This window comes from Aquamicrobium segne (genome assembly GCF_042656785.1).
Lineage (GTDB): Bacteria > Pseudomonadota > Alphaproteobacteria > Rhizobiales > Rhizobiaceae > Mesorhizobium > Mesorhizobium segne.
This window is the reverse complement of the sequence record NZ_JBHSLL010000018.1, coordinates 113,184-154,986: the sequence shown is the minus strand read 5'-3', so window position 1 is coordinate 154,986 and position 41,803 is coordinate 113,184. Positions and strand designations below refer to the sequence as shown.

Annotated in this window: 50 protein-coding genes and 3 pseudogenes (1 of these 53 running past the window's edge); 31 read left to right on the top strand and 22 right to left on the bottom strand. The window is 58.3% G+C overall.

Annotated features, from left to right (window positions below):
* Positions 1-283, top strand: a 283-nt coding sequence (locus ACFPLB_RS07625; protein ID WP_378228761.1) for a transposase, incomplete at its 5' end; no start/stop codon positions are given.
* A gap of 17 nt (positions 284-300) precedes the next feature.
* Here ACFPLB_RS07625 and ACFPLB_RS07620 read toward each other — a convergent pair.
* From ACFPLB_RS07620 to ACFPLB_RS07585, 8 genes and pseudogenes are all read right to left on the bottom strand, one after another.
* Positions 301-1,947: pseudogene (locus ACFPLB_RS07620) on the bottom strand (SulP family inorganic anion transporter); the annotation flags it as partial.
* Between the two features lie 84 nt (positions 1,948-2,031).
* Positions 2,032-2,358, bottom strand: a complete 327-nt coding sequence (locus ACFPLB_RS07615; protein WP_378228760.1) for a protein tyrosine phosphatase family protein — start codon at positions 2,356-2,358, stop codon at positions 2,032-2,034.
* A 38-nt stretch (positions 2,359-2,396) separates the two neighbouring features.
* On the bottom strand, positions 2,397-2,840 hold the full coding sequence (locus tag ACFPLB_RS07610; RefSeq protein ID WP_133675097.1) for a YeeE/YedE family protein: 444 nt from the start codon (positions 2,838-2,840) through the stop codon (positions 2,397-2,399).
* Entirely contained in the window at positions 2,840-3,268 is a 429-nt protein-coding gene (locus ACFPLB_RS07605) for a YeeE/YedE family protein (protein WP_133675099.1), read from the bottom strand. The genes ACFPLB_RS07610 and ACFPLB_RS07605 overlap by 1 nt, the downstream gene beginning before the upstream one ends.
* Positions 3,265-3,486, bottom strand: a complete 222-nt coding sequence (locus tag ACFPLB_RS07600) for a YgaP family membrane protein (RefSeq protein ID WP_133675100.1) — start codon at positions 3,484-3,486, stop codon at positions 3,265-3,267. The genes ACFPLB_RS07605 and ACFPLB_RS07600 overlap by 4 nt, the downstream gene beginning before the upstream one ends.
* Before the next feature lie 113 nt (positions 3,487-3,599).
* Positions 3,600-3,914 (bottom strand): ArsR/SmtB family transcription factor, encoded by a 315-nt coding sequence (locus ACFPLB_RS07595; RefSeq protein WP_378228759.1) that lies wholly within the window; start codon positions 3,912-3,914, stop codon positions 3,600-3,602.
* A complete protein-coding gene (locus tag ACFPLB_RS07590) occupies positions 3,914-4,798 on the bottom strand; it encodes an MBL fold metallo-hydrolase (RefSeq protein WP_378228758.1) in 885 nt (294 codons plus the stop codon). Before ACFPLB_RS07590 ends, ACFPLB_RS07595 begins: the two co-directional genes overlap by 1 nt.
* A 259-nt stretch (positions 4,799-5,057) precedes the next feature.
* Positions 5,058-5,378 (bottom strand): ArsR/SmtB family transcription factor, encoded by a 321-nt coding sequence (locus ACFPLB_RS07585; protein ID WP_378228757.1) that lies wholly within the window; start codon positions 5,376-5,378, stop codon positions 5,058-5,060.
* Positions 5,379-5,468: 90 nt separating this feature from the next.
* On the opposite strand from ACFPLB_RS07585, the gene trxC reads away from it, so the two are divergent.
* The 8 genes and pseudogenes from trxC to ACFPLB_RS07550 all read left to right on the top strand — a co-directional run bounded on the left by trxC (position 5,469) and on the right by ACFPLB_RS07550 (position 10,119).
* Complete coding sequence (gene trxC, locus ACFPLB_RS07580) at positions 5,469-5,933, top strand: thioredoxin TrxC (RefSeq protein ID WP_378228756.1); 465 nt, start codon at positions 5,469-5,471, stop codon at positions 5,931-5,933.
* A 17-nt stretch (positions 5,934-5,950) separates the two neighbouring features.
* Positions 5,951-7,243 carry an NAD(P)/FAD-dependent oxidoreductase gene (locus ACFPLB_RS07575; RefSeq protein ID WP_378228755.1) on the top strand — a complete coding sequence of 431 codons (1,293 nt, stop codon included), beginning with the start codon at positions 5,951-5,953 and terminating at the stop codon, positions 7,241-7,243.
* A gap of 12 nt (positions 7,244-7,255) precedes the next feature.
* Complete coding sequence (locus ACFPLB_RS07570) at positions 7,256-7,624, top strand: DUF5368 family protein (RefSeq protein ID WP_378228754.1); 369 nt, start codon at positions 7,256-7,258, stop codon at positions 7,622-7,624.
* Between the two features lie 87 nt (positions 7,625-7,711).
* Positions 7,712-7,864: pseudogene (locus tag ACFPLB_RS17685) on the top strand (MAPEG family protein); the annotation flags it as partial.
* Positions 7,865-7,917: 53 nt separating this feature from the next.
* A complete protein-coding gene (locus ACFPLB_RS17680; protein ID WP_465251471.1) occupies positions 7,918-8,109 on the top strand; it encodes an MAPEG family protein in 192 nt (63 codons plus the stop codon).
* Positions 8,110-8,139: 30 nt separating this feature from the next.
* Entirely contained in the window at positions 8,140-8,619 is a 480-nt protein-coding gene (locus tag ACFPLB_RS07560) for a cytochrome b (RefSeq protein ID WP_378228753.1), read from the top strand.
* Positions 8,620-8,731: 112 nt separating this feature from the next.
* Positions 8,732-9,124 (top strand): hypothetical protein, encoded by a 393-nt coding sequence (locus ACFPLB_RS07555; RefSeq protein ID WP_378228752.1) that lies wholly within the window; start codon positions 8,732-8,734, stop codon positions 9,122-9,124.
* A 509-nt stretch (positions 9,125-9,633) separates the two neighbouring features.
* Positions 9,634-10,119, top strand: coding sequence for a fasciclin domain-containing protein (locus tag ACFPLB_RS07550; RefSeq protein WP_090617789.1), 486 nt, complete (start codon positions 9,634-9,636; stop codon positions 10,117-10,119).
* A 75-nt stretch (positions 10,120-10,194) separates the two neighbouring features.
* Here ACFPLB_RS07550 and ACFPLB_RS07545 read toward each other — a convergent pair whose 3' ends face one another.
* From ACFPLB_RS07545 to ACFPLB_RS07525, 5 genes are read right to left on the bottom strand one after another with little or no spacing between them, the layout of a single operon-like run.
* Positions 10,195-10,905 carry a hypothetical protein gene (locus tag ACFPLB_RS07545; protein WP_147428079.1) on the bottom strand — a complete coding sequence of 237 codons (711 nt, stop codon included), beginning with the start codon at positions 10,903-10,905 and terminating at the stop codon, positions 10,195-10,197.
* Between the two features lies 1 nt (position 10,906).
* Positions 10,907-12,340 carry a cryptochrome/photolyase family protein gene (locus ACFPLB_RS07540; protein WP_378228751.1) on the bottom strand — a complete coding sequence of 478 codons (1,434 nt, stop codon included), beginning with the start codon at positions 12,338-12,340 and terminating at the stop codon, positions 10,907-10,909.
* Positions 12,341-13,507, bottom strand: coding sequence for a class I SAM-dependent methyltransferase (locus ACFPLB_RS07535; protein WP_378228750.1), 1,167 nt, complete (start codon positions 13,505-13,507; stop codon positions 12,341-12,343). It abuts the gene before it with no gap.
* Positions 13,504-14,283, bottom strand: a complete 780-nt coding sequence (locus tag ACFPLB_RS07530; RefSeq protein WP_090617780.1) for a DUF1365 domain-containing protein — start codon at positions 14,281-14,283, stop codon at positions 13,504-13,506. The genes ACFPLB_RS07535 and ACFPLB_RS07530 overlap by 4 nt, the downstream gene beginning before the upstream one ends.
* On the bottom strand, positions 14,280-15,563 hold the full coding sequence (locus ACFPLB_RS07525) for an NAD(P)/FAD-dependent oxidoreductase (protein WP_378228749.1): 1,284 nt from the start codon (positions 15,561-15,563) through the stop codon (positions 14,280-14,282). The genes ACFPLB_RS07530 and ACFPLB_RS07525 overlap by 4 nt, the downstream gene beginning before the upstream one ends.
* 229 nt (positions 15,564-15,792) lie before the next feature.
* Here ACFPLB_RS07525 and ACFPLB_RS07520 point away from each other — a divergent pair, with 229 nt between their 5' ends.
* The 3 genes from ACFPLB_RS07520 to ACFPLB_RS07510 are packed head-to-tail and all read left to right on the top strand — an operon-like array spanning position 15,793 to position 17,707.
* Positions 15,793-16,341, top strand: coding sequence for a sigma-70 family RNA polymerase sigma factor (locus ACFPLB_RS07520; protein WP_378228748.1), 549 nt, complete (start codon positions 15,793-15,795; stop codon positions 16,339-16,341).
* Positions 16,338-16,970, top strand: a complete 633-nt coding sequence (locus tag ACFPLB_RS07515; RefSeq protein WP_378228747.1) for a ChrR family anti-sigma-E factor — start codon at positions 16,338-16,340, stop codon at positions 16,968-16,970. Before ACFPLB_RS07520 ends, ACFPLB_RS07515 begins: the two co-directional genes overlap by 4 nt.
* Positions 16,971-16,972: 2 nt before the next feature.
* Positions 16,973-17,707, top strand: coding sequence for an SDR family NAD(P)-dependent oxidoreductase (locus ACFPLB_RS07510; protein WP_378228746.1), 735 nt, complete (start codon positions 16,973-16,975; stop codon positions 17,705-17,707).
* Between the two features lie 4 nt (positions 17,708-17,711).
* Here the strand turns inward: ACFPLB_RS07510 and ACFPLB_RS07505 are convergent, their stop codons facing one another.
* Positions 17,712-18,116 (bottom strand): DUF2177 family protein, encoded by a 405-nt coding sequence (locus tag ACFPLB_RS07505; protein ID WP_378228745.1) that lies wholly within the window; start codon positions 18,114-18,116, stop codon positions 17,712-17,714.
* A 706-nt stretch (positions 18,117-18,822) separates the two neighbouring features.
* Here ACFPLB_RS07505 and ACFPLB_RS07500 point away from each other — a divergent pair.
* The 4 genes from ACFPLB_RS07500 to ACFPLB_RS07485 all read left to right on the top strand — a co-directional run bounded on the left by ACFPLB_RS07500 (position 18,823) and on the right by ACFPLB_RS07485 (position 22,534).
* Positions 18,823-19,590 (top strand): DUF5131 family protein, encoded by a 768-nt coding sequence (locus tag ACFPLB_RS07500; protein WP_378228744.1) that lies wholly within the window; start codon positions 18,823-18,825, stop codon positions 19,588-19,590.
* Complete coding sequence (gene tcmP / locus ACFPLB_RS07495; protein ID WP_378228743.1) at positions 19,590-20,639, top strand: three-Cys-motif partner protein TcmP; 1,050 nt, start codon at positions 19,590-19,592, stop codon at positions 20,637-20,639. Before ACFPLB_RS07500 ends, tcmP begins: the two co-directional genes overlap by 1 nt.
* 37 nt (positions 20,640-20,676) lie before the next feature.
* Positions 20,677-21,764, top strand: a protein-coding gene (locus ACFPLB_RS07490) for an IS3 family transposase (protein WP_378228742.1) whose coding sequence is annotated in 2 segments (ribosomal slippage) — positions 20,677-20,938 and positions 20,938-21,764 — 1,089 coding nt in all. Because the reading frame shifts where the segments join, the coding sequence is not laid out codon by codon here.
* A 65-nt stretch (positions 21,765-21,829) separates the two neighbouring features.
* Complete coding sequence (locus ACFPLB_RS07485) at positions 21,830-22,534, top strand: SDR family oxidoreductase (protein ID WP_378228741.1); 705 nt, start codon at positions 21,830-21,832, stop codon at positions 22,532-22,534.
* A 24-nt stretch (positions 22,535-22,558) separates the two neighbouring features.
* Here the strand turns inward: ACFPLB_RS07485 and ACFPLB_RS07480 are convergent.
* The 3 genes and pseudogenes from ACFPLB_RS07480 to ACFPLB_RS07470 all read right to left on the bottom strand — a co-directional run.
* A pseudogene (locus tag ACFPLB_RS07480) lies at positions 22,559-23,251 on the bottom strand (glycoside hydrolase family 25 protein); the annotation flags it as partial.
* Positions 23,252-23,731: 480 nt separating this feature from the next.
* Positions 23,732-23,926, bottom strand: a complete 195-nt coding sequence (locus tag ACFPLB_RS07475; protein WP_378228739.1) for a hypothetical protein — start codon at positions 23,924-23,926, stop codon at positions 23,732-23,734.
* Positions 23,927-24,082: 156 nt separating this feature from the next.
* Positions 24,083-24,331, bottom strand: coding sequence for a ParB N-terminal domain-containing protein (locus ACFPLB_RS07470; protein WP_378228738.1), 249 nt, complete (start codon positions 24,329-24,331; stop codon positions 24,083-24,085).
* 176 nt (positions 24,332-24,507) lie between these two features.
* Here ACFPLB_RS07470 and ACFPLB_RS07465 point away from each other — a divergent pair, with 176 nt between their 5' ends.
* On the top strand, positions 24,508-25,575 hold the full coding sequence (locus ACFPLB_RS07465; protein ID WP_378228737.1) for a DUF1176 domain-containing protein: 1,068 nt from the start codon (positions 24,508-24,510) through the stop codon (positions 25,573-25,575).
* Between the two features lie 70 nt (positions 25,576-25,645).
* Here the strand turns inward: ACFPLB_RS07465 and ACFPLB_RS07460 are convergent, their stop codons facing one another.
* Both ACFPLB_RS07460 and ACFPLB_RS07455 read right to left on the bottom strand, forming a co-directional pair.
* Complete coding sequence (locus ACFPLB_RS07460) at positions 25,646-26,521, bottom strand: alpha/beta hydrolase (protein ID WP_378228736.1); 876 nt, start codon at positions 26,519-26,521, stop codon at positions 25,646-25,648.
* Positions 26,522-26,531: 10 nt separating this feature from the next.
* On the bottom strand, positions 26,532-27,041 hold the full coding sequence (locus ACFPLB_RS07455; protein WP_378228735.1) for a flavin reductase: 510 nt from the start codon (positions 27,039-27,041) through the stop codon (positions 26,532-26,534).
* 143 nt (positions 27,042-27,184) lie between these two features.
* Between ACFPLB_RS07455 and ACFPLB_RS07450 the strand changes: the two genes are divergently transcribed.
* The 5 genes from ACFPLB_RS07450 to ACFPLB_RS07430 all read left to right on the top strand — a co-directional run bounded on the left by ACFPLB_RS07450 (position 27,185) and on the right by ACFPLB_RS07430 (position 32,096).
* Positions 27,185-28,270, top strand: a complete 1,086-nt coding sequence (locus tag ACFPLB_RS07450; RefSeq protein ID WP_378228734.1) for a branched-chain amino acid ABC transporter substrate-binding protein — start codon at positions 27,185-27,187, stop codon at positions 28,268-28,270.
* Positions 28,270-29,301 (top strand): P1 family peptidase, encoded by a 1,032-nt coding sequence (locus ACFPLB_RS07445; protein ID WP_378228733.1) that lies wholly within the window; start codon positions 28,270-28,272, stop codon positions 29,299-29,301. Before ACFPLB_RS07450 ends, ACFPLB_RS07445 begins: the two co-directional genes overlap by 1 nt.
* 77 nt (positions 29,302-29,378) lie before the next feature.
* The gene (locus tag ACFPLB_RS07440) at positions 29,379-30,059 is read left to right on the top strand and encodes a DUF2259 domain-containing protein (protein WP_378228768.1); all 681 of its coding nucleotides are present in this window, start codon (positions 29,379-29,381) and stop codon (positions 30,057-30,059) included.
* A 109-nt stretch (positions 30,060-30,168) separates the two neighbouring features.
* Positions 30,169-31,476, top strand: coding sequence for an adenylosuccinate lyase (purB, locus tag ACFPLB_RS07435; RefSeq protein WP_378228732.1), 1,308 nt, complete (start codon positions 30,169-30,171; stop codon positions 31,474-31,476).
* A 71-nt stretch (positions 31,477-31,547) separates the two neighbouring features.
* Positions 31,548-32,096, top strand: coding sequence for an RBBP9/YdeN family alpha/beta hydrolase (locus ACFPLB_RS07430; protein ID WP_378228731.1), 549 nt, complete (start codon positions 31,548-31,550; stop codon positions 32,094-32,096).
* Here ACFPLB_RS07430 and ACFPLB_RS07425 read toward each other — a convergent pair.
* The gene (locus tag ACFPLB_RS07425; protein ID WP_378228730.1) at positions 32,080-32,859 is read right to left on the bottom strand and encodes an HpcH/HpaI aldolase family protein; all 780 of its coding nucleotides are present in this window, start codon (positions 32,857-32,859) and stop codon (positions 32,080-32,082) included. The two genes, ACFPLB_RS07430 and ACFPLB_RS07425, sit on opposite strands and share 17 nt — an antisense overlap.
* Positions 32,860-32,971: 112 nt before the next feature.
* Complete coding sequence (locus tag ACFPLB_RS07420) at positions 32,972-33,292, bottom strand: DUF1476 domain-containing protein (protein ID WP_378228729.1); 321 nt, start codon at positions 33,290-33,292, stop codon at positions 32,972-32,974.
* A 363-nt stretch (positions 33,293-33,655) separates the two neighbouring features.
* Between ACFPLB_RS07420 and purC the strand changes: the two genes are divergently transcribed.
* From purC to ACFPLB_RS07385, 7 genes are all read left to right on the top strand, one after another.
* The gene (gene purC / locus ACFPLB_RS07415) at positions 33,656-34,450 is read left to right on the top strand and encodes a phosphoribosylaminoimidazolesuccinocarboxamide synthase (protein ID WP_378228728.1); all 795 of its coding nucleotides are present in this window, start codon (positions 33,656-33,658) and stop codon (positions 34,448-34,450) included.
* A gap of 24 nt (positions 34,451-34,474) precedes the next feature.
* Positions 34,475-34,717 carry a phosphoribosylformylglycinamidine synthase subunit PurS gene (purS, locus tag ACFPLB_RS07410; protein WP_378228727.1) on the top strand — a complete coding sequence of 81 codons (243 nt, stop codon included), beginning with the start codon at positions 34,475-34,477 and terminating at the stop codon, positions 34,715-34,717.
* A 1-nt stretch (position 34,718) separates the two neighbouring features.
* Complete coding sequence (gene purQ / locus ACFPLB_RS07405; protein WP_378228726.1) at positions 34,719-35,387, top strand: phosphoribosylformylglycinamidine synthase subunit PurQ; 669 nt, start codon at positions 34,719-34,721, stop codon at positions 35,385-35,387.
* Positions 35,384-35,779, top strand: coding sequence for a hypothetical protein (locus ACFPLB_RS07400; RefSeq protein ID WP_378228725.1), 396 nt, complete (start codon positions 35,384-35,386; stop codon positions 35,777-35,779). The genes purQ and ACFPLB_RS07400 overlap by 4 nt, the downstream gene beginning before the upstream one ends.
* Before the next feature lie 236 nt (positions 35,780-36,015).
* Complete coding sequence (locus tag ACFPLB_RS07395; protein WP_378228724.1) at positions 36,016-36,597, top strand: hypothetical protein; 582 nt, start codon at positions 36,016-36,018, stop codon at positions 36,595-36,597.
* 76 nt (positions 36,598-36,673) lie between these two features.
* Positions 36,674-38,896, top strand: a complete 2,223-nt coding sequence (gene purL, locus ACFPLB_RS07390; RefSeq protein WP_378228723.1) for a phosphoribosylformylglycinamidine synthase subunit PurL — start codon at positions 36,674-36,676, stop codon at positions 38,894-38,896.
* A 13-nt stretch (positions 38,897-38,909) separates the two neighbouring features.
* Entirely contained in the window at positions 38,910-39,143 is a 234-nt protein-coding gene (locus ACFPLB_RS07385; protein ID WP_378228722.1) for a BolA/IbaG family iron-sulfur metabolism protein, read from the top strand.
* Between the two features lie 51 nt (positions 39,144-39,194).
* Here ACFPLB_RS07385 and ACFPLB_RS07380 read toward each other — a convergent pair whose 3' ends face one another.
* Positions 39,195-39,845, bottom strand: coding sequence for a phosphodiester glycosidase family protein (locus ACFPLB_RS07380; protein WP_378228721.1), 651 nt, complete (start codon positions 39,843-39,845; stop codon positions 39,195-39,197).
* A 292-nt stretch (positions 39,846-40,137) separates the two neighbouring features.
* On the opposite strand from ACFPLB_RS07380, the gene grxD reads away from it, so the two are divergent.
* A complete protein-coding gene (grxD, locus tag ACFPLB_RS07375; RefSeq protein WP_378228720.1) occupies positions 40,138-40,473 on the top strand; it encodes a Grx4 family monothiol glutaredoxin in 336 nt (111 codons plus the stop codon).
* A gap of 206 nt (positions 40,474-40,679) precedes the next feature.
* Positions 40,680-41,803: the 5' portion of a multidrug effflux MFS transporter gene (locus ACFPLB_RS07370; RefSeq protein ID WP_378228767.1), read on the top strand. It continues 76 nt past the right edge of the window; the window shows 1,124 of its 1,200 coding nt (coding positions 1-1,124); it begins with the start codon at positions 40,680-40,682; the stop codon falls past the right edge of the window.

Here is a 41,803-nt window from a genome sequence, read left to right as displayed (position 1 = left end):
TTTGCCCAAGGCTCAGTGGATGCTCGCCGACCGGGGGTATGATGCCGACTGGTTCAGGGATGCGCTTCATCAGCAGAAAGGTATCAAACCCTGCATCCCGGGGCGTAAATCGCGGTCTTTACCTGTCAAATATGACAAGCGCCGATATAAAGGACGCAATCGCATCGAGATCATGTTCGGTCGCCTGAAGGACTGGCGACGCGTAGCCACACGATACGATAGATGCCCAACCGTTTTCTCTTCCGCTCTGGCACTCGCAGCAACCGTTATCTTCTGGCTGTGATCAACGAGTCCTGAGCCTAGGAAATCCGTGCCCCTGAGCCGGTCCATCACGGGCCCCTTCACTTCCGAAAGATGAAAACCGATGTCGGCGTCGGCGAGGCGGCGGTTGATTTCCTCGAGGCTTTCCAGGGCGGAGGCGTCAATAGCGTTGACGGCAGAGCACATCAGGATGACGTGCTCAACGTCCGGCCGTTCGGCAACCTCAGCAGCGATGGTATCCTCAAGAAAGCGCGAATTAGCAAAATAGAGGCTCTCATCGACGCGGATGGACAGGATTTCCGGACTGGTCAGAACGAAATGCCGCTCCACATTGCGGTAATGCTCGGTGCCGGGCACTTGCCCAACGATGGCGGTATGGGGCTTGCTGGTACGGTAAAGATGCAGCAGCAACGACAACAGGACCCCGGCGACGATGCCGAGTTCGACGCCCCAGCCCAGCGTGACGAGGATGGTGGCGGCCATGGCCGCAAAGTCAGATTTCGAATAGGCAAAGACCCTGCGCACCGTTCCGAAGTCGACCAACGACAGCACCGCGACGATGATGGTGGCGGCGAGCGTGGCCTGCGGCAAGCTGGCAAGCAAAGGCGTCAGGAACAGCGCCGCGAGCGCGATGCCGACCGCAGTGAACACTCCGGCCGCCGGTGTCTGCGCGCCGGCGTCGAAATTGACCACCGAACGGGCGAAGCCTCCGGTGACCGGATAGCCGGACGAGAGACCGGCGGCAATGTTGGCCGCGCCGAGACCGATGAGTTCCTGATCGGGATCGATACGCTGCCGCCGCTTGGCGGCGAGCGTCTGCCCGACCGACACGGATTCGACAAAGCCCACCACGGAAATCAGGAAGGCTGGCACAAGCAGCGCCGAGATCAGGTCAAGCGAAAGGGCAGGAGCGCCGAATGCGGGCAGACCCTGCGGGATTTCGCCGACGAGCGCGACCCCGCGTGACCCGAGATCGAGGCCAGCGGCCAGGACAACTGTCACGGCGACGGCAAGGATGGGTGCGGCCTTGGCCATCATGTCGGCAAGGCGTGCGGGCACGCGGATCGAGATCAGCAGCGGTTTGAGATATTTGCGGGCGAAATAGAGGAAAGCCAGAACGCCGATGCCGATGGCAAGCGTCGTCGGATCGACGGCGCCAAGCTGGTTCGCGAGGGAAAAGAGAATTTCAGGAAGAGTGTCACCCCCGCCCGAAACGCCAAAGATATGGCGCAGTTGCCCGGCGGCGATCAGCAGCCCGGATGCGGTGATGAAGCCCGAGATCACCGGATGCGACAGAAAATTGGCGAGGAAGCCGAGCCGGAAGATCCCCATAACCACGAGAATGCCGCCAGACAGCAGCGCAAGGAGGATGGCGGCGGTGAGGTAGTCGAGCGTGCCCTCAGCGGCGATTTGCCCAACCGCGGATGCCGTCATCAACGAGACCACGGCCACCGGTCCGACCGCCAGCGTGCGGCTGGTGCCGAAGATCGTATAGGCGACCAGCGGAAGGATCGACGCGTAAAGACCGACTTCAGGCGGCAGGCCGGCGAGCATCGCATATGCCAGCGATTGCGGGATCAGCATGATGGTGACGATCACCGCCGCGAGCAGGTCGCTGGTCAGAACCGTCCCATCGTAGGTCTTGGTCCATTGGAGGAACGGGAAATAGCGGGAGGCTTTGATCATGAACGATTGCGCCGGCAAGAGGAGATGGGGGCGGGCGCTGTCACGTAGAGGGGGGTGTGACAGCGCCCGGTCGGACAGTGGGGGTTACTGTCCGATTGACGAATAAAGCGCAGCCGACCGGGCGCCGGAGCGACAATAGCCCAAAACCGGCCCGTCGATAGTCTCCATCGCTTCTTCGAAACGGTCGACCTGTGCAGCTGACGGCGCGCCTGTGACGGGGATGTGAACCGCTTTCATGCCGTGCTTTTCGGCTTCGCGGGCAATTGCCGCGAAGGCCGGCTGGCCCGGCTCCTCATTGTCGGGCCGCGCGCACACGATAGCGGCAAAGCCGTCCTGCGCCAGCTGCACGACGTCGTCAGGACGGACCTGGCCCGTTGTGGCAAATCGGTCGTCGATCTTCCTGATGTTCATTTTTCCAGATTTCCAAAAGAGATTGAAGGGCCACATAGTCAACTTGCTTTCGCCATCACGTGCGTGGCCAGCGTGTGCCGGGCGAGCCGGGCGGCGGCGATGCCGCCAACCATCGAACCGACGAACAGCCAGGCATCGCCATGGCCCAGCCCCAATGCCGGAATGGCCCCACCCGGGCAAAAGCCGGTAATGCCCCAGCCGATGCCGAACACGGCGGAACCGGCCACCAGCGGAAAATCGAGATCCCGGCGCGTCGGCAGATGGAACAGGCGGTCGAACACAGGAGCGTCCCGTTTGAGGACCAAGGCATAGCCGATCGCCGTGACGATCAGCGCGCCGCCCATGACGAAGGCGAGCGAGGGATCCCAGGTTCCAGCAAAATCGAAGAAGTTCAGCACCTTGGCCGGATTGGCCATGCCCGAAAGCGCGATGCCTGACCCGAAGACCAGTCCGATAATGAGAGCGGAAAGAACACGGGCCATTACAAGCCTCCAATGAGATGGCGGACGACAAAGACGGTGATGGCGGTCGAGACCATGAAGGTCAGCGTTGCAACGATGGAACGCGGCGAGACGCGCGCCATGCCGCACACGCCATGACCGGACGTGCAGCCCGAGCCGAAATAGACGCCGGCGCCAACGATCAGCCCGCCGACAACCAGCCAGGGCGCGGGTGTGGGGCTTTCAAAAGGAATGGTGTAGCCGGACATGGCGACGATCAGAGCCGGCGCGCCGACGGCGCCAGCAAGAAAGGCCGCCCGCCAGCCCCAGTCATGAGAAAATGGCGGCACGAGACCGGAAAGGATTCCGGTCATGCCGGCGATGCGGCCGTGAAACGCCATCAGCAGCACGGCGGCAAGGCCGATCAGGCTGCCACCGAACAGCGACAGCCATGGAGTGAACTCTGTCATTTATCCTTGGTCCTTGATGTCGAAAGATTGAAAATCGCATAGGCCGGGCAGAAGCGGACGAGGCCTGTCACCGCGAGCACGAGCCCGACGATGACGAAGACCCAGGTCCAGACCGGGTTGGCAAACAGCGCCCAGCCGGTGACGAAAGGGGCGACCAGCAGGAGGACGCCGATGATGAGGCGGGCGATGCGGTCCGGGGTTCCGACATTGAATTTCATGGCTATTCTCTTTCTCTGGTAAGGATTGGAACAGGTAGAATAGTCGAATTTCTATATCTACGCAATAACGCAGATATAGGACAAATGAAAACCCTGGGCAGCGTCCCGCCCGCCTATTTGCAGAAGAGCTGATGCATGGTGTGAATGAAGCTTTCGATACGCGGATCGGCGAGCCGATAGAAGACCTGCTTGCCTTCCTTCCGCCCGACGATCAGGCCCGCCTCGCGCAGTTCGGCGAGCTGTTGGGAGAGACCTGGCTGACGAATCCCGAGCCCATCCTCGAGTTCTCGCACCGAGCGTTCACCCTCGACGAGGGCGCAAGCGACCAGCAGGCGATCGGGGTTGGCAAGTTTCTTGAGGAAAGTGGTGGCCTCACCGACCTTCCCCTTCAGCTCCCGGGCTTCATCCGAAATCAGCATCATTTCCATCAATCGCCCCAGGCGGCGCCTTCGAGCAGGTTCATCGGGATCTTGAGATAGCGCCTGCCATTGTCTTCAGGTGTGGGCAGCCGTCCGGCATTGGTGTTGACCTGCAAAGCGTGCAAGATCAGCTTGGGCATGGCCAGCGTCTTGTCCCGCGCCTCGCGCGCGGCAACGAACTCCGCTTCGGTCTTATGAACCGACATATGGATATTCTTGGCTTTCTGCTCGGCAACCGTCGATTCCCAAAGGGGCTCGCGGCCACCGGGCTGATAGTCGTGACCAGTGAAAATGCGCGTTTCGTCCGGCAACGCGAGAATGTCCTGGATCGATTTCCACAATTGCCGCGTGCTACCGCCGGGGAAATCGGCACGGGCCGTGCCGCTGTCAGGCATGAACAGCGTGTCGTGAACGAAGGCCGCGTCACCGATCACATAGGTGATCGAGGCCAGTGTGTGGCCGGGCGAGAACATCACCCTAGCATCGATATTGCCGACCTTGAAGGTCTCGCCGTCGGCGAAGAGCTTGTCCCACTGCGAGCCATCGGCCGGAAAATCGGGCCAGTTGTAAAAGTCCTTCCACAGCTTCTGAACTTCGACGACCTTCTGCCCGATGGCCGTCGGCGCGCCAGTCTTGTCCTTGAGATAGGCCGCGGCGGAAAAATGGTCGGCGTGGGGATGGGTGTCGAGGATCCATTCAAGCTCATAGCCCTTGTCGGCGATGAACTGAAGAATGTTGTCGGCATGGGTGGTCGCTGTCGCCGCCGACTTCTCGTCATAGTCGAGCACCGGATCGACGATGGCGCATTTGTTCGTCTCAGGATCGGCGACGACATATTGAATCGACCAGGTGCGCGGATCGAAGAAGCCAGTGACTTCAGGCTTGGCTGTCATGGGATTTTCCTCTTGCTCATTTTTTGCAACCGCTGAGCGGCTAACAACCACATAATATCACTTACGTTTTTTCGCAAGCATTATTTCGTGATTAATCAATGCTGGCCATCAGTCCTTATTCAGCCGGTGTCGCCGGCACGGTGCGGGCGCTCTGCCAGACGAGAGGCACAAGGATCAGCGCAACGGACGGAAAGATGAGCCAATTGATCGTCTGCCAACCAGACGCATAGAGCAGCGCGAGGGTTGGGGCCGTTAGGGATCAGAGGTCGGGTGCGCAGTAGTGAGCGTAGAGCACGCTCACCACCTCACGGGCGATATCGGATTCGATGCGGTACCAGATGGTTTGCCCGTCGCGGCGGTTGGCGATGATGCCTTCACGGCGCAACAGGGCCAGATGCTGCGACACCGTCGAATCGCGAATTCCCACAAACTCCGCGAGCTGGCCAACGGACTTTTCTCCGTCGATCAGGCGACAAAGGATCAGCAGGCGGTGCTGGTTGGACAACGCCTTCATCAGCTCGCTCGCCTGATCGACGGCGGCGCGCATTTCATCCGGGTTGATAGTGACTTTACTATTCATTCTTGCGTATCTACGTTATTGCGTATATCTAGTCAACAGAATTCCTCCTCCATCAAGCCGGAGGCGGGCCGTCAACGGAGTATCGATCATATGTCTGGTAGCCGCCAGATCGTCTGTCCCGGATGTGGCGCGGTCAATCGCGTGCCTGCGGACAAGCCCGCGGGGGCGGGCAAGTGCGGAAAATGCGGCAATGCGCTGTTCAGCGGCAAACCGCTCGACGCCGATGCCGAGATGTTCGCGCGGCAGACCGGTCGCTCCGACATTCCGGTACTGGTCGATGTCTGGGCGTCCTGGTGTGGCCCCTGCCGCATGATGGCCCCGGCCTTCGAGGCGGCGGCCGCCATCCTCGAACCGGACATGCGCCTGATCAAGCTCAACTCCGAGGTGGAGCAAGAGGTTGCGGGTCGCCTCGGCATAAGAGGCATTCCGACCATGCTGCTTTACGCCGGCGGCCGCGAGATCGGACGCATTTCCGGAGCCATGAACACTCAACAGATCGTCGGTTGGGCCAGAGACCAGCTCTCACGGGCTCCCGCCGCGCACAAAGCATCGTAATTCCGAGGGAGAGAGAAATGGAAAGACGGCAATTTCTGGTGGGAGCCGCAGCTCTTGCCTCAGTTGGTTTAGGCACGCAAACCGCACAGGCCCAGACGTCCGATTCCCGAGCCCGCGTCGTCATAGCGGGCGCAGGTGCGGCCGGGCTGGCGCTTGCCTCGCGTCTGCGGCGCTCCATGCCCAACGCGACCATCACCATCATCGATGCCAAGAAGGAGCATCATTTCCAGCCCGGCTTCACGCTGGTCGGGGCCGGCATCTGGTCCCCTGCCCATGTGACTGAGCGCAATGAAGACTACATGCCGCGCGGTGTCGAGTGGGTCGAGGCTGCCATTGCCGAGTTCGATCCTGAAGCCAATGCCGTGGTGACCACCACCGGCCAGCGGATCGACTATGATTTCCTGATGGTCGCGACCGGGCTGAAGCTCAACTACGAAGCCATCGAAGGCATGGATATTTCCCTGATCGGTCACGACGGCATTGCCTCGATCTATGCCGGGCCGGAGCAGGCCAGGGCATCAAGCACCGTGATCGACCGCTTCATCGACACTGGCGGTGTCGGCCTTTTCGGGCGTCCGGCAGGTGAAATGAAATGCGCCGGCGCGCCGCTCAAGATCACCTTCATCACCGACGACAAGGCACGAAGCCAGGGTCGCCGCGGTGCGGTTGAGCTGATCTATAACGCGCACAACCCCGCCGTCTTCGCGGTTGCGCCGGTTAACGACAAGGTCAAGGAGATGTTCGCGGCCCGCGACATCGCCGTCAATTACAGCCATGTGCTGAAGGCGATCGATCCGGGCGCGAGGCAGGCGACCTACGCCACTGAAAGCGGCGATGTCACGCTCGACTACGACTTCATCCACGTCGTCCCGCCCATGCGCGCGCCGGATGCGGTGCTGGCAAGCCCCCTGCCATGGCAAGACGGCGTGCTCGCCGCCGATGGCTGGATCGAGGCCGACAAGGCGACATTGCGTCATCCGCGATATCCAAACGTCTTCGCCGTCGGCGACATTGCCGGCGTTCCGCGCGGCAAGACAGCCGCCAGCGTCAAGTGGCAGGTCCCCGTCGTCGTCGATAACCTCGTCGCCGAGACCGCAGGCCGGACACCGCAGGCAGTCTACAACGGCTATACCTCCTGCCCGATGGTCACCGGCATCGGCAAGGCGATGCTGATCGAGTTCGACTATGACGGAAATCTGATCCCCTCCTTCCCGTTCATCGATCCGCTGAAGGAATTGTGGGTGTCGTGGCTGATCGAGGAAAAGGGCCTGCTCGGGGCCTATCGCGCCATGCTGCGCGGGCGCGCATAGGGAGAAAGCATCATGAGCGATTTCGATCTCACGACGATCTATTTCATTCTCGCCGAGAGCATGGGCGGCTGGCTCTGGGGGCTCGTCGTGCTCGCCCTCGTGCTTGTCGCTGCAATCGTGGCCGGCATCTTGAGGCTACGCAAAAACGGCATGTCGGCCCGGCGTCCCCTGATGACGGCCCTTTTGGCGGGATTGGCAACTACCGTGGTGTTCACCTTCCTGGTCCCAATCTGGACCTTGGCCGGTGCCGGCGCTCTCGCCGCACCCATCGACGTCCTATTTGCGGCTCTTTTGGCCCTTGTCCCGGGCGGCGTGGTTGGATCGGCCGTATTCGCCATCATGGCGTTTGCTTCCAACGGCCGGGTGGCAGCGATCGCCTGACAGGGGCCGAGCAAGAATTTCCGATGGTCCGCCTGGCGGGTCATCGTCGGCCGAGAACAATGTTTCATATTCAATAAAGGTAAACTGATGGTCTTCCCACAGGTGACGGCGTTCTATGCCGCGCTGCTTGGTCTGGTTTTCACGTGTTTGTCGTTCTGGGTGGTCAAGGCTCGTGCACACCACAAGGTCGCAATGGGAGATGGCGGGAAATTCTCACTGATCCTGCGCATCCGTAGCCATGCCAACTTTGCAGAATACGTCCCGCTGGGACTGATTCTGATCGCGTTCAACGAATGGCCGGACTGCATGTCTGGTGGATCCACATGCTTGCTGCAGTTCTTTTGCTCGCGCGCATTGCTCACCCGATCGGTATGGCCGCGTCTGAGGGATCGCCGCTGCAAAAGCCATTTCGAGGTTTCGGCGTACTCGGCACCTGGGGCGTGATCCTGGGTTCCTCCCTGCTGGTGCTCGCCGGGCTGCTGTAAAGCGCACGTGGTTCACCAAAAAGGCGAAAAATGACCGAGACGATACGCTATTCAAATTCGCAAATCGCTCTCCACTGGGCCGTGGCGGTGCTGGTCGTCGGCCAATATCTGTTCAACGAGCCGATTGCCCAGGCCTGGAACGCCGCCGCAAATGGCTTGCCAGTTTCTTTCAGCCCGCTGATTCTGGCGCATGTCGGCGGCGGCGTGCTGATCCTGGCTCTTGTCATCTGGCGGCTCGTGCTGAAATCACAAAGGGCCGCGCCTCCGCCGCCGGACAACGAACCCGCCCTGCTCAAGCTGGCGGGGCAGCTAGCGCACTGGAGCCTTTATGGCCTGCTCGCCGCCATGTCCATTTCCGGGATGGCAGCCTGGTTCGGCGGTCTTGACGCGGCCGCGGCCGCTCACAGTTTACTGAAAGTCCTGCTGATTGCGTTGATCGGGCTCCATGTCCTTGCGGTCATTTTCCACCATCTGATTCTGAAAAGCCCGATACTAAAACGGATAATCTGACATCGAGACACCGGACGCTCGTGACGGAATTCTTGTCTTAAGCCTGCCTTAAGGTTCGAGGCCGAGCGATCGTCAGATCACAAACACCATGCATCTGGCCGAACCATAAAACATGAAGACACTCATGCTCACCGCGGTGCTTGCCTTCGCACTCTCCGCGTGCAGCGACAGCAATCAGCCAGGGGGCAGTCGTGCCAGCGAAACCGACGCGCCCGTGCTCGCTACGCTGGAAGCCCAGGGACTGACCATTCATGGGCCGCTCGACGTGCCGGGCGGTCTCGATGCTTTCGCCGTCCTCGCGATCACCACGAGCTTGCTGAACGGCTGCGGGACGGTTCGTTCTGAGGACGGCAGGCTCGCGACGTGCCCGCCCGTGGTCGAGTATGGCCGGGAGTTCCAGGCGCGGGCAGCCGAGGAACTGGCCCGGCTACCCGAGGGCTCAATGATCGCGGAAATGCTGAGCGAATACGCTGTCACGCGCGACCAGGCGCGCGCGTGCCACTGAAAACCGGACCGGGCAGTGGCATTGAATGAAGCGCCAGACGCCTCGACCGCAGGGCACCGCCCGGCCAATCTCAAAGATTCACGATGTAAAAAAGCGGCAGGGCGACGATGGCAGTTGCGGCGCCACATGTCGCGTGCGGAAATGGGCACAAATGTTCACCAAGCGTGAGCCTGTCACACGTTACGGCCGCACGGCGCCATGGTGCCATAGATCGCGATGAATTCAGGTCGAATCGACCTGAATTCATAAGCGCGATCGATTCCAAAGAGATAGAGCAGGATGCGGGCGGAAAACCGCTTCACACTTTTCCTCATCCCGCTCTAGTGCCAGGGAATGTCTGACACACCTGCTGCTTCCGGCATGATCTGGTCGATTTGGACATCCGCGCACGCAAATCGAATTTTTCCTGTCCGCAAGTTTGATCCGTCCGGGGGCGACCTGCGTAATGACGATGGAGGGTACGGATATTGTCCTCTGCGAAACACTACTTGACACAATGGAGAAACGGAATGCTACGCAAGTTTCTGATGGGGGCTGCGGCAACGACCATGCTGGCAGGTGCCGCCATGGCGCAAGATGCGACCTCGGACATTGTTGATACGGCAGTTGCCGCGGGCGATTTCACGACGCTGGTTGCTGCGGTTCAGGCGGCCGGGCTGGTGGACACGCTGAAAGGTGAAGGTCCCTTCACTGTCTTCGCGCCGACGGACGCGGCCTTTGCGGCCCTTCCCGAAGGGACCGTGGACACGCTGCTGAAGCCGGAAAACAAGGATCAACTGGTCTCGATCCTGACCTATCACGTGGTTCCGGGTGCGGTCATGTCTTCGGATCTGACCGAGGGGATGTCGGCAGCCACGGTTCAGGGCGGCGAGGTGACCTTCACGCTTGATGGCGGCGCGAAAGTCAATGACGCCAACATCACCACGGCCGATATCGCGGCCTCGAACGGAGTGATTCATGTCATCGACGCGGTGATCATGCCTCCTGCCAACTGAGGCGAATGGCACAGTTGATCATATGTAAACCAGATAGACCCCGGCTGTATCAGCCGGGGTAGCGTTTTATAGCGATCAGCCGCGGCTGGATTTGGGGATGAACCGGTCGAACATTGCGAGCATGATGATTCCCGCGCCGCAGATCATGGCGATCAGCCAGTCGCCGGCGCCCGCATTGGCCACAATGACGCCGAACAATGCCCAGATGACACCGGCGCGATAGGACCAGACGTGCGGACGGACGAAGGCGACCGCAACAGCCGCAATCAGGACGCAAATGATCAGCGCAATGGCGGCTGTTCGCGGCGGCAATATGCCATATCCCGTCGCCACCACCGACAGGGCGACCCCTGATGCAGCCGTCAGCCAGCCGGTGTATAGCCCGATGGGTGCCCATTCGCGCCAGCCGGGCCCGACCCGCAGCATCGCCATGATCGCAGCCGCCGCCATCACCAGGATCATCGCCGTGGCGATCGATGGGGAACGGAGGGCAGCCTCGATCCAGAACACGCCGATGAACAGGCTGATGCCAAGGGGCCAGGCAGCGCGCCCCCAGCCCGGCATGGTTTCAGGGCGCCAAAGAGCCCATACCGAGGCAAGAATCAGCCCCAAATAGATCAGCCCCCAGATTGAAAAGGCCCATCCAACGGGTTGGGCGGGCCAGCGGTCCACCTGCACGGGAAAGCTTTCCGTGTAAAAGCCGCCAAAGCCATTCGACAGGACGGGCGAAACGGCGAAACCCACAGCCAACAGCAGTATGATGATCCTTGCGTTGCGGTCATTCATTTCAGGTCTCCGATATGGTGGCGCGAAACTGTGCCAAGGCCGCCAGCGCGGCATTGCGCCCCTTGGCCAGCATGGATGGGGGACCGGGGAGCCAAGGTCCGCGGTTCCACGCCGGTGGAATGCTTTGCAGCCAGACCTCAGCCTCTGGGCAAGAGGCACCGTCAAATCCAGCAAGCCAGCGCCGGCGATAATCGCCCTGAGGGTCGTATTGTTCCGCCCGCCTCTCGGGGTTGAAGATGCGGAAATAGGGCGCCGCATTGGGGCCGCAGCCCGCCACCCATTGCCAGTTCATCGCATTGGCGGCCGGGTCCCAATCGGTCAGGCAATCGGCGAAATGCGCCAGCCCCGCGCGCCAGTCGATCAGCAGATGCTTGGTCAGCCAGCTTGCAACCACCATGCGCACGCGGTTGTGCATCCGGCCCGTCAACCACATCTGGCGCAATCCGGCATCGACCAGCGCCACCCCGGTTTCCGCCCGCTGCCAGCCGATCAGCTCGGGGGCGTCTTTGCGCCAGGGAAAGCCCTCCCATTCGGGACGGCAGCAGGCAACCGGCATCTGCGGGAACTCGATCAGCAGATGCCAGGAAAAGTCGCGCCAGATCACTTCGGACAGGAACTTGCCGATGCCGGCTGCGTGTTCGGGCGACACCTCGGCCCTCAGCATGGCTCTGGCCCAGACCACGCGTGGACTGATTTCTCCCACCGCAAGATGATCGGAGAGGCCGGAAGTCGCGTCGAGATCGGGGCGATCACGCCCGCCGGGATAGGCAGAGGCTCGGTCGAGAAAGTCGTCCAGCCGGGCAAGCGCGGCGCCTTCGCCCGCAGGCGGGGCAAACTGCTCCAAGGCGGCGCGGCCACGGTGCAGGTCCGGAGCGAGATCCAGTTTCAGTGGATCAAGCCCCTGAAGCGGCTCGGTGCAAGCTGTGATCCGCCGCGGCGCGTCAGCGGCGGGCCGATCGGGGCCGAGCTGCCGCACTGCCCGCGCAAAGGGGGAATAGACCCGATAGGCGCCCCCATTGCCTGTTCGGATCGCCCGGGGGTGCACCAGAAGATGGCCCGGATGCAGTACAAGCTCGGCACCCGCAGGCCGCAGGGCCGCCCGCATGCGGCCTTGCAGCGTCCGCATTTCGGATGTGGGCCAGTCGGACTGGTGCAGCCTGCGCACTCCCAGCCGCTTCATCAACGGTGGCAGGATCTCATCCGCCTCGCCGCGCAGGATAGTGATGCCCTTGCCGCCAGTGCGTTGCCGCAGGGTCGCATCCAGCGATTGCAGCGCGCGCATCAGCCGCCAGCGGCTGGCCGCACCCTGCGTCATGGTCAGCCGGTCGATGATGAAAACCGGCAGTAGTGGACCATCGGCAATGGCGGCCTGAAGCGCGGGGTTGTCATGCAGACGAAAATCACGGGTCAGCCAGAGGATGCCGGGCGCCGTCATTCAAGCCGCCGCATCCGCGTGGTCAAGCGTCACCTGCACCACATCGCAGCGCCCTGTGGCAAAGGCAGCGGCGCAGCCCTCCAGATAGAACTGCCAGCCGCGCAGGAACGCGTCACCATAGCCAAGCCGCTCGATGCGCGGGCGCTGTTGCATCATCCTCTCACACCAGATCCGGCAGGTGCGGGCATAATCCGGGCCGAAAGCGTGGCTGTCTTGGACGCGCAGCCCGGCCTTTGCGGCCTCATGGACGATGATGGCGGAACAGGGCAGCATGCCGCCGGGAAAGACATGCTGACGGATGAAATCCGAGCGGCGGCGATAGACCGAAAACTCGGCATCCGGCACGGTGATCGCCTGCAAGACCGCCCGCCCACCCGGTGCCAGCCGCGCCTTGAGGGTGGCGAAATAGGTCGGCCAATAGCGTTCTCCCACCGCCTCGATCATCTCGATCGACACGATGTTGTCAAAGCTGCCCGTCACCTGACGGTAATCCTGAAGCCGCACCTCGGCGCGGCCATCCAGCCGGGCATCGGCATAGCCCTTTTGCGAGGGCGACAGCGTGATCGCGGTCACGTCATGGCCGTGATCCGCAGCAGCTTCGGCGAACCCGCCCCAGCCGCAGCCGATTTCCAGCAGGCTTTCGCCCGGTGTCAGTTGCGCCAGGATGCGCGCGTTCTTGCGGGCCTGCGCGCGCGGCAGATCATCGCCTTCACCAAACAGTGCCGAGGAATAGGTCATGCCGGGATCAAGCCACAACTGGTAGAACTCGTTCCCCACATCGTAATGCGCGCGGATATTGCGCCGCGATCCACGCAGACTGTTTGGCCGCATCAGCCGGTCGACCAGCCGCATTCGCATGGCCTGAAGCCGCCCCGGCTCTCCCCAACCGGCCCGAAGGCCAAGGTTGCGCAGGGCCAGCGACAGCGTCCCCTCCAGCGTCTCGCTGTGCCACTCGCCGGCGATCCAGCCTTCGCCCAAGCCCACATCGCCGCGCAGCGCCAGACGCGGAAGCAGCCGCCAGTCGCGGATCTGCAAGTCCGCCTCGGGGCCGGCGCTGCCAAACCGGTGGCGCGTGCCCTCGGGCGTGGTAAGGGTCAGGATGCCATCGCCGATCCCTTCAAGGGCGGAAAAAAAGCGGGATTTGAGGGAGCGTGTCACAAGGCTCATCGACTGATTTCCTGATCGGGTGGGGTGGGAACGCGGCGATAGGCAGCGCCTTTGAGTTTCAGGCGCAGCGCGTGCCAATAGATCTGGGCAATCACCCGCAGCGCACCGCCCGGCCGGCGAAAACTTGTTGCAAGAACCCCGAGGGTGGTCAGCGGCACCAGGCGCCCTGTCATGGCGGTGTCGATGCCGCCCGCGCCGTCCTGTTGTGCGATGCGGATGGCGATGCGGTCGGGGTGCAGGGCAAAGCGGAAATGATACTCCCCCGCCACGTCCTGAAAGGGCGAGACGTGAAACACCTTGCGCGCGGTCAGTTCCGTTTCAGCGGTAATCGGCGCAAGGTCGGGGCGGGCCAGCAGATAACTGTGGCGTTGGCCGAAGGTGTTGTTGACCTCGGCAATCGCGGCGATCAGCGCGTCGCCCTGGATCAGCATCCAGAAGCTGACTGGGTTGAACCAGTAGCCCAAGAAACGTGGCTGCGTCACCAGCACCAGCACCAGCCCCGGACGGCGGGCGATCCCGGCCGCGCCGAACTGCGCCCAGGCCCAGTGGGCGCCGGTGCCCGCGCCACGCGGGCCGCCGTGGTCGGAGTCGTAAAAGGCGATCAGGCCAAACCTGTTATGCCCCATCAGCCGGGGCGGGTGAAAATGTTCAGGCGCCAGCAGCAGATGATCGGCATGGGTACGGAATGTGTGGCGCAGGGCACCGCGCCGGGCATGGGTCACCAGCGCGGGCATCGCCAGCACCTCACCCGCCTCAAGCCGCGCGGCGAGAGTCATGGCAGCACCGCCACAGGCAGCAAGCGCCGCGCGATGCGCATGGCGCTGGCAAAGCCATCCTCGTGAAAACCATTGCGCAGCCAGGCGCCGGCAAACCAGGTGTTGCGGTTGCCTTGCATCGCGGCAATTTGTGCCTGTGCATCCAGGGCCGCGAGATCAAAGACAGGATGGCGGAATGTCACCTGATCGTAAATCAAACGCGGGTCGATGCCGTCACTTTGGTTCAGTGTGACAAACAGCGGATCGTCGTCCGGGATATTCTGCAGCCTGTTCATCCAATAGGTGACGGCCACACCCGCTCGCCCGGTATCGCCCCGGCTGACCCATGAACTCCAACATCTGCGGCGGCGCGGCATCACGGATGGGTCTGCGTGAAGGACAGCCTGGTTGGGCTGGAACCGGATTGCCGAAAGGGCGGCCTGTTCGGTCCCGTCAGCATCACTCAGCATCGCGAGCGCCTGATCGGCATGGGTTGCAAGGATGACATGATCGAAACTTTCGGCCTCTGCCCCTTTGGCGCGCAGGGTTACGGTTTCGCCGCTGCGCGTGACCGCCCCCACGGAAGTGCCGGGGCGCAGATCGACTCCGGCCTGCACCAGCGCCGCCAACAGGCGCTCGACATAGGAGATCGAGCCGCCGTCCACCGTCCACCACCGGTGATGCTGGCCGCGGGACAATAGCCCGTGGTTGCGCATGAACCGCACCATCGCACGGGCCGGGAAGGCCCCGATGTCGTGATCGGGCGTGGACCAGATCGCCCCGCAGAACGGATAAAGGTAATGGTCGCGAAATCGTGCACCCAGACGCATCCGCGCGATCAGGGCGGCGATGGTCATCTCGGGCGCTGCCGCCACTTCGGCCTCGGCCCCGGCATTGAAGCGCAGGATGTCGCGGATCATCAGGTGAAAGCGCGGGTCCACGATGTTGCGGCGCTGGCCGAACAGCGCATTGCCGGACCGCAGCGCATATTCCACCCCGCCAGCGTCCAGCGAGACGCCAAAGCTCATGTCGCTTTTGACGATTGGCACGTCAAGGTCGCGAAACATCGCCGTCAGATGCGGGTAATTGACATGGTTGAACACGATGAACCCGGTATCGACCGGCTGATCGCCCCGCTTGCCGGCAAGAACCGTGCGCGCATGGCCGCCAAGCCGGATCGCTTCTTCGTATAACGTAACATGATGGTGGCGCGACAGAACCCATGCGCAAGCCAGGCCCGATATGCCCCCGCCGACGATGGCAATTCGCTGCGGCGCGCCGTTGGTGATGTCAAAAGGCATCTGGACTCCACTAACTCTTTGACAAGCTTACGCGTGGAACCTGGCCTTGGATCAATCAAACCGAAAAATTGCCGTAAGAATGATCTGCTACGCCTTGTCACCCGTATTGCATGGCATGAACACTGCATTTGCACCTGTCGAGCCTTGCACTTATAGAACGCTCAGTCCGATGGCACCGCCACTGGTCGATAGCGGTGCCGTGGGTGCCACAGTGGTGAGTCAGCAGCCGATGAGTGATCTTTCCGAGTTGAGTCGAGATTTGATCGCTGTCCGCGACAGCCGTGACCGCGCGGCGTTCGGACGGCTCTTTGACCATTTTGCCCCAAGGATCAAGGCGATGATGCTGCGCGGCGGGCTGCGCGACGGCACTGCCGAGGATGTGGTGCAGGATGTGATGCTTGCGGTCTGGCACAAGGCAGGGCAGTTTGACCCGCATCGCGCCGACGCGGCCGGTTGGATCTATGGCATTGCCCGGAACCGGCGCATCGACATGGCGCGCCGCCGCCCGCTGGCACAACCCGACGAGATGCCCGAGCTTGAGAGCCTGGAACCCGACGCAGACCAGATCATCGCTCTGCAGCAGGAGGCGCGCCACCTGGCCGAGGCACTTGCGCGACTCGCACCGGAACAGGCCGAGGCGCTGCGCGCTGCCTATTTCGACGACATTCCACACAGCCGCATCAGCGAAATGACGGGCTTGCCGCTTGGCACCATCAAGTCCCGCATCCGCCTTGGCCTTGAACGTCTCAGGCATGAGCTGAGGACAATCGCACCATGATCAGCATCCACCACCATATTCCCGACGACATGCTTGACGCGTATCGCGCAGGCACCTTGCCACATGCCTTTGGTGTGGTCGTGGCCGCGCACCTGTCGCTTTGCGATCAATGCCGTGCCGGCCAGGAGGCGGGCGACATGATCGGCGGTGCGCTTTTGCAGCATGCAGAAGGCGCAACCCTGCGACCCGACGCGCGTGACCGGATGATGACTGCACTAGACGCACCGCCCCCGCCGCCGCCTCTGCGCGCATCTGGGCCGTTTCCGTCTGCCGTGATGCACGAATTGGGCGGAAGGCCGCCGCGCTGGCGCATGCTGGGCGGCGGCATCCGCCAGCAGATCCTGACCGCCGATCGCGAAGGCTCATTGCGCCTGTTGTACATTCCGCCGGGAAAGGCAGTCCCCGAACACGGGCATCGGGGGCACGAACTGACACTTGTTCTTCAAGGCAGCTTTTCCGACAGCGAAGACAACTTTCATCGCGGCGACGTCGAAGTGGCGCATGCCGACATCCACCACCAACCCGTTGCCGGCCGGGACGAGCCATGCATCTGCCTGGCGGCCACCGATGCGCCCTTGCGCTTTCACGCGCTGATTCCGCGGCTGTTGCAGCCGATCTTCCGGATCTGAAGATGAACTATGCGAGCCGCCGCATCTGGATCATTGGCGCCAGCGCCGGGATTGGCGCAGCCCTTGCCCGTGCGTTGGCCGGGCAAGGGGCGCAACTGATCTTGTCCGCCCGCGATGGCGACGCGCTGGAGGCGCTGGCGGCGGAGTGCGGCGGCGCGCAGGCCAGGCCGCTGGATCTGGCCCAGCCTGAAACGCTGGGGGCAGTGGTGGCACAGCTTACGCTTGAGGCACCGCTGGACGCGATCATCTGCACCGCCGCGCTTTATGATCCCGGTCGCGTGGCGGATATCGATCCCATGCGGGCCGAGGCGATGGTGCGCGTGAACATACTGGGCATGCTTGAGGTCGCCCGCCTTTGCCCGCCGCTGCTGCGCGATGGCGGTCAGCTGGTGCTGTTCGGCTCGGTTGCCGGTTACATCGGCCTGCCGGGGGGGCAGCCATATTCGGCAACCAAGGCGGCGGTCAACAACCTTGCCGAAACGCTTGCGATCGAACTGGCCCCGCGTGTGGACGTGCGGCTGGTCTGTCCAGGCTTCGTCCAGACCAGACTGACCGCCCGAAACACCTTCGCCATGCCTGCAATCATCACCGCCGAACAGGCGGCAGAGTCCGTGCTGCGCGGGATGCAACGGCGGGGATTTGATATCCATTTCCCACGCCGCTTCACCCTTGCGATGAAGCTGATACGGGCCCTGCCTTATGCGCTGTCGCTGCGACTGATACGGCGCTTGCGCTGATCGTTCAGTTGAATCGCCCCGACAGCAGAACCACGCCGGCCCAGGCTGAAAACCCGGTCAGGAACGTGCCCCACAACCCGTCGATAATGACCTGCTCCCACGACCAGTCGGCAAGCGTGGCGTAATTTGTCATCTCATAGGTGCCATAACACATCAGCCCAATGATCAGGCCTCCGATCAGCGCGTGAACGGGATCATTCGCTTTCAGCGCCGGCCAGGAAACCAGCCACACAAGCCCGGCGACATATCCCAGATAGAACAGCGCAGCCGGACCAAGCCGCAACGGCTCGGCAAGAAGGTGGCCGACATTGCGCTCAAATACCGGCCGGATCAGAAACCGGATCCCCAGCACATCCAGAGCGAGGAACACCCCGGCGGTTGCAGCATAGAGGAAGGTAACTTGAAGCATGAGAAGTCCTCGTCCCAGTTTCCGTCCAACCGCCGCAGATAGGCGGTGGCCTTCTGTCATATCAGCCTTTGACTTGCTCTACGCACGCAACCTTGCAGCAGATCAATTTCTCCGTGAAGAAAGGCAGACTACTCGCCCCATCCTCATAAACAGCAGTGCCGCACGCATTCCTCGGGTGGATGTCATTATCCCCTAACGGCATCGAATGTGCCAAACTCGTGATGCCGAAGCACCAGCTGAAGGAGACGGCTTCATCAAAACATATAATAGTATCAGCAACTTGAAAGTGGAGAAGGTTGGATATCAGGCCCGTCCCCTCCGCCACTTGCCCCCGCGAAAGCGTTCTCCCGATCCGGCTGCGGCCGGATTTTTCCGTTGTTTTCGGGCGTTATGCGGGAGGGGCTGTTAACCGGCCCACGCGCCGAAGGGCACACACGCATTCTCTCCGGGCCGATATTCTCCGGACCTGTTAACCGCCTCCGTTCCGGTGAACAGCCTCAAGTCTTTGCTTTCAGTTGATCTTTTGAGTTCCGTGACGCACGCGATTTGGTAAAATCATCTGGATGGCGGATGGAACAGAGATCGAACGCTGTCCGCGGAGCCGCAGTTCGGCTGCAGCTGGCGACCAATCTCGCTCCAGCGGCTGTTCGCGCTTTGTGCTGAGTCAACCGCGTGTTACCGTTGTGAAAAAGTGTGAGGCAAGCAGTTGGCCCAGAAGTCAGACATCGAATGGACGGACGCGACGTGGAACCCGGTGACGGGCTGCACCAAGGTCGGTCCTGGTTGTGACAACTGCTATGCAGAGCGGTTCGCAGAGCGCTGGCGCGGAATTGCCGGACACCCCTACGAGCAGGGCTTCGACCTGACACTCTGGCCCTCGAGGCTGAAGCAGCCCGTGCTCTGGAAGAAGCCGCGGATGATCTTCGTCAACTCGATGAGCGACCTCTTCCACAAGGACATCGACCGTACATTCATCGACGCGGTGTTCGACGCAATGGAGCAGGCGGACTGGCACGTCTACCAGGTGCTGACCAAGCGCAGCTCGCTCATGCGCAACTACGTTCGGAAGCGGTATGATGGAGGGCCGGTCCCTCGCCACATCTGGCTCGGAGTTTCTGTCGAGGACGCCGCGCACGCGAGCCGGATCGAGCACCTGAAGCAGATCAATTCCGACGCGCGCTTCATCTCGTTCGAGCCGCTGCTCGGGCTGATCGGGGATGTTGATCTGCAGGGCGTCGCGTGGGCCATCGTCGGGGGGGAGAGCGGGCCACGGGCTCGACCAATGGACGAAAGCTGGGCCCGCCAGCTTCGTGACATCTGCGACCGTGACGATGTGGCGTTCTTCTTCAAGCAATGGGGCGGTGCGCGTCCGAAGTCGGGCGGGCGTCTTCTCGATGGTGAAGAGTGGAACGGCTTCCCGTGGAAGATCGTCCCAAAGCCAATCCTCGATGCTTTGCAGCCTGAGCACGCCTGATGCAGCCAAATGTCAAATATTATCAGGGTCGTGAGCAATCCTACATCAAGCACTTGTTTCTTCAGAAGTACCTCGAAACTGCTGCTTACAAGCTGTTTCAGGGCAGATCGCCCGTTTTCAATTTTGTGGATGCCTTCGCAGGTCCGTGGCGAAATACTGATGCGGCGAAGCAGATGGACACGTCGTTCGGACTTGCCCTCGCTACTCTTGAAAATGTTCGTAGCATTCTCGAAGGGATCGGGCTTCGCGGACTGAAGGTTCGCTTTCGTTTCTGCGAACGCGATCCCGACTCTTTCGCAAGGCTCCAAGCCTTTGCTTCTGAAAACTCGAAGTTCGACATCAAGGTTTTTCCGGGGGCATTCGAAGACAACCTCGGCGCCATTGAAGCGGCTTGTCGGGACATCAGCGGCAGTTTCACCTTCACCTTCGTCGATCCGACAGGATGGGACGTCGACTCGCGCCCGATATTCACATTCCTGAAGGACCTGCGTGGTGAAGTCCTATTCAATTTCATGTCGGAACACGTAAACAGGCACGCCGGCTGGGATGGTGTAGCCGCCTCAGTTGGGCGCTTCCTTGCCGATCCGGACTGGAAATCGGCTTTCGAGGCGCTGCCCGACGACTCGAACGAGTCGAAGATCCTGAAGCTTCTCAAGACAAGGATGGAAGCTGCCAAAGCTGCGACATGGCTGCCTGATTTCGCGATCCGCAAGCCGCGCGAGAACCGCATCAAGATGCGCCTCATTCTCGGAACGCACAGCGCCCATGGGGTCGAGGTCTTCCGAACTGTGCAGCAGAAGGTTGAGAAGGAAGGGTTCAGGGTCCGTCAAAACATCCGGACGGCCGAGACAGGGCAGTTATCGTTGTCGGACGACCTTTTCCTTGAGTTGGACGCGAGCCGAGAGGGCGTCGGTTGCCCTGCCATGGTCGGCTGGGCCAGCGAAACAGTCCTCAAGGCCGTGTCCGCTCAGCCAGGTATCGCCTTTGAGAGGCTCGCACCGGACGTGATGGGACAGGTAATCCCCCCTGAAATTAAGGGTCTTCATTAGTAGAATTTTCTCGGCAAGATGTCTGAGGAGAATTTGAATGAAGAAGAGCAGATACAGCGAGGCACAGATCATCGCGATCCTGCGCCAGGCCGAAGGTGGTGTGCCGGTGGCGCAGCTTTGCCGTGAACATGGCATGAGCGATGCGTCATTTTACAAATGGCGGGCGAAGTATGGCGGCATGGACGCGTCCATGGTCAGCCAGATGAAAGCCATGGAAGACGAGAACCGTCGCCTGAAGCGGATGTATGCCGATTTGAGCATGCAGAACGATCTGCTCAAGGAGGCCCTTGGAAAAAAGTAGTTCGGCCATCTCAGCGCCGCGAGATGGCTGAAATGGCGGTGGAGCGACGCAGGGTCAGCATTGCGCTGGCGTGCCGAGCGTTTGGGGTCAGTCAGACCTGCTTTCGTTACAGCCCTAAGCTGAAGGACGAAAATGCAGTGATCGCCGATCTTCTGACAGAGCTGACAGACACGCACAGAAGTTGGGGATTTGGCCTGTGTTTTCTGCATCTGCGCAACGTGAAGGGTTATCCATGGAACCACAAGCGGGTTTACCGGATCTATTGCGAGTTGGAGTTGAACCTGCGGATCAAGCCCCGCAGGCGGCTGAAACGGGACAGGCCCGATGCGCTGGCCGTGCCAGATGCACCGAATATGACCTGGTCGATGGACTTCATGGCTGATCGCCTCAGTGACGGCCGTGCGTTTCGGCTGCTCAACGTGCTGGATGATTTCAACCGCGAGGGACTTGGCATCGAAGTTGACTTCTCGTTGCCTGCCGAACGCGTCATCCGCAGCTTGAACCGCATCATTGAGTGGCGAGGAAAACCCGGGACGATCAGAGTGGACAACGGCCCGGAATATATCAGTGAAAAGCTGAAAGAATGGGCTGAGAAACAAGGAATTAGCATCCAGCATATCCAGCCAGGACAGCCCCAGCAGAATGCCTATGTCGAGCGATACAACCGCACGGTAAGGCACGAATGGCTAAATCAATACATCATCGAAAGCATCGAGGAGGCTCAGGCTCAAGCCACGCAATGGCTATGGACTTACAACAATGACCGCCCCAACATGGGCATCGGCGGCATAACACCCGCACAGAAACTGAAAGTGGCCATGTAAGTTCTACAAATGCACCCCGTTAAAAAAGGGGAGATTACCAGCCCGATCTCTCAAAGGAGGCAGAAATGTCAGTAGAAAAAGTCGCAATCATCACAGCAGGCGGCAGTGGCATGGGTGCGGCAACCGCACGACGATTGGCAGCGGACGGATTCAAGGTTGCAATCCTGTCATCTTCAGGCAAGGGCGAGGCGCTGGCCAGCGAACTGGGCGGCTTCGGCGTCACTGGCTCCAATCAGTCAAACGATGATCTGAAACGGCTGGTTGATGGCACATTTGAGCGTTGGGGCCGCATCGACGTGCTGCTCAACAGCGCTGGTCACGGCCCGCGCAAGCCAATTCTTGAAATCACCGACGAGGACTGGCACACCGGCTTTGACACTTATTTCCTGAATGTCGTGCGGCCGACGCGGCTGGTTGCACCCATCATGCAAAAGCAGAAAAATGGTGTCATCATCAATATCTCGACAACATGGGCCTTCGAGCCGAGCAACATGTTCCCGACTTCGGCGGTCGCGCGTGCCGGGCTTGCTTCCTTCACCAAGATTTTTGCGGATGACTATGCAAGTGACAATATCCGCATGAACAATGTTCTGCCCGGCTGGATCGACAGCCTGCCTGCAACCGGCGAGCGCCGCGACAACGTACCCTTAAAGCGTTACGGCACGTCCAAAGAGATCGCCGCAACAATTTCCTTTCTGGCCTCCGATGGTGCGGCCTATATCACCGGGCAGAATATCCGGGTTGACGGTGGTGTCAGCCGCTCCATATGACGCCTGTAAAAAAACCAAGATCAATTACTTCGCGTCAGCAATATATTGGCGTCCACCGACCCAGTTGCGCCATTGCGCTTCGGTGCCGTTGAAAACATTCAGGTCGATTTTTCCCTTCACACCATGCGACAGGCCCGAGCCTGAATATTGCCAGAACACCCATTTGCGGCCCGGATAAACCTTGGACGGATGCTGAGCCACAGCGCGCAGCCAGAACGGATAGTCGATAAATGCGCCCTTCAAATTGTCGGCATAAAAATCCGGAGCCGTATAGATGATTGGACGCTGGCCATAATGGCGCTCCAGCCGGTCCATGAACACCTGCATCTTTTCACGCACCTGAGCGGCTGATGGACGCTTGCGGCAACGGGACTGGCCATTCCACTCAACATCAATGACCGGCGGCAACGCCCCTTCTGTTTTGGGCACATTGCGAATGAACCAGTCGGCCTGCTCACTGGCTGTCCGGCACCAATAGAAGAAATGATAGGCGCCGCGCTTGATGCCTGCCGCTGCCGCCCCATTCCAGTTCTGCATGAACAGCGGATCAAGATGGTCGCCACCATCGGTGGCCTTGATGTAAGCAAAATTGGCGCCCTGACTGCGCAGCTTTGGCCAATCAATCTGGCCCTGCCAGCGCGACACATCAACACCATGTACGGCATAATGGCGAGGCTTGACCTTGCCGAAATCAATCGGCTTGGCATCCCGGAACCGTTGCGGGTGAATAACCCCGCCAATCGCCTTCTGCGATCGGGTCGAAGGGCGCGACATCGGCACCAGCGCGGCAGCCTTGACCTCAGGCATGGCAATTCCGGCAGAGGTTTCATCTGCCACCATGGCGGAAATCTGGCTCTGGGCACCATCCGCCAAAACTGTTTGCGATGCTGCAGTGTCTCCACCAACCCCGACAGCCGGGATGACGGCTCGATTGATCGAACTGGTCGTTTCCTGAGAAGGGCGCGGGACAATGTCCTCAATACCGATCCGTGAACAGCCGGCAACACCAAGACTGAGAATGACAAGAGCTGAAAAGGCTGAAAAACGCATCCGGGACCTGTACGCAAAACACATCGTCCGGACCGGATGGCAAAGCGCCATTCCGGGACCCAAAAGCACTTTTAAGGCCCAATCACCAAGAAAGTTTGAATCAATCTGTTAACGTCTGGCGTAACTCAACTGGCTGAACTGCAAGTTTTAGACACACATCTGTTGCTCGCAGCCTTCATGCCCTACCATATAAGCAGGCGACAAAGACGGATCGCTGACACGAGCAGCGGCGCGCTCCAGCATCCAGCGCAAGCCTTTTGGATCAACCCGGTCACGTTGCATGAGCAGTTGAACCATCGGGTCGCTCAGCAATTCATCGAGCCTGATCTCATTTGTGCACATATTCGCCTCCTGATCCTGTCTGCCCAACCCCGCATCACGTGCAGATCAGATAAGCCGCCAATCATGACAGGCCAATGGCAGTGAGACGACCATGGCATGGCAATTGCATGTTTTTTTATTCAACTTTCTGGGCAGTATTGTTTTAGCCCTGCACAATCAGTGCTTGCGCGCCTGCACCAGATAGGCGTCAATTGTCTCCTCACCCAGCCATTTCATGGCTTCAAGCCGGTGCAACCCCTCAACAAGGACATAGCGCTTGCCGTCATGGCGCAGTTGAATGGGCAATTTCATCCCGTTTTCCAGAATATCCTCGGCAAGATGGCGCACCGTTTCAGGATGCAATGTCTTGCGGCGTGCTGTCGGCACATAAATCTCTTCCACCCCGACTTTCTGAACTCTCAGCATATCACCTCCTGTTTTACAGATATTTTTTTATTCATCGCCTGCAGGCTCTTAAAAATAGCGAGGGCTGAGCAGATGACTGCATCATATTCGTAGCGTAAAACACTTTTCGTCATAATGGTTTCCACCACTGTGCCGCATTTGCACCTTACAGCGCAGTGATAGCAGGAGGCAGACATATGGACCGGGTACCAACACTGGCGCTGGCGCTGACCATCACCACCGCCGCTACTTTAGGCGGTCTTTTGATATATGGCCCGGCCAATGCGCAGATAAAAAACGATGCCGACTATATTGATGACCGCTCTGGCCCGGCTCAACTGATCCGCTCCTTCTACAGCGCCATCAACCGCCATGAATATGCCCGCGCCTGGGATTATTTTGGCGAGACAAAACCGGTTGCTGATTTCGCAAGTTTTGCCAAAGGCTATGAGGAAACCGTCTTTGTCGAGGTTGAAACCGGCGGCATTTCAGAAGAAGGAGCCGCAGGCAGCCTTTATTATACGCTACCGGTGGCCATTCGTGCGCAACAGCAGGATGGCTCGGAAAAAATCTTTGCCGGCTGCTATACGCTACGTCAGATCAGCCCCCAGACGCAGGAGCCTCCCTTCAAGCCGCTCCATATTGAAAAAGGCGAATTGAAGCTAACGGATTCAGCTTTCACAAAAGCCCTTCCCATGAGTTGCGGCGACAATGGTGTATTTGCGCCAAATGATGCGCTGCTGGAAAAAGCTAAAGCTGCCTTTATCGCCAGCTATAGTGAGCGCTGTAATGCTTCATCTTCTGAAAGCGACACTACATCCCCTGTTGATTACACGATCTCCTATCGCACCAGAGATAATGATCACCAACAGCAGGCGCGGCTGTTTCGTTTCCTGTGTTCAAGCGGGGCTTACAACCAGACTTTTGTGTTCTTCATGAGTGATGAACAGGGCCTTGTCCGGCAAGTGCATCTGGCAGAGCCGGAACTCGACATCCATTATGAAAATGACGATCCGGAGAAAAAGCCCGATGCCGTCAACATTATCGGCTATCGCAGCACGGATGAACTGACCAATGCCACTTATGACGAGGAAAATTTTTCAATCACGACACATGCCAAATGGCGCGGCGTCGGCGATGCTTTCTCCCGCGGCACATGGCTGTTTCGCAATGGCGCATTTTCACTGGTCTTTTATGAAGTCGATGCGTCTTATGATGGCCAGATCAATCCGCAAACCATTCTCGATTATAATTCAGCCCCCTAAAGCCTGTCTCCCGAGACTTGAGAACCAGTTTCGGGATAAAGACATGCGTAAAAACAAAGGCTTAAAGCCATCATTTTGCCACTGAAAGCATCCAGTTGAGGGTCTCGCGCCAGTCTGTCATGCGGATAGGCGTGCCATGGCTGCCGGTTTCAAAGCGTACAAAACGCGCCGGATAATTGTTTTGTTTTTTTAAAATGGCACGGAAAAACGCTTCCTGTTTTTCGACCGCAAACACGCTGTCACGACTGCCTTGTGCAAAAAACACAGGAATACGGCGCAAAAAGCCGGGGCTGGATAAAAAGCCTTCATCCCACAAGGAGCCAAGCAGCAGCAATCCATCCACCTGTTGGGCGTCTTGTCTGTTGCCCGCCAGTTTCCAGCAAAGCGCACCCCCCATGGAACCGCAGGCAACAAAGATTTTTGCATGGGGCGACTGGCTGGCATAATGCTGGATCAATGCTGAAATTTCAGCAGCTCCACGTGCGTCAAAATCAGAAAAATCCGGCGACAGATAAAGCCCGCCATTTTGCGCCATCAGATTTTTGATGCGGTTGAAATTGCCGCCAAAGGTAAAATCATCCACGCCCTGACGGCGGCTGCCCCCCTGCCCGTGCAGATAAAGCACGATCATGCTGGCATTTTTTGTGCGCCCCACAGCAAAATGTCTTATGGTGCCGACATTGGTTTTCAGCGCCAGATCTTTTTGCACCTTGCGCACGCCGGTTGAAACATAGGCCCGTTTTGCCCGGCGCTCGGGGATTTCATCGCGCCCGTTAATGTCACGCAACTCGCGATAGTCCACCACACGATAGGAAAGATCAGCCTCAGCCGACACAAGTGCCGGATAGGCAAACAACTCATCCTTGTATGGTTTGAGAACAAGGGACTGCGCCCATGCTGCTCCCATCAACAGCAACATGGACAGGCAGGTAAGGGCTGCCCGCATCACAAACTGCTCAAGCCTTGTCATCAAGGACCGTATAATGGCGGTCGTGATAGAGCAGCGGGGGTTGTTCCTTGCCAAGGCGCAGCCCGGCCACCCGCCCGAAATAAATACGATGGGTCGCAATGTCCTTGGTGTCGATGATCTCGCAATCGAACACGGCAATCGCATCAATCAGCGTTGGCGCGCCGGTCGCTATCACATCCCATGTTCCAACCTTGAAGCGCTCGCTCATCGACGCCAGCCCGGTTTGTCCTGAAATTGCAGCGGCCACCGGCTGGTGCTGCTTTCCCAAAGTGTTAAGCGCAAATCTGCCATTGGCCAGAAAAACCTCATTCTTCAAATTCTCGCGATTGAGACAAACCAGAAGAATGGGGGGCGTGTCGGAAACCGAGCAGCTTGCCGTCACGGTGGCGCCGCGCAAACCAGCCGCACCATCCGTGGTTATGATATGAACATGACCCGCAAATTTAGCCATCGCATCGCGATAGGCCTGAGGTCCGACATCGTTTTTCTTGAGCACCGGCAGCAATCCATTTGCAATTTGAACACTATATAAGCCGGGCTGACTGCCCCCACAAGCAACTGTCTGTTCAGCAGACAACAATATGGCAGCCTGTATTGCGCAACGTGCCACCAGCCTCTACAGCAGGACAAACCGGCAAGATGAAGGACAGATTGCAGGCAAAAATGCGTATCGCCCAAATCATAGCGACTGCCCTTTCAGGCCTCCTGCTTGCCTTTCATGCGCAGGCCGAGCCGGTGACCATTGGCATCGCCGCTCCACTTTCAGGCCCTTTTGAGCGGCTTGGGCAGCAAATTGCAGCAGGCGCAAAACTGGCGGCGACCGGGCATGACATTCAACTTGCCATTATCGATGACCAGTGCAGCGCTGCCGGTGGCGAACATGCCGCCCGCCATTTTGTCGAACAGAAGGCCCAAATCGCTATTGGCTTTTTGTGCACGCAAGCAGTTGAGGCTGCCAGCCCTCTACTGATGGAGGCAGGCATTCCTGTTATCATGACAGGACCGCGCACCGAAAGCCTGACCGACCAGAAAAACCGTACAGGATGGCCCCTGTTTCGGCTTGGTCCGCGTGACGATGATGAGCGCAATGCAATTGCCGACATGCTCACCAGGCGCTGGAAGAGCGATTATTTTGCCATCATCGATGATGGCACGATTTACGGGCGCGAACTGGCCGGAGCTTTTCGGGAAAAAGTCAGGCAAGCCGCCCTCGAACCTGTCTTTATCGACACATTCCGGCCCGGTCTCGACAATCAGATCGCACTGGCTGGCCGCCTGAAACGCGCTGGTGCAACCCATGCTTTTGTTGGGGGTGATGCTGCTGACATCGCCATCATGGCGCGTGATGCAGCTAAGCTCGATGCCGATATGACATTTGCCGGTGGCGAGGCTTTGCGCAGCGCAGCGCCAGATGTGCCATTTGCTGTCGGAACCTTGATGATTGCCCCGCCAGAATGGGCCGATGTGGCAGAGCCTGTTGCCGTGCAAGCTTTTTTACAAGCCGGCATTCAAGCCGAAGGCTATGCCCTGCCCGCTTATGCCGCCATCCAGATCGCGCTCAGCGCAATAAAAAGCGACAGACCTGTGATAGAGGTTTTTTCAGAAAAGGAATTTGCCACTTCTATCGGCCCCGTTCGCTTTAACGCTCAAGGTGATCTGGCGCAAAACCTCTATCGGCTCTATCGTTTCGACGGGCAGGATTTTGTGCAAATCGAGGCAGAGTGATGTTTCAAACCGGTCCGCGCAATCTGATCACCGATGTTGCGGGCCTGCATGTCGGCAATGTTGCAGATGCCCGCCTTAAATCTGGTGTGACCGCCATTTTATGCCATGAACCGGCTGTGGCGGCCGTACAGGTGCTGGGGGGTGCGCCCGGCACACGCGAAACCGATCTTCTGGAGCCGCATAATACGGTTGAGACCGTCAATGCCGTGGTGCTTTCCGGCGGCTCGACCTTCGGGCTGGATGCAGCTTCAGGCGTACAGGTATGGCTGCGTGAGCAAGGCATCGGTTTTGCCGTTCAGGGACAGGTGGTGCCGATTGTGCCTGCTGCAATCCTGTTTGACCTTGCCAATGGCGGCGACAAGGATTGGGGGCGCTATCCGCCCTATCGCGAGCTTGGCTATGAAGCCGCCCGCCTTGCAGGCTCCGATTTTTCTCTGGGCACGCAATTTTCTCTGGGCACACAAGGGGCAGGAACCGGCGCGCTCAGTGCCGGTCTGAAAGGCGGGCTGGGATCAGCCTCAACCTTGCTCAACAGCGGCATTACCATCGGCGCGCTGGCAGCGGTTAATCCGCTGGGGTCGGTAACCATCGGCAATAGCCGCCATTTCTGGGCTGCACCTTTCGAGATCAATCATGAATTTGGTGGACTGGGCCTGCCCTGCCCGATGCCGCCTGAAGCTCATGAGATAAAGCTGAAATCCGGTAAAAACCCGCAAGGGGCCAATACCACCATTGCCGTCATCGCCACCGATGCGGTGCTGACCAAATCTGGCGCCAAGCGGCTGGCTATTGCCGCCCATGACGGCTTTACCCGCGCCATCTGGCCAAGCCACACAGCCTTTGACGGCGATCTGGTGTTTGCATTGGCCACGGGCCGCAGTGGAATCAACATCTGTCCACAAGACGCCATCGAACTTGGAGCCGCGGCCGGAGCAACCATGGCGCGCGCCATTGCGCGTGGTGTTTATGCTGCAACCCCGGCACAAGACGACCTGCTTCCCGCATGGTCGCAATATATAGAGCCTGTGTGATCACGGGCAAATACTGACAGGAGACTATTTTGCGATTTTTCAGATTTTTCTTCGTCCTGTTTGCCCTTGCCTGTCTCATGACCACAAATGCCCGCGCCGGTGATGTGGCAACTCTGGATATTCTAGGGTTCAGTCAGGATGGCGGAATTTTTGCCTTTGAAGAATATGGCGTTCAGGATGGCTCCGGTTTCCCTTACGCCAACCGCTATTATATCGACACCGCCAGCGACAGCTATGTGAAGGGGACACCAATCCGTGTGCGCCTTGATGATGAAAGCGCCAGCCTGCAAGCCGCGCGTGACAAAGCGCGAGAACAGGGCGAAGCCATTGTCAGTCAGGCAGAATTGACAGAAAATCGCGGTTTTACCGCTGGCAGCAACCCCGTCACCGAATTGTCGGCCGACCCGTCACGCATGGTGGTCAACCCCCGGCCTGTTATTCCTCCAATCGACACGCCTTTGGAATTTCGTCTGGAAACCATCCCCTTTGGCGAGTTGGAACAATGCCATGGCATGGGCGAAGCTGTCGGTTTTCGGCTTTTGCGCATTGATGCTGCCGATGGCGGTAAGACACAGCTTGTGCATGAAGACACTTCAATTCCCAAAAGCCGCAACTGCCCGACCGGTTATTTTATTGGTGCCATCCAGACCTTTTCTTCAGGGCTGGATTTAAGCCGCTATGCGGTGCTGATTGGCGTGCAGCAAATTGGCTTTGAAGGGCCCAATTATCGCTGGATGGCGGTGACCGGAGTCTATTAAGAGACATCATGCCATCATAAGCATCATCATGCGTTGAGCATTTGTGCCTGCTCTGTTAGGAGCCTCCAAAATAACATTTAATGTTAATAAGTTAAAGTTAGGGCTGCAAATGATACCCCGTTATTCCCGGCCGGAAATGGTCGCCATCTGGTCACCCGAAACCCGCTTTCGCATCTGGTTCGAGATCGAGGCCCATGCTTGCGATGCTCTGGCCGAGCTTGGCGTCATCCCCAAGGAGGCGGCCCGCACGATCTGGGAAAAAGGTGGTGCTGCACAGTTTGATGTCGAGCGCATTAACGAGATCGAGCGCGTCACCAAACATGATGTGATCGCTTTTCTGACCCATCTGGCTGAATTTGTCGGCCCCGATTCGCGCTTCATCCATCAGGGCATGACCTCATCTGATGTTCTTGACACCTGCCTTGCCGTTCAACTGACCCGTGCCGCCGATCTTCTGCTGGCCGATCTTGATGCTTTGCTTGCCGCCCTCAAGCGCCGTGCCTTTGAGCACAAGAACACGGTCACCATTGGCCGCAGCCACGGCATTCATGCCGAGCCGACCACCTTTGGCGTGAAACTTGCACAAGCCCATGCCGAATTTTTCAGAGCACGCCAACGTCTTGTTCATGCGCGTGAAGACATCGCCACCTGCGCCATTTCCGGGGCGGTCGGCACTTTTGCCAATATCGACCCGTTTGTGGAAGAGCATGTGGCAAAAAAACTTGGTCTCAAGGCAGAGCCGGTATCAACCCAGATCATTCCGCGTGACCGCCACGCCATGTTCTTTGCCACACTTGGCGTCATCGCCTCCTCCGTCGAGCGGTTATCGATCGAAATCCGCCATTTGCAGCGCACCGAGGTTCTGGAAGCGGAAGAATATTTCTCGCCGGGCCAGAAAGGCTCGTCCGCCATGCCGCACAAGCGCAATCCGGTGCTAACTGAAAACATGACCGGTCTTGCCCGCATGGTGCGCTCTTATGCTTTTCCGGCCATGGAAAATGTCGCACTGTGGCATGAGCGCGATATTTCACACTCTTCCGTTGAGCGCATGATCGGCCCTGACGCGACAATCACGCTGGATTTTGCGCTGGTGCGGCTCACCGGCGTCGTCGACAAGCTGCTGGTTTATCCTGAAAACATGGAACGCAACCTCAACCGGTTCCGCGGTCTTGTCCATTCACAGCGTGTGCTTCTGGCGCTGACCCAGGCTGGAGTTTCGCGTGAAGATTCTTATCGTCTCGTACAGCGCAACGCCATGAAGGTCTGGGAACAGGGCAAGGATTTTCTTGAAGAATTGCTGGCTGACAAGGACGTCACCGCCGCGCTTTCAGAAAGCGAAATTCGCGAAAAATTCGATCTCGGCTATCACACCAGATATGTCGATACGATCTTCAAGCGGGTGTTTGGCGAAAGCTGAAACCGTCCCAAATACAGGCAAAGCAGGTCATCTGCATTGAAGAGGCGGCCTTCAACCGCTACATCGGCCCCATGAAAGTCAAAGACGCAGATATTCTCATCGTTCCCGGCTACACCAATTCCGGCCCGGACCACTGGCAGACCCGCTGGCAGGCGAAACTCTCAACGGCCAGGCGGGTCGAGCAGGCGCAATGGTCAAAGCCGGAGCGCAACGACTGGATAAACGCACTTGTCAAAACGGCAAATGAAGCCGAAAGGCCGATTGTTTTCGTTGCCCATTCACTTGGGGTGCCAACCGTCATTCACGCCTTGGCGCATATCAAAAAACCTGTTGCGGGCGCTTTCTTTGTCGCGGCCCCTGATGTCACCAATCCCGACATCAGGCCCAAACATCTCATGACATTTGGTCCCTATCCCCGCGACCCCCTGCCCTTTCTCTCAATCACGGTGGCCAGCCGCAATGATCCCTACTGCCCGTTTGAGGTGGCGGAAGATATTGCCGGCGCCTGGGGTTCGCTATTTATCGACGCTGGCGACTCAGGCCATCTCAATGCTGAATCCGGCCACGGCCCATGGCCGGAAGGGTCGATGACCTTTGCGCATTTCATGAGCCGTCTTTGATCGAATCCTTCAGGCTGGCAACAAGTTTACTTGCCCCGTTTGCAATAAGCTGGTGTTCTGAACCTGAAGCAAGCAATCTGTAGCCCATTTCAACGAAACGACCGGCAAAGCCGGGATCAGTTAAAAAGATGCCGGCATGTTTTCCGGCAGCTCTTGCCCGTCCGGCCACACCAGCCAGCGTCTCCATCATGTCTTCCAGCGTTGGATTGACCTGCTGGCCCTCGGTCCAGGCAATCGAGAAATCGCTGGGACCAAGGAAAATCGCATCAATGCCTTGCATTGCCAGAATATCGTCAAGACAATCCAGTGCAGCGCGTGTTTCAATCATGGCAAAAGATAAAGTGCGGTGATTGGACCTGCGCAACCAGTCCTGCTGAGTGCCCTGACCATGACGGGGAAAGGCATAGGTTGGTCCCCATGAGCGCTGGCCAAGTGGCGGATATTTCATTGCAGCGGCAAAGGCGCGCGCATCTTCAAGTGAATTGACCATGGGGGCAATGACCGCCTCTGCGCCAAAATCCAGCGCACGGCTGGCCATATCAAAACGGCCAACGGGGATACGCACAAGGGTTGACCTGCCCGCAGCCAGCACCGGTGCAAGACAGCGCAAAACACTGTCTTCGCTATGGCCGCCATGCTGCATGTCAAGCGTGACAGCATCAAACGCCTGTGCAGCAAGAATTTCCACCGTCAACGGGTCCGGTACACCAGACCAGCTTGTCAAAACCACCTCATCGGCTTCAAGACGTTCTTTAAGTGACATCCGTCCTTCCTTCATATGAAGATTCACTTCTCCGCTTTAAACTCTTGTTTTCAAGCAAAAAAGCCACCCGACAAGCAGGTGGCTTTATTATCTGACCCGATGCAGCAATTGTTCAGCTATTCTTGACCTGTTCGGCAGCGGTGACCAGCAGTTCTTCCATCGTCCTGCGGATCTGATGATCGGACTGGTCCACGCCAGCAGCATCGAAATCCTGACGCAGCTTGCGAAACACGTCCTCGTCGCCTGCCTCTTCAAAATCGGCTTTGACCACTTCGTCAGCATAGGCTTGCGCGTCTGCCCCGCTCTTGCCAAGTTTTTCGGCCGCCCACAGGCCAAGCATCTTGTTGCGACGAGCCATCGCCTTGAATTTTTGCTCCTCATCCAGCGCAAATTTGCGCTCAAAACTCTCTTGCCGGTTTTTCATGTCACTCATGATGTCTGATCTCCAGATGCAAACGATTCGCTTGACCCTCAATATGGAATGCCGGAGCTTAAACCAAAAGGGCAGCACACAGATTTAATGGCAATGTCAAAACCGGCTGCCGCATCCAGCCTTTAAACGGGGTATCAAGAGTGATTCCAATTGAGGAAACCGTTCATTTAGGCTAGAGCATTTTGCAGCCGGACGGAATCGTCTGACGTCGCAATAATGCGGCTAAAAAAGAAGCTGGAGCAGCGGAAGCTGCGTTCGTCAGAACGCCCGTTGCTCTAGAGACCCGATTGAACCATGGTTGCCGCACCAGCGGCCTGAAAACAGGCGGTCGCTATGCCGCCTTTCAAGCCAGAGAACACCAAGATGAAATCACGCCGCCGCATTTATGAAGGCAAGGCCAAAATCCTCTATGAAGGACCGGAGCCTGGAACGCTGATTCAGTTTTTCAAGGATGACGCCACCGCCTTCAACGCCAAGAAGCATGAAATCGTGGACGGCAAGGGTGTCCTCAACAATCGCATATCTGAACATATTTTCACCCATCTCAACCGCATGGGCATTCCCACCCATTTCATTCGCCGCCTGAACATGCGCGAGCAACTGATCAGGGAAGTGGAAATCATTCCCCTTGAAGTGGTGGTGCGCAATGTGGCCGCCGGTTCGCTTGCCAAGCGCCTTGGCCTTGAAGAAGGCACGCTGCTGCCGCGTTCGATCATCGAATTCTACTACAAGGCCGATGCGCTGGATGACCCCATGGTTTCGGAAGAGCACATCACCGCCTTTGGCTGGGCCAGCCCCCAGGAAATTGACGACATCATGGCGCTGGCCATCCGCGTCAATGACTTCCTTTGCGGCCTGTTTCTCGGTGTCGGCATTCAACTGGTTGATTTCAAGATGGAATGTGGGCGCCTTTATGAAGGCGAGATGATGCGCATCGTCGTTGCCGATGAAATCTCGCCCGATTCATGCCGCCTGTGGGATACGGCCACACAAGACAAGCTCGACAAGGACCGGTTCCGACGCGATATGGGCGGGCTGGTTGAAGCCTATCAGGAAGTGGCGCGCCGTCTTGGTATCATGAACGAGAATGAACCACCCCGCCCGACCGGCCCTGTGCTTGTCGCCACCAGCCTGCCCAAGGGCAGCAAGCCTCACTGAATTTTTTCCACAGGAGCACCAAGCGTGATCAAGGCCCGCATTATCGTAACCCTCAAGAATGGCGTGCTCGACCCACAAGGCAAAGCCATTGAAAATGCACTTGGCGGCCTCGGCTTTGGCGATGTCGGCCAGGTGCGTCAGGGCAAGGTGTTTGATATTGAACTTGCCCATGATGACAAGGTCAAAGCCGAAACCGACCTCAAGGCCATGTGCGACAAGCTTCTGGCCAATACGGTGATTGAAAACTACGCAGTGGAGATTGTGTAAGGTGAAATCAGCCATCGTCCTCCTTCCCGGCCTCAATCGCGACCGCGATATGGTTGCCGCACTGACCCGGATTTCCGGCAAGCCACCCGTGATCGCGTGGGAAAGCGACACGACAATCCCTGATGTCGATCTCATCGTCATTCCCGGCGGCTATTCTTATGGCGACTATCTGCGCTGCGGGGCAATTGCCGCTCGCACGCCGGTATTGCGGGCCGTGGCGGAAAAAGCCGCGCAAGGCGTTCTGGTCATCGGGGTCTGCAACGGGTTCCAGATCCTGCTCGAAGCAGGCTTGCTTCCCGGCGCATTGATGCGCAACACCTCACTGAAATTCATCTGCCGGGAGGTCGAGCTGGAAATTGCCAATGCCAACACCAGCTTTACCCGCAATTATCAGCCCGGCCAGATCATCCGTTGCCCCATCGCCCATCAGGACGGAAATTATTTTACCGATTCTGAAACACTGGCGCGTCTGGAAGGCAATGGACAGGTGGTGTTCCGTTATGCGCAAGGCGCCAATCCCAATGGCTCGATCAATGATATTGCCGGTATTGTCAGCGAAAAAGGCAATGTGCTGGGGATGATGCCGCACCCCGAAAACCTGATTGAGGATGCACATGGCGGCACAGATGGCCGCGCATTGTTTGAAAGCGCTTTGGGTATTGCCGCGTGAGGCTTGTTTTTCTGATAGTCGCTTTACTTGGCCTTGCCGGCTGCCAGTCAGGCTCGAAAACATCCGCGCAATCCGGAGGCAAGAGCGCGTCACTGCGCATCATGGAACAGGTGGCGATGGCTGCGCATAAATGTTGGATTGCCAGCAAGGATCCGGCCTTTCGCACCTATCAGATGGCCAATGAGCTGAATAATTTTGGCGGCACACCACGCTTTTTGCTGGTTCCGGCCAAACATTATGGCGGCAAGCCGCTTCTGGTGGTGCAGGCAACAGGCACATCAAGCCGCGTCGAGGTTTTTGGACCGCTGATGGAGCAGGCACAGGCCGCGCGCATCAATGCCGATATTGCCCGCTGGCAAAGCGGCAACGCAGCCTGTTCATCCGCCGCATAGCCGGGTTTCAATGCTGGTGCTCGCCGTTTTGGAAACGGGCCCAGATTAAAAAGACCCTGAAAATAGATGAGCTAGAGCAATTCCAGTAAAAGTGCGCAGCGGTTTTGCGTCCGGAATTGCGTAAAAACAAAGAGGTAGAGCATTGTAGGTGATCCTGTTTTCACCGAAAATGCTCTACGTCTCGCATGATAATTTGAAGCGCAACATCAGGCTTCAAGAAACACCGGGGAAAATTCATGCAGCAGACTGTTTTTTATCCTGAACCGGCAAAATGGATCGGCTGGGCAATTGTCCTTTCGCTTCTGGCTATTGCCGCAGGCTATTGGGCAGAGTTTCATACAGGGTCGGGCAACGCCCTGTTTGTCGAAAACGGCCGGGTGGAAGGCACCCAGACCATTGTTTTGCTGGTGACAGCACTGGTCTTTGCCGCACGCGCATGGCGCAGCCATGATCCCGTGGCCTTCATCTGCATCCCGGTTGCCTGCATTCTTTTACATGCCGCCATGCGTGAAACGCCCCGTTGCGGCAGCGCCTTTTATCCCGGCGGCCCCTGTCTGACAGCCGCCACCAAATATACGCTTTCCGCCATCATGCTCACCATCATGGCGGTGCTGCTTTATGTGCGGCGCAAGGATTTCAAGGACGCCCTCAACCCCCGTTACAGCCTTGTCTTCTGGCCGCTTGGTGTTGCCTTTCTCATGTTATTGGCAGCAGAGCTTGCCGAAAGCCGCCATTTTGAAGGCATCGAAGAAATGCTTGAAATGCTGGCCTATTGCTACGCATTTGCCTGTTCGATCTGGATTTACCGCCACATCTAACCCTACACCCGTCACAAGAAAATTTACCGATCCCGTTTGCAACCGACCGCAGCCTGAAAAACCGAGCCAGAAACCAATGACCATAACCAATACCCCCCCGATCACTTCCGACATGATTGCTGCCCACGGCCTCAAGCCGGATGAGTATCAGCGTATTCTCGACCTGATCAAACGCGAACCAACCTTTACCGAGCTTGGTATTTTTTCAGCCATGTGGAATGAGCATTGCTCTTATAAATCCTCAAAAAAATGGCTGCGCACATTGCCCACAACCGGTGATGTCGTCATTCAGGGACCGGGTGAAAATGCCGGTGTGGTTGATATTGGCGATGGCGATTGCGTGGTCTTCAAGATGGAGAGCCACAACCACCCCTCCTATATCGAGCCCTATCAGGGCGCAGCCACGGGTGTCGGCGGCATTTTGCGTGACGTGTTCACCATGGGCGCGCGCCCCATTGCTGCGATGAATGCGCTGCGTTTTGGCGAACCGGACCACCCCAAGACCCGCCATCTGGTCGCGGGCGTGGTTTCGGGCATTGGCGGCTATGGCAATGCGTTTGGCGTGCCCACTGTTGGCGGCGAGGTCAATTTCGACGCCCGCTATAATGGCAATATTCTGGTCAACGCCTTTGCCGCCGGTCTAGCCAGGACCGATGCCATTTTTTATTCAAAGGCTGAAGGCGTTGGCTTGCCGGTGGTTTATCTGGGCGCCAAGACAGGGCGCGATGGCGTTGGCGGCGCCACCATGGCCTCTGCCGAATTTGACGACACGATTGAAGAAAAGCGGCCAACCGTGCAGGTGGGCGATCCCTTCACCGAAAAATGCCTGCTTGAAGCCTGTCTTGAACTGATGGCCTCCGGCGCAGTCATCGCCATTCAGGATATGGGGGCAGCCGGGCTGACCTGCTCGGCGGTCGAGATGGGGGCCAAGGGGGATCTGGGCATTGAACTCAATCTCGATACGGTGCCGGTGCGTGAAGAGCATATGAGCGCTTACGAGATGATGCTGTCGGAAAGCCAGGAGCGCATGCTTATGGTTCTGCGTCCCGAGAAGGAAAAGGAAGCTGAAGCGATCTTTATCAAATGGGGGCTGGACTTTGCCGTGGTTGGCAAAACCACCGATGATTTACGCTTCCGCGTTCTGCACAAGGGCGAGGAAGTGGCCAATCTGCCGATCAAGGAACTGGGCGATGAAGCGCCCGAATATGACCGTCCATGGGTTGAGCCGGTCAAGGCGGCCCCGCTTGCAGCAGATGATATTCCCCAAGCCGATGTGGCTGACGCGCTGCTGACAATGCTTGACAGCCCCGACCTGTCATCGCGCCGCTGGGTCTGGGAACAATATGACACCATCATTTCAGGCAATTGCCTGCAATGCCCGGGCGGAGACGCCGGTGTGGTGCGCGTTGACGGGCAGGATACCAAGGCGCTCGCCTTCACATCGGACGTCACCCCGCGCTATTGCGAGGCCGATCCTTATGAGGGCGGCAAACAGGCCGTGGCCGAATGCTGGCGCAATCTGACGGCCACCGGAGCGCTGCCGCTGGCAGCCACCGACAATCTGAATTTCGGCAATCCTGAACGCCCCGAAATCATGGGCCAGCTTGTCCATGCCATCAAGGGCATTGGCGAAGCCTGCCGCGAACTTAATTTCCCGATCGTTTCGGGCAATGTGTCGCTCTACAATGAAACCAATGGGCAAGGCATTTTGCCAACTCCGACCATTGGTGGCGCGGGCCTGCTTGATGACTGGCGCAAAATGGCCCGTATCGGTTTTGCCGGTGAAAATCAGCCGATCCTGCTGATCGGCGCTCCTGATGGCTGGGGCACGCATCTGGGCCAGTCCATCTATTTGCGCGTTCTGCATGAGCGCAGTGAAGGCACACCGCCACCGGTCGATCTTGCCCATGAAAAGCGCACCGGCGATCATGTGCGCAACCTGATCGCTTCCGGCATTGTCAGCGCCTGTCACGATCTTTCCGATGGCGGGCTTGGCGTTTCTCTGGCTGAAATGGCCATGGCTTCAGGCATTGGCGCCACGATTGATACGCCTTCCAGCAACCCTGTCTCCGCCTTTTTCGGTGAAGATCAGGGGCGTTATCTGTTGACCCTGTCCATTCAGCCGGGCAGCCCTGAATGGCAGGCGATGCATGCGGCTCTGGAAAAGGCTGGCGTTGCAGCCCACCATATCGGCGCCACTGGCGGGCTCGAATTGAAACTTGGGCAGGCGCGTGCCATATCAGTTGAAGAACTGGGAGCCGCACACGAATCATGGTTCCCGCGTTTCATGGATAGCTGACAGGAAAAACAATATGGCAATGGATGCGCGCGAGATCGAAAGGCTGATCAGGGAAGGCATTCCCGACGCTCAGGTTACGATCCGTGACCTTGCCGGTGACGGCGAGCATTATGCCGCCGAGGTGATTGCTGAAAGTTTCCGTGGCAAAAGCCGCGTCCAGCAGCACCAGATGGTCTATGTGGCCCTGCAGGGCAATATGGGCGAAGCCTTGCACGCATTGGCGCTCCAGACCAGCGCACCGGACTGATAAAAATATAAAACGCTCGGATCATTTCTCATTCAAAAAATGATCCGAGCCTCACTGCTCTTTTTCAAAGACAGCAAGAATGGGACCGACAGGATGCTGACCCCCGGCAATATGTTTGCCGCCACGGCTCATGGCCGAGACAGCCCCATCCAGAAACAGTGCATTGTCACATTTCAGCTCATCGCGAAAAAGCCGGGCAAAATGGCCAAGACTCACGGCTTTGCGTGACAGGACCAGCACCACCTGATTGTTGCGGTCAACGCCCACACCGTTGCGGATATAACGCGATTTTCCATTCCACTCAAAGCGCGGATGTATGTGCCCGTCAATCACCAGCATCGGCCCTGATTGTGTCGCATAAAGCGTATCCGGCATGGTGCGGGCATATTCAAACGCCTCCATCACGGCTGCCTGCCCTTCTTTGCCTATCAGGAAAACGCCGTTCGGCTTCATGAAGAAATTGCCCTTATCGTCGTCAAGATTGAGAGGCGCCTTGATCTTTCCCTCTTCAATCAGCAAGCCGACCGGCGACAGATCCTTATGATACATGCCTGCATTCATCGACAGCAGCGGCATTTCTTTATTGACAGACATGGCCTCGTCAAACGCCGCCAGCGAGCCAAAGGGCCTGCCATTTCCATCGGCATGGGCAATACGGATATCGTAAGCGGCAGGATCAAACACGCACACAATATGGGCCACGCCCTCAAAAGAAATATCCTGACAGGGTTTTGACACAGAGGTGGACGGTAAGGACGGGGGTGCGACCGCAATCGGGCGAAGCAAGCGCCACCCAAGCAACAGTCCCACCAAAATGAGCGCGATAAAAAATGCAAAAACAGACAATTTTCTCATGCTCTCGTTATGCTTTGCCGCGACAATTCCGACAATGTAGCGCCCTGCAGGAAGCGCGGGGTTGTTTCACAACGCACTCAGGGCTATCTGAAGAGTGGGTTTTGCGGCCTGATCATGTCAGGCCTTGAAAGGATTGGCTATGAGCGGAATTAACGATTACATCGACAATGAAGTCAAGAACAGCGATGTTGTCCTGTTTTTGAAGGGCACACCGGGCTTTCCCCAATGTGGTTTTTCCGGGCAGGTCGTGCAAATTCTCGACTATATCGGCCTTGACTACAAAGGCATCAATGTTCTCGATTCCAGTGAGTTGCGCCAGGGCATCAAGGATTATTCCAACTGGCCAACCATTCCCCAGCTTTACGTAAAGGGTGAGTTCGTCGGCGGTTGCGATATTGTGCGCGAAATGTTTCAGGCTGGCGAATTGCAAAAGCTTTTCAGTGAAAAGGGTATCAAGACCAAAGGCGCTGCGTGAGCCACTATTTCAAGCGCTGCCACAACAGCCACACATAGTTTTAGCAAAGGCGCTGGGTTTCCAGCGCCTTTCTGCTCTTTGAGAACCTGCCTTCTGGCAGGTCCAGCATTTTTCTGCTCTTGAACCGGCAAGCGCCAGACAGATTTATTTGAAGGTTATAGTTTATGGCTAAAGCCACAACGACAGCATCACAGCCGCTGCCCGGCATGAGCAAGGTGGAGTTCATCACCCTGATGGCCATGCTCATGGCGCTGAATGCGCTGGCCATCGACATCATGCTGCCGGGCCTGCAGCAAATCGGCGAAAGTCTTGGTGTCGAAAGCGAAAATCACCGCCAATATATCATTTCCGCCTATCTGCTGGGCTTTGCGATTGCACAGCTTGTCTTTGGGCCGCTTGCAGACCGGTTTGGACGGCGCGGGCCGCTTCTGGTCGGACTGGGCATTTATATCGTCGCAGCCTTTGCAGGCGCGGTTGCTCCCACCTTCACCGGCTTGCTGATCATGCGTTTTGTGCACGGGATCGGCTCTGCGGCAACACGTGTCATCACTGTCTCCATCATCCGCGACGTGTTTGGCGGCCGTCAGATGGCCGAAGCCATGTCGCTTATCATGATGGTCTTCATGATCGTGCCGGTCATTGCCCCCGGCACCGGCCAGATCATCATGCTGTTTGCCGAATGGCACATGATCTTTGTCTTCATGGGACTGGCAAGCATTGTCGTTGCCATATGGATGGCGATACGCCTGCCCGAAACGCTCAATCCGGCCGACAAGCGCCTGCTTAACATAGGCTCCATATTTCAGGCATTTCGCGTGGTGCTCACCAACCGCATAGCCTTATGCTACACGCTGGCCAGCACATTCATTTTCGGCGCATTGTTTGGTTTCATCAACTCAGCCCAGCAGATCTATGTCGGCATTTACAAACTGGGGACCATGTTTCCAGTGGTATTTGCGGGCGTGGCAGGCTTCATGGCCTTATCGTCCTACATGAATTCACGCCTCGTCGGGCGCTTTGGCATGCGCCGCCTTTCGCATGGCGCCCTGCTCGGCTTTATCGGCGTCAACAGCATCTGGTTCCTGCTTTCCCTGTTTGGCACGCTTCCTCTTTGGCTTTTTCTTTTGCTGTTTACGCTGGCCATGTTCCAGTTCGGCCTTATCGGCTCGAATTTCAATTCACTGGCGATGGAGCCGCTCGGCCATGTCGCAGGCACAGCCTCGTCTGTACTGGGCTTTATGGGAACTGCCGGTGGCGGAGCCATTGGCGCGCTGATTGGCCAGGCCTATGACGGCACCACAATGCCACTGGCGCTGGGTTTTTTCAGTGT

Coding starts and splice junctions, on each gene's coding strand:
- ACFPLB_RS07585 (WP_378228757.1), bottom strand. CDS start 5,378: ATGAATAGTAAAGTCACTATCAACCCGGATGAAATGCGCGCCGCCGTC.
- ACFPLB_RS07445 (WP_378228733.1), top strand. CDS start 28,270: ATGTTTCAAACCGGTCCGCGCAATCTGATCACCGATGTTGCGGGCCTG.
- ACFPLB_RS07530 (WP_090617780.1), bottom strand. CDS start 14,283: ATGACTCTCGCCGCGCGGCTTGAGGCGGGTGAGGTGCTGGCGATGCCC.
- ACFPLB_RS07440 (WP_378228768.1), top strand. CDS start 29,379: ATGACCACAAATGCCCGCGCCGGTGATGTGGCAACTCTGGATATTCTA.
- ACFPLB_RS07460 (WP_378228736.1), bottom strand. CDS start 26,521: ATGCGGGCAGCCCTTACCTGCCTGTCCATGTTGCTGTTGATGGGAGCA.
- ACFPLB_RS07545 (WP_147428079.1), bottom strand. CDS start 10,905: ATGAATGACCGCAACGCAAGGATCATCATACTGCTGTTGGCTGTGGGT.
- ACFPLB_RS07515 (WP_378228747.1), top strand. CDS start 16,338: ATGATCAGCATCCACCACCATATTCCCGACGACATGCTTGACGCGTAT.
- ACFPLB_RS17680 (WP_465251471.1), top strand. CDS start 7,918: ATGGCCGGACTGCATGTCTGGTGGATCCACATGCTTGCTGCAGTTCTT.
- ACFPLB_RS07475 (WP_378228739.1), bottom strand. CDS start 23,926: ATGTGCACAAATGAGATCAGGCTCGATGAATTGCTGAGCGACCCGATG.
- ACFPLB_RS07385 (WP_378228722.1), top strand. CDS start 38,910: ATGGCAATGGATGCGCGCGAGATCGAAAGGCTGATCAGGGAAGGCATT.
- ACFPLB_RS07470 (WP_378228738.1), bottom strand. CDS start 24,331: ATGCTGAGAGTTCAGAAAGTCGGGGTGGAAGAGATTTATGTGCCGACA.
- ACFPLB_RS07510 (WP_378228746.1), top strand. CDS start 16,973: ATGAACTATGCGAGCCGCCGCATCTGGATCATTGGCGCCAGCGCCGGG.
- ACFPLB_RS07395 (WP_378228724.1), top strand. CDS start 36,016: ATGCAGCAGACTGTTTTTTATCCTGAACCGGCAAAATGGATCGGCTGG.
- ACFPLB_RS07425 (WP_378228730.1), bottom strand. CDS start 32,859: ATGTCACTTAAAGAACGTCTTGAAGCCGATGAGGTGGTTTTGACAAGC.
- purB (WP_378228732.1), top strand. CDS start 30,169: ATGATACCCCGTTATTCCCGGCCGGAAATGGTCGCCATCTGGTCACCC.
- ACFPLB_RS07615 (WP_378228760.1), bottom strand. CDS start 2,358: ATGAACATCAGGAAGATCGACGACCGATTTGCCACAACGGGCCAGGTC.
- ACFPLB_RS07610 (WP_133675097.1), bottom strand. CDS start 2,840: ATGGCCCGTGTTCTTTCCGCTCTCATTATCGGACTGGTCTTCGGGTCA.
- ACFPLB_RS07465 (WP_378228737.1), top strand. CDS start 24,508: ATGGACCGGGTACCAACACTGGCGCTGGCGCTGACCATCACCACCGCC.
- trxC (WP_378228756.1), top strand. CDS start 5,469: ATGTCTGGTAGCCGCCAGATCGTCTGTCCCGGATGTGGCGCGGTCAAT.
- ACFPLB_RS07430 (WP_378228731.1), top strand. CDS start 31,548: ATGAAAGTCAAAGACGCAGATATTCTCATCGTTCCCGGCTACACCAAT.
- ACFPLB_RS07535 (WP_378228750.1), bottom strand. CDS start 13,507: ATGAGCCTTGTGACACGCTCCCTCAAATCCCGCTTTTTTTCCGCCCTT.
- ACFPLB_RS07505 (WP_378228745.1), bottom strand. CDS start 18,116: ATGCTTCAAGTTACCTTCCTCTATGCTGCAACCGCCGGGGTGTTCCTC.
- ACFPLB_RS07590 (WP_378228758.1), bottom strand. CDS start 4,798: ATGACAGCCAAGCCTGAAGTCACTGGCTTCTTCGATCCGCGCACCTGG.
- purC (WP_378228728.1), top strand. CDS start 33,656: ATGAAATCACGCCGCCGCATTTATGAAGGCAAGGCCAAAATCCTCTAT.
- ACFPLB_RS07575 (WP_378228755.1), top strand. CDS start 5,951: ATGGAAAGACGGCAATTTCTGGTGGGAGCCGCAGCTCTTGCCTCAGTT.
- ACFPLB_RS07550 (WP_090617789.1), top strand. CDS start 9,634: ATGCTACGCAAGTTTCTGATGGGGGCTGCGGCAACGACCATGCTGGCA.
- purL (WP_378228723.1), top strand. CDS start 36,674: ATGACCATAACCAATACCCCCCCGATCACTTCCGACATGATTGCTGCC.
- ACFPLB_RS07600 (WP_133675100.1), bottom strand. CDS start 3,486: ATGAAATTCAATGTCGGAACCCCGGACCGCATCGCCCGCCTCATCATC.
- ACFPLB_RS07540 (WP_378228751.1), bottom strand. CDS start 12,340: ATGACGGCGCCCGGCATCCTCTGGCTGACCCGTGATTTTCGTCTGCAT.
- ACFPLB_RS07605 (WP_133675099.1), bottom strand. CDS start 3,268: ATGACAGAGTTCACTCCATGGCTGTCGCTGTTCGGTGGCAGCCTGATC.
- ACFPLB_RS07450 (WP_378228734.1), top strand. CDS start 27,185: ATGAAGGACAGATTGCAGGCAAAAATGCGTATCGCCCAAATCATAGCG.
- ACFPLB_RS07555 (WP_378228752.1), top strand. CDS start 8,732: ATGAAGACACTCATGCTCACCGCGGTGCTTGCCTTCGCACTCTCCGCG.
- grxD (WP_378228720.1), top strand. CDS start 40,138: ATGAGCGGAATTAACGATTACATCGACAATGAAGTCAAGAACAGCGAT.
- ACFPLB_RS07595 (WP_378228759.1), bottom strand. CDS start 3,914: ATGGAAATGATGCTGATTTCGGATGAAGCCCGGGAGCTGAAGGGGAAG.
- ACFPLB_RS07520 (WP_378228748.1), top strand. CDS start 15,793: ATGAGTGATCTTTCCGAGTTGAGTCGAGATTTGATCGCTGTCCGCGAC.
- ACFPLB_RS07485 (WP_378228741.1), top strand. CDS start 21,830: ATGTCAGTAGAAAAAGTCGCAATCATCACAGCAGGCGGCAGTGGCATG.
- ACFPLB_RS07525 (WP_378228749.1), bottom strand. CDS start 15,563: ATGCCTTTTGACATCACCAACGGCGCGCCGCAGCGAATTGCCATCGTC.
- ACFPLB_RS07560 (WP_378228753.1), top strand. CDS start 8,140: ATGACCGAGACGATACGCTATTCAAATTCGCAAATCGCTCTCCACTGG.
- tcmP (WP_378228743.1), top strand. CDS start 19,590: ATGCAGCCAAATGTCAAATATTATCAGGGTCGTGAGCAATCCTACATC.
- ACFPLB_RS07420 (WP_378228729.1), bottom strand. CDS start 33,292: ATGAGTGACATGAAAAACCGGCAAGAGAGTTTTGAGCGCAAATTTGCG.
- ACFPLB_RS07570 (WP_378228754.1), top strand. CDS start 7,256: ATGAGCGATTTCGATCTCACGACGATCTATTTCATTCTCGCCGAGAGC.